At 72.8% G+C, this 56949-nt stretch carries 50 protein-coding genes (2 of these 50 running past the window's edge); 28 read left to right on the top strand and 22 right to left on the bottom strand.

All coding sequences use genetic code 11. The features are described from left to right. On the top strand, positions 1–89 hold the end of the coding sequence (locus tag AB0E77_RS20290; protein WP_361572553.1) for a TetR/AcrR family transcriptional regulator. Its footprint begins 514 nt before the window's first position; only the last 89 of its 603 coding nucleotides appear in the window; its start codon lies beyond the left edge, outside the window; the stop codon is at positions 87–89. Positions 90–113: 24 nt separating this feature from the next. Here AB0E77_RS20290 and AB0E77_RS20295 read toward each other — a convergent pair whose 3' ends face one another. Further along, positions 114–617, bottom strand: a complete 504-nt coding sequence (locus tag AB0E77_RS20295; protein ID WP_361572718.1) for an Lrp/AsnC family transcriptional regulator — start codon at positions 615–617, stop codon at positions 114–116. 189 nt (positions 618–806) lie between these two features. Here AB0E77_RS20295 and pdhA (AB0E77_RS20300) point away from each other — a divergent pair, with 189 nt between their 5' ends. The 6 genes from pdhA (AB0E77_RS20300) (at position 807) to AB0E77_RS20325 (ending at position 7898) form a co-directional block, all read left to right on the top strand. After that, on the top strand, positions 807–1952 hold the full coding sequence (gene pdhA, locus AB0E77_RS20300; protein WP_361572555.1) for a pyruvate dehydrogenase (acetyl-transferring) E1 component subunit alpha: 1146 nt from the start codon (positions 807–809) through the stop codon (positions 1950–1952). Continuing rightward, complete coding sequence (locus tag AB0E77_RS20305) at positions 1949–2953, top strand: alpha-ketoacid dehydrogenase subunit beta (RefSeq protein WP_361572557.1); 1005 nt, start codon at positions 1949–1951, stop codon at positions 2951–2953. The genes pdhA (AB0E77_RS20300) and AB0E77_RS20305 overlap by 4 nt, the downstream gene beginning before the upstream one ends. After that, on the top strand, positions 2953–4359 hold the full coding sequence (locus AB0E77_RS20310) for a dihydrolipoamide acetyltransferase family protein (RefSeq protein WP_361572559.1): 1407 nt from the start codon (positions 2953–2955) through the stop codon (positions 4357–4359). Before AB0E77_RS20305 ends, AB0E77_RS20310 begins: the two co-directional genes overlap by 1 nt. 79 nt (positions 4360–4438) lie before the next feature. Then, positions 4439–5404 carry an NTP transferase domain-containing protein gene (locus AB0E77_RS20315; RefSeq protein ID WP_361572561.1) on the top strand — a complete coding sequence of 322 codons (966 nt, stop codon included), beginning with the start codon at positions 4439–4441 and terminating at the stop codon, positions 5402–5404. Next, entirely contained in the window at positions 5401–6804 is a 1404-nt protein-coding gene (locus tag AB0E77_RS20320; RefSeq protein ID WP_361572563.1) for a molybdopterin-binding protein, read from the top strand. Before AB0E77_RS20315 ends, AB0E77_RS20320 begins: the two co-directional genes overlap by 4 nt. Then, positions 6801–7898 carry a potassium channel family protein gene (locus AB0E77_RS20325; protein ID WP_361572565.1) on the top strand — a complete coding sequence of 366 codons (1098 nt, stop codon included), beginning with the start codon at positions 6801–6803 and terminating at the stop codon, positions 7896–7898. Before AB0E77_RS20320 ends, AB0E77_RS20325 begins: the two co-directional genes overlap by 4 nt. Before the next feature lie 7 nt (positions 7899–7905). On the opposite strand, the gene AB0E77_RS20330 is transcribed toward AB0E77_RS20325, so the two are convergent. Both AB0E77_RS20330 and AB0E77_RS20335 read right to left on the bottom strand, forming a co-directional pair. Beyond that, entirely contained in the window at positions 7906–8754 is an 849-nt protein-coding gene (locus AB0E77_RS20330) for an ABC transporter permease (protein WP_361572567.1), read from the bottom strand. Continuing rightward, entirely contained in the window at positions 8751–9755 is a 1005-nt protein-coding gene (locus tag AB0E77_RS20335; protein ID WP_361572569.1) for an ATP-binding cassette domain-containing protein, read from the bottom strand. Before AB0E77_RS20335 ends, AB0E77_RS20330 begins: the two co-directional genes overlap by 4 nt. A 172-nt stretch (positions 9756–9927) precedes the next feature. Between AB0E77_RS20335 and AB0E77_RS20340 the strand changes: the two genes are divergently transcribed. Next, positions 9928–10911, top strand: a complete 984-nt coding sequence (locus tag AB0E77_RS20340) for an NAD(P)H-quinone oxidoreductase (RefSeq protein ID WP_361572571.1) — start codon at positions 9928–9930, stop codon at positions 10909–10911. A gap of 42 nt (positions 10912–10953) precedes the next feature. Here AB0E77_RS20340 and AB0E77_RS20345 read toward each other — a convergent pair whose 3' ends face one another. Further along, entirely contained in the window at positions 10954–11715 is a 762-nt protein-coding gene (locus AB0E77_RS20345; protein WP_361572573.1) for a hypothetical protein, read from the bottom strand. Between the two features lie 176 nt (positions 11716–11891). Between AB0E77_RS20345 and AB0E77_RS20350 the strand changes: the two genes are divergently transcribed. Next, on the top strand, positions 11892–12434 hold the full coding sequence (locus AB0E77_RS20350) for a bacterial proteasome activator family protein (protein ID WP_361572575.1): 543 nt from the start codon (positions 11892–11894) through the stop codon (positions 12432–12434). Between the two features lie 76 nt (positions 12435–12510). Here the strand turns inward: AB0E77_RS20350 and AB0E77_RS20355 are convergent, their stop codons facing one another. After that, complete coding sequence (locus tag AB0E77_RS20355) at positions 12511–14166, bottom strand: protein kinase (RefSeq protein WP_361572577.1); 1656 nt, start codon at positions 14164–14166, stop codon at positions 12511–12513. A gap of 346 nt (positions 14167–14512) precedes the next feature. Between AB0E77_RS20355 and AB0E77_RS20360 the strand changes: the two genes are divergently transcribed. Then, positions 14513–16132, top strand: coding sequence for a protein kinase (locus AB0E77_RS20360; protein WP_361572579.1), 1620 nt, complete (start codon positions 14513–14515; stop codon positions 16130–16132). A gap of 3 nt (positions 16133–16135) precedes the next feature. On the opposite strand, the gene AB0E77_RS20365 is transcribed toward AB0E77_RS20360, so the two are convergent. Further along, on the bottom strand, positions 16136–16804 hold the full coding sequence (locus tag AB0E77_RS20365; RefSeq protein WP_361572581.1) for a response regulator transcription factor: 669 nt from the start codon (positions 16802–16804) through the stop codon (positions 16136–16138). Between the two features lie 322 nt (positions 16805–17126). Here AB0E77_RS20365 and pdhA (AB0E77_RS20370) point away from each other — a divergent pair, with 322 nt between their 5' ends. Genes pdhA (AB0E77_RS20370) through AB0E77_RS20380 form a run of 3 tightly spaced genes read left to right on the top strand, consistent with a single transcriptional unit; the run spans position 17127 to position 20761 of the window. Continuing rightward, complete coding sequence (gene pdhA, locus AB0E77_RS20370) at positions 17127–18356, top strand: pyruvate dehydrogenase (acetyl-transferring) E1 component subunit alpha (RefSeq protein WP_361572583.1); 1230 nt, start codon at positions 17127–17129, stop codon at positions 18354–18356. Between the two features lies 1 nt (position 18357). After that, complete coding sequence (locus AB0E77_RS20375) at positions 18358–19338, top strand: alpha-ketoacid dehydrogenase subunit beta (RefSeq protein WP_361572585.1); 981 nt, start codon at positions 18358–18360, stop codon at positions 19336–19338. 10 nt (positions 19339–19348) lie between these two features. Beyond that, positions 19349–20761, top strand: a complete 1413-nt coding sequence (locus tag AB0E77_RS20380; protein WP_361572587.1) for a dihydrolipoamide acetyltransferase family protein — start codon at positions 19349–19351, stop codon at positions 20759–20761. Between the two features lie 69 nt (positions 20762–20830). Here AB0E77_RS20380 and AB0E77_RS20385 read toward each other — a convergent pair whose 3' ends face one another. Then, complete coding sequence (locus AB0E77_RS20385; protein ID WP_361572589.1) at positions 20831–21772, bottom strand: D-alanyl-D-alanine carboxypeptidase; 942 nt, start codon at positions 21770–21772, stop codon at positions 20831–20833. A gap of 223 nt (positions 21773–21995) precedes the next feature. Here AB0E77_RS20385 and AB0E77_RS20390 point away from each other — a divergent pair, with 223 nt between their 5' ends. Then, positions 21996–22646, top strand: a complete 651-nt coding sequence (locus AB0E77_RS20390; protein ID WP_361572591.1) for a GntR family transcriptional regulator — start codon at positions 21996–21998, stop codon at positions 22644–22646. Next, positions 22643–23953, top strand: a complete 1311-nt coding sequence (locus tag AB0E77_RS20395; RefSeq protein WP_361572593.1) for an MFS transporter — start codon at positions 22643–22645, stop codon at positions 23951–23953. The genes AB0E77_RS20390 and AB0E77_RS20395 overlap by 4 nt, the downstream gene beginning before the upstream one ends. A 78-nt stretch (positions 23954–24031) precedes the next feature. Here AB0E77_RS20395 and AB0E77_RS20400 read toward each other — a convergent pair whose 3' ends face one another. After that, a complete protein-coding gene (locus tag AB0E77_RS20400; RefSeq protein WP_361572595.1) occupies positions 24032–24856 on the bottom strand; it encodes a maleylpyruvate isomerase family mycothiol-dependent enzyme in 825 nt (274 codons plus the stop codon). A 188-nt stretch (positions 24857–25044) separates the two neighbouring features. Between AB0E77_RS20400 and AB0E77_RS20405 the strand changes: the two genes are divergently transcribed. Then, on the top strand, positions 25045–25839 hold the full coding sequence (locus tag AB0E77_RS20405) for a carbon-nitrogen family hydrolase (protein ID WP_361572597.1): 795 nt from the start codon (positions 25045–25047) through the stop codon (positions 25837–25839). Between the two features lie 22 nt (positions 25840–25861). On the opposite strand, the gene AB0E77_RS20410 is transcribed toward AB0E77_RS20405, so the two are convergent. Then, positions 25862–26356: an LURP-one-related/scramblase family protein gene (locus AB0E77_RS20410; RefSeq protein ID WP_361572598.1), complete on the bottom strand. Its 495-nt coding sequence runs from the start codon at positions 26354–26356 to the stop codon at positions 25862–25864. Continuing rightward, positions 26353–27357, bottom strand: a complete 1005-nt coding sequence (locus AB0E77_RS20415; protein ID WP_361572600.1) for a helix-turn-helix domain-containing protein — start codon at positions 27355–27357, stop codon at positions 26353–26355. Before AB0E77_RS20415 ends, AB0E77_RS20410 begins: the two co-directional genes overlap by 4 nt. A gap of 52 nt (positions 27358–27409) precedes the next feature. Here AB0E77_RS20415 and AB0E77_RS20420 point away from each other — a divergent pair, with 52 nt between their 5' ends. Continuing rightward, positions 27410–27814 (top strand): cupin domain-containing protein, encoded by a 405-nt coding sequence (locus AB0E77_RS20420; protein ID WP_361572602.1) that lies wholly within the window; start codon positions 27410–27412, stop codon positions 27812–27814. 63 nt (positions 27815–27877) lie between these two features. On the opposite strand, the gene AB0E77_RS20425 is transcribed toward AB0E77_RS20420, so the two are convergent. From AB0E77_RS20425 to AB0E77_RS20435, 3 genes are all read right to left on the bottom strand, one after another. Then, complete coding sequence (locus AB0E77_RS20425; protein ID WP_073726244.1) at positions 27878–28129, bottom strand: DUF6458 family protein; 252 nt, start codon at positions 28127–28129, stop codon at positions 27878–27880. Between the two features lie 124 nt (positions 28130–28253). After that, on the bottom strand, positions 28254–29603 hold the full coding sequence (locus AB0E77_RS20430; RefSeq protein ID WP_361572604.1) for a M18 family aminopeptidase: 1350 nt from the start codon (positions 29601–29603) through the stop codon (positions 28254–28256). A gap of 99 nt (positions 29604–29702) precedes the next feature. Further along, on the bottom strand, positions 29703–31529 hold the full coding sequence (locus tag AB0E77_RS20435) for an acyl-CoA dehydrogenase (RefSeq protein WP_361572606.1): 1827 nt from the start codon (positions 31527–31529) through the stop codon (positions 29703–29705). A gap of 152 nt (positions 31530–31681) precedes the next feature. Between AB0E77_RS20435 and AB0E77_RS20440 the strand changes: the two genes are divergently transcribed. The 3 genes from AB0E77_RS20440 (at position 31682) to AB0E77_RS20450 (ending at position 34445) form a co-directional block, all read left to right on the top strand. Further along, a complete protein-coding gene (locus AB0E77_RS20440) occupies positions 31682–32149 on the top strand; it encodes an SseB family protein (protein WP_189230111.1) in 468 nt (155 codons plus the stop codon). Between the two features lie 116 nt (positions 32150–32265). Next, a complete protein-coding gene (locus tag AB0E77_RS20445; RefSeq protein ID WP_361572608.1) occupies positions 32266–33243 on the top strand; it encodes a pirin family protein in 978 nt (325 codons plus the stop codon). An 80-nt stretch (positions 33244–33323) separates the two neighbouring features. After that, on the top strand, positions 33324–34445 hold the full coding sequence (locus AB0E77_RS20450) for an AI-2E family transporter (protein WP_361572610.1): 1122 nt from the start codon (positions 33324–33326) through the stop codon (positions 34443–34445). On the opposite strand, the gene AB0E77_RS20455 is transcribed toward AB0E77_RS20450, so the two are convergent. Continuing rightward, positions 34340–36541, bottom strand: coding sequence for a SpoIIE family protein phosphatase (locus tag AB0E77_RS20455; RefSeq protein ID WP_361572612.1), 2202 nt, complete (start codon positions 36539–36541; stop codon positions 34340–34342). The two genes, AB0E77_RS20450 and AB0E77_RS20455, sit on opposite strands and share 106 nt — an antisense overlap. A gap of 192 nt (positions 36542–36733) precedes the next feature. Here AB0E77_RS20455 and aspS point away from each other — a divergent pair, with 192 nt between their 5' ends. Next, positions 36734–38497, top strand: a complete 1764-nt coding sequence (aspS, locus tag AB0E77_RS20460; RefSeq protein WP_361572614.1) for an aspartate--tRNA ligase — start codon at positions 36734–36736, stop codon at positions 38495–38497. A gap of 408 nt (positions 38498–38905) precedes the next feature. On the opposite strand, the gene AB0E77_RS20465 is transcribed toward aspS, so the two are convergent. The 3 genes from AB0E77_RS20465 to AB0E77_RS20475 all read right to left on the bottom strand — a co-directional run bounded on the left by AB0E77_RS20465 (position 38906) and on the right by AB0E77_RS20475 (position 42675). Beyond that, entirely contained in the window at positions 38906–39271 is a 366-nt protein-coding gene (locus tag AB0E77_RS20465) for a PH domain-containing protein (protein ID WP_361572616.1), read from the bottom strand. 119 nt (positions 39272–39390) lie between these two features. Continuing rightward, entirely contained in the window at positions 39391–41034 is a 1644-nt protein-coding gene (gene metG / locus AB0E77_RS20470) for a methionine--tRNA ligase (RefSeq protein WP_361572618.1), read from the bottom strand. A 96-nt stretch (positions 41035–41130) separates the two neighbouring features. Next, on the bottom strand, positions 41131–42675 hold the full coding sequence (locus AB0E77_RS20475) for a VWA domain-containing protein (RefSeq protein ID WP_361572620.1): 1545 nt from the start codon (positions 42673–42675) through the stop codon (positions 41131–41133). A gap of 263 nt (positions 42676–42938) precedes the next feature. On the opposite strand from AB0E77_RS20475, the gene AB0E77_RS20480 reads away from it, so the two are divergent. Further along, on the top strand, positions 42939–45017 hold the full coding sequence (locus tag AB0E77_RS20480; RefSeq protein ID WP_361572622.1) for a PhoX family protein: 2079 nt from the start codon (positions 42939–42941) through the stop codon (positions 45015–45017). Between the two features lie 75 nt (positions 45018–45092). Here the strand turns inward: AB0E77_RS20480 and AB0E77_RS20485 are convergent, their stop codons facing one another. The 4 genes from AB0E77_RS20485 to AB0E77_RS20500 form a co-directional block, all read right to left on the bottom strand. Beyond that, positions 45093–46079, bottom strand: a complete 987-nt coding sequence (locus tag AB0E77_RS20485; RefSeq protein ID WP_361572624.1) for an endonuclease/exonuclease/phosphatase family protein — start codon at positions 46077–46079, stop codon at positions 45093–45095. A gap of 16 nt (positions 46080–46095) precedes the next feature. Beyond that, a complete protein-coding gene (locus AB0E77_RS20490) occupies positions 46096–46473 on the bottom strand; it encodes an ADP-ribosylation/crystallin J1 (RefSeq protein WP_361572626.1) in 378 nt (125 codons plus the stop codon). A 45-nt stretch (positions 46474–46518) separates the two neighbouring features. Then, the gene (locus tag AB0E77_RS20495) at positions 46519–47430 is read right to left on the bottom strand and encodes a hypothetical protein (protein WP_361572628.1); all 912 of its coding nucleotides are present in this window, start codon (positions 47428–47430) and stop codon (positions 46519–46521) included. Between the two features lie 187 nt (positions 47431–47617). Next, on the bottom strand, positions 47618–48058 hold the full coding sequence (locus AB0E77_RS20500) for a hypothetical protein (protein WP_361572630.1): 441 nt from the start codon (positions 48056–48058) through the stop codon (positions 47618–47620). A 102-nt stretch (positions 48059–48160) separates the two neighbouring features. Here AB0E77_RS20500 and AB0E77_RS20505 point away from each other — a divergent pair, with 102 nt between their 5' ends. The 5 genes from AB0E77_RS20505 (at position 48161) to AB0E77_RS20525 (ending at position 55707) form a co-directional block, all read left to right on the top strand. Beyond that, positions 48161–49390, top strand: a complete 1230-nt coding sequence (locus tag AB0E77_RS20505; RefSeq protein WP_361572632.1) for a PP2C family protein-serine/threonine phosphatase — start codon at positions 48161–48163, stop codon at positions 49388–49390. 63 nt (positions 49391–49453) lie between these two features. Continuing rightward, positions 49454–50518: a hypothetical protein gene (locus AB0E77_RS20510; protein ID WP_361572634.1), complete on the top strand. Its 1065-nt coding sequence runs from the start codon at positions 49454–49456 to the stop codon at positions 50516–50518. A 71-nt stretch (positions 50519–50589) separates the two neighbouring features. Next, positions 50590–50952 carry a hypothetical protein gene (locus AB0E77_RS20515; RefSeq protein ID WP_361572636.1) on the top strand — a complete coding sequence of 121 codons (363 nt, stop codon included), beginning with the start codon at positions 50590–50592 and terminating at the stop codon, positions 50950–50952. A 7-nt stretch (positions 50953–50959) separates the two neighbouring features. Continuing rightward, the gene (locus tag AB0E77_RS20520; protein WP_361572638.1) at positions 50960–54292 is read left to right on the top strand and encodes a substrate-binding domain-containing protein; all 3333 of its coding nucleotides are present in this window, start codon (positions 50960–50962) and stop codon (positions 54290–54292) included. Then, the gene (locus tag AB0E77_RS20525) at positions 54292–55707 is read left to right on the top strand and encodes an extracellular solute-binding protein (protein ID WP_361572640.1); all 1416 of its coding nucleotides are present in this window, start codon (positions 54292–54294) and stop codon (positions 55705–55707) included. The genes AB0E77_RS20520 and AB0E77_RS20525 overlap by 1 nt, the downstream gene beginning before the upstream one ends. Positions 55708–55763: 56 nt before the next feature. On the opposite strand, the gene AB0E77_RS20530 is transcribed toward AB0E77_RS20525, so the two are convergent. After that, on the bottom strand, positions 55764–56006 hold the full coding sequence (locus tag AB0E77_RS20530; RefSeq protein ID WP_361572722.1) for a hypothetical protein: 243 nt from the start codon (positions 56004–56006) through the stop codon (positions 55764–55766). 115 nt (positions 56007–56121) lie between these two features. On the opposite strand from AB0E77_RS20530, the gene AB0E77_RS20535 reads away from it, so the two are divergent. After that, on the top strand, positions 56122–56949 hold the 5' portion of the coding sequence (locus AB0E77_RS20535; RefSeq protein WP_361572642.1) for a helix-turn-helix transcriptional regulator. It continues 522 nt past the right edge of the window; only the first 828 of its 1350 coding nucleotides appear in the window; its start codon is at positions 56122–56124; its stop codon lies off the right edge, out of view.

The following is a 56949-nucleotide window of genomic DNA, read 5'->3' on the forward strand; positions in this document are numbered from 1 at the left end:
GTCCCGACGGCCGGGGCGGCGCGGGCGAGCGCGAGGTGGTGGACGCGGTGGCGCGGCTGGTGTTCGGGGGGCTGCGCAAGGCCTCCTGAGCCTGCCGGGCACAGGCCCCGCGCTCAGCCCTGCGGCTCCAGGTCCTCCGTCTCGAACACCAGCAGCGTGCGCGTGCTGAGCACCTCCGGGATGGCCTGGAGGCGGGTGAGGACCAGCTCACGCAGGGCCCGGTTGTCGGGCGTGTGCACGAGCAGCAGGACGTCGAAGTCGCCGCCCAGAAGGGCGATGTGGGAGGCGCCGGGGAGCTGCCTGAGCTGGGTGCGGACCGTGCGCCAGGAGTTCTGCACGATCTTCAGCGTGATGTACGCCGAGGTGCCGTGTCCCGCGCGTTCGTGGTCGACGCGGGCGCCGAAGCCGCGTATGACGCCGTCCTCGACGAGCCGGTTGATGCGCGCGTAGGCGTTCGCCCGCGAGACGTGCACCCGCTCGGCGACCGACCGTATCGAGGCGCGGCCGTCCGCCTGGAGCATCCGCAGGATGTCCTGATCGATCGCGTCCAGCGGGCGCGGGGGCGGCGGGGTGGCGGCGTCGTCCGGGCCGGCGGCCTCTCCCTGGCGTTCGGCCATTTGTTCAGATGCCATGTGCCCCCGCCTTCCTACCATGGACGTACTGCGTCCATCTCAGGCTGTGGAGAACCGTTTGTCCACAGCCTGGGGGCGCCTGTAGCCAAAATGTGCCGGCGACCGAACAATCGGTAGGTGAGGCCCGTCACACCCGTGCCGGGCCCGAAGCCGCTCCCACGAGGAGGTGCCGTCATGACGGTCATGGAGCAGCGGGGCGCGTACCGGCCCACACCGCCGCCCGCCTGGCAGCCCCGTACCGACCCCGCGCCGCTGCTGCCCGACGCGGAGCCGTACCGCGTCCTCGGCACGAAGGCCGCCGAGCAGCTGGACCCCGAGCTGCTGCGCACGCTGTACGCCCGGCTGGTGAGCGGCCGGCGGTACAACACGCAGGCCACCGCCCTGACCAAGCAGGGCAGGCTCGCGGTCTACCCGTCCAGCACCGGCCAGGAGGCCTGCGAGGTCGCCGCCGCGCTGGCGCTCGAGGAGCGCGACTGGCTCTTCCCCAGCTACCGCGACACGCTCGCCGTCGTCGCCCGCGGAGTCGACCCCGTCGAGGCCCTCACCCTGCTGCGCGGTGACTGGCACACCGGCTACGACCCCTACGAGCACCGGGTCGCCCCCCTGTCCACGCCGCTCGCCACCCAGCTGCCGCACGCCGTGGGCCTCGCGCACGCCGCCCGGCTCAAGGGGGACGACGTGGTCGCCCTCGCCATGGTCGGCGACGGCGGCACCAGCGAGGGCGACTTCCACGAGGCGCTGAACTTCGCGGCCGTCTGGCAGGCCCCGGTCGTCTTCCTCGTGCAGAACAACGGCTTCGCGATCTCCGTGCCGCTCGCCAAGCAGACCGCCGCCCCGTCACTGGCCCACAAGGCCGTCGGCTACGGGATGCCCGGCCGCCTGGTCGACGGCAACGACGCGGCGGCCGTCCACGAGGTCCTCTCCGACGCCGTGCGCCGCGCCCGCGCGGGTGGCGGGCCCACGCTGGTGGAGGCGGTGACGTACCGCATCGACGCGCACACCAACGCCGACGACGCCACGCGCTACCGCGGCGACGCCGAGGTCGAGACCTGGCGCCGGCACGACCCCCTCGAGCTGCTGGAGCGGGAGCTGACCGAGCGCGGCCTGCTCGACGAGCAGGGCGTGTCGGCCGCCCGCGAGGCCGCCGAGGAGATGGCAGCCGACCTGCGCGCCCGCATGAACCAGGACGCGGAGCTCGACCCGATGGATCTCTTCGCGCACGTCTACGCCGAGCCCACCCCGCAGCTGTGCGAGCAGCGTGACCTGCTGCGCGCGGAGCTGGCGGCCGAGGCCGAGGCGCCCGAGGGGGGACACCGATGACCACCGTCGCCGTCAAGCCGGCCACCATGGCGCAGGCCCTCACGCGGGCGCTGCGCGACGCGATGGCCGCCGACCCGGCCGTGCACGTCATGGGCGAGGACGTGGGCGCCCTCGGCGGTGTCTTCCGGGTCACCGACGGGCTCGCCGCCGAGTTCGGCGAGGACCGCTGCACGGACACCCCACTCGCCGAGGCCGGCATCCTCGGCACCGCGGTCGGCATGGCGATGTACGGGCTGCGCCCGGTCGTGGAGATGCAGTTCGACGCCTTCGCCTACCCGGCGTTCGAGCAGGTCGTCAGCCATGTCGCCAAGATGCGCAACCGCACCCGCGGCAAGATGCCCCTCCCCCTGACCATCCGCGTGCCCTACGGCGGCGGCATCGGCGGCGTCGAGCACCACAGCGACTCGTCCGAGGCGTACTACATGGCGACTCCGGGGCTCCATGTCGTCACGCCCGCGACCGTCGCCGACGCCTACGGGCTGCTGCGCGCGTCCATCGCCTCCGACGACCCGGTGGTCTTCCTGGAGCCCAAGCGGCTCTACTGGTCGAAGGACACCTGGAACCCCGAGGAGCCGGCACCCGTTGAGCCCATAGGCCGCGCGGTGGTGCGGCGCTCGGGCCGGAGCGCCACGCTCATCACGTACGGGCCGTCGCTGGCCGTCTGCATGGAGGCGGCCGAGGCGGCCCGGGCCGAGGGCTGGGACCTCGAGGTCGTCGATCTGCGCTCCCTGGTGCCGTTCGACGACGAGACGGTGTGCGCCTCGGTGCGGCGGACGGGACGCGCGGTCGTCGTCCACGAGTCGGGCTCCTTCGGGGGCCCGGGCGGGGAGATCGCGGCCCGGGTCACGGAGCGCTGCTTCCACCATCTGGAGGCGCCGGTGCTGCGTGTGGCCGGGTTCGACGTCCCGTATCCGCCGCCGATGCTGGAGCGCCACCACCTGCCCGGTGTGGACCGGATCCTGGACGCCGTGGGGCGCCTGCAGTGGGAGGCCGAAAGCTGATGGCACAGGTGCTGGAGTTCAAGCTCCCCGACCTCGGTGAAGGGCTCACCGAGGCGGAGATCGTGCGCTGGCTGGTCGAGGTCGGTGACGTGGTCGCCGTCGACCAGCCGGTCGTCGAGGTCGAGACGGCCAAGGCGATGGTCGAGGTGCCCTGCCCGTACGGCGGTGTGGTCACCGCCCGTTTCGGCGAGGAGGGCACGGAGCTGCCCGTCGGTGCGCCGCTGCTGACGGTGGCGGTCGGTGAGGAGGCCTCCGGCGGGAGCGGCCGGCCTGCGGGCACCGGCGGTGAGAGCGCCGGGGAGCCGCCGGCCCGGCCCCGGGGCGAGCGCGCCGAGGGCTCGGGGAACGTCCTGGTCGGGTACGGCACCTCCGAGGCGCCCGCGCGGCGCCGCCGGGTACGCGCGGACGGACGGACGGTCACGGCGTCCCCCGCACCCTCCGCGTCCTCCGCGCCCGCGGTGGCGAACGGCCGGGTCCGTGCCGCCGAGCCGGTGGACGGGCCGGTCCCCGTGATCTCCCCGCTCGTGCGCAGGCTCGCCCGGCAGCACGACCTGGACCTGCGCGAGCTGACCGGCTCCGGCCCCGACGGGCTGATCCTGCGCGCGGACGTGGAGTACGCGCTGCGGGCCGCCGAGGCACAGGGCGGCCGGCCGGCGGCCCCGGAGACCGGCACGGCCCCGCACCCGGCGTCCGCACCGGTGGCAGGGGCGTCGCCGGCCGAGGTCCGCACCCCCCTCAAGGGCGTCCGGGGCGCCGTCGCCGACAAGCTCTCCCGCAGCCGGCGCGAGATACCGGACGCCACCTGCTGGGTGGACGCGGACGCGACGGAGCTGCTGCGGACCCGCGCGGCGATGAACGCGGCGGGCGGCCCGAAGATCTCCCTCGTCGCCCTGCTGGCCCGGATCTGCACGGCCGCGCTCGCCCGCTTCCCCGAGCTGAACTCCACCGTCGACACGGAGGCCCGGGAGATCGTCCGGTTCGGCCATGTCCACCTCGGCTTCGCCGCCCAGACGGACCGGGGCCTGGTCGTGCCCGTCGTCCGGGACGCGCACGCGCGCACCGCCGAGGACCTCACCGCCGAGTTCGCCCGGCTGACCGAGGCGGGCCGGGCCGGCCGGCTGACCCCCGGCGAGCTGACCGGCGGCACCTTCACGCTGAACAACTACGGCGTGTTCGGCGTCGACGGCTCCACGCCGATCATCAACCACCCCGAGGCCGCCATGCTCGGCGTCGGCCGCATCGTCCCCAAGCCGTGGGTGCACGAGGGTGAGCTGGCGGTGCGTCAGGTCGTCCAGCTGTCGCTCACCTTCGACCACCGGGTGTGCGACGGCGGCACGGCGGGCGGTTTCCTGCGGTACGTGGCGGACTGTGTGGAACAGCCGGCGGTGCTCCTGCGCACACTGTGACGGCGGTGCCCGCGCGCGGACTCCATTGCGCGGGCTCCCCCGCGTTCCCTGTGATCGCCCGGGCACGCATACTCGGGGGGTGACCGCGTACGAACCCCCGGGTGAGCCCGGCGCAGCCACCGGCCCCGCGCCGGGGACGGCCCCTGCCGTGTACGACGCCGTCGTGCTCGCCGGCGGGGCCGCCCGCAGGCTCGGCGGCGCGGACAAGCCCGGTCTGCGCGTGGGCGGACGGGCCCTGCTCGACCGGGTGCTCGCTGCCTGCGCCGGGGCCCGCACCACCGTCGTCGTCGCCGAACCCCGGCCCACCGCACGGCCGGTGACCTGGGCCCGCGAGGAGCCGCCCGGCGGCGGGCCCCTCGCCGCGCTCGCCGCCGGGCTGCGCCGCACCACGGCCGAGCACGTCGTGGTGGTCTCGGCCGACCTGCCGTTCCTCGCGGGGCCGGCCGTGGAAAGACTGACGGCGGCCCTCGCCGCGAGCGACGCCGACGGCGTGCTGCTCACGGACGCCGACGGCCGCGACCAGCCCCTCGTCGCCGCGTACCGCGCGTCGGCGCTGCGCCGCGGCCTGACCGCGGTCGCCGGCGACCGCGGGGAACTCACCGGGCTGCCGCTGCGCCGGCTGACCGCCGGTCTGCGTCTCACCCGCGTCCCCGACGCCGTCGCCTCCTTCGACTGCGACACCTGGGACGACATCGCCACCGCCAGGGCACGGATCAGGGAGCATGGGCACGTGTTGGATGAATGGATCTCCGCAGTCAAGGACGAGCTGGGCATCGACCTGGACGTCGACACCCGCGCCCTGCTCGACCTCGCCCGGGACGCCGCCCACGGGGTGGCCCGGCCCGCGGCTCCCCTGACCACCTTCCTCGTCGGCTACGCCGCCGCGCGGGCCGGGGGAGGTCCCGAGGCCGTCGCCGAGGCCGCCCGCAAGGCCGCCGCCCTCGCCCAGCGCTGGGCCGAGGAGGCCGCGGGCGCCGACTCCGCGAAGGGCAAGCCGGACGCGGCCCCCGACGCCACCCCCGACACCCGCCCGGGCGCCCGATGAACTCCCCCGGCACCCGGGCCGGCGAGGAGGCCGAAGACCTGGACGTCGAGGAGGCGCTCGCCCTCGTACGGGAGAGCCCGGGCCCGGCGTCCGCCCCGCACCACGGACCCGAGGCGCACGCCGGCGGTGACCGCGGTGACGCGCACCCCGGTCACCGCGCCGCCCCGCACCGGCCGGCGGAGCCCCGGCACCGTGCGACCCCGTGGCCCGAGGCCCGGTCGGCCGCCGAGCGCGCCGGACGGTCCGGCGCCCGCGCGAGCCGCCGCGCCCCGGTCTCCGTGCCGCTCGACGCCGCACTCGGGCTCACCCTGGCCGCCCCCCTCGCCGCCCTCACCGACCTGCCCTCCTTCGACACCTCCGCGATGGACGGCTGGGCGGTCGCCGGCCCGGGCCCCTGGACCGTGCGGGAGGAGGGCGTCCTGGCCGGGCACGCCGAGCCCGCGCCGCTCACCGACGGCGAGGCCGTCCGCATCGCCACCGGCGCCCGTGTCCCCCTGGACACCACCGCGGTCCTGCGCAGCGAGCACGGCCGCACCGACGAACGGGACCGTCTGCACCCCACCCGCGAGATCGTCCACGGCCAGGACATCCGCCCGCGCGGTCAGGAGTGCCGCAGCGGCGACCAGCTGCTGGCCGTCGGCACCCTCGTGACCCCGGCCGTCCTGGGCCTCGCGGCGGCCGCCGGATACGACACGCTGACCGTCGTTCCCCGCCCCCGTGTCGACGTCCTGGTGCTCGGCGACGAACTGCTCACCGAGGGCCTGCCGCACGACGGCCTCATCCGGGACGCGCTCGGCCCCATGCTGCCGCCCTGGTTGCGGGCCCTGGGCGCCGAGGTCGGCACGGTACGGCGGATCGGCGACGACGCCGACGCCCTGCACCGGGCCGTCACGACGTCCGAGGCCGACCTGATCGTGACGACCGGCGGCACCGCCGCGGGCCCCGTCGACCACGTCCACCCGACCCTGCGGCGTATCGGCGCCGAGCTGCTCGTGGACGGGGTGAAGGTGCGCCCCGGGCACCCCATGCTGCTGGCCCGCATCGCGGAGGGCCGTCACCTCGTCGGCCTGCCCGGCAACCCCCTCGCCGCCGTCTCCGGACTGCTCACGCTCGCCGAGCCGCTGCTGCGCACCCGCGCGGCCCGCCCGGCGCCGGAGCCGTACACGCTGCCGCTGCGGGACGGGGTGCACGGACACCCGTACGACACCCGGCTGGTCCCCGTCGTCCTGCGCGGTGAGGGTGCCGTGCCGCTGCACTACAACGGTCCGGCCATGCTGCGCGGCATCGCCGCGGCCGACGCCCTGGCCGTCGTGCCGCCGGGCGGGGTGCGGCCGGGAGAGGAGACCGAGTTGCTCGACCTGCCGTGGACCACCGGCGGAATCGGAGTGTGTTTCACGTGAAACTTCCGGGCCAGGACGCGATCGCCCGCCAGGCGGACGAGCACCTCGTGACCCATCGGGTGAAACTCCCGAGGAAGCTGGTCGAGCACCCGATCAGACAGGTCGGCAAGCGGCTGTCCCTGGCCCTGGTGGTCCTGCTGGCGACCGCGGTGATCGTCTATGCCGATCACGACGGGTACACCGACAACTCGGACGGCACCGTCGACCTCCTCGACGCCTTCTACTACGCCACCGTCACCCTCTCCACCACCGGGTACGGAGACATCACCCCGGTCAGCGATGCCGCCCGGCTGACCAACATCTTCGTCATCACGCCCCTGCGCGTGCTGTTCCTGATCATCCTGGTCGGCACCACGCTGGAAGCCCTCACCGAGCGCACTCGGGAGGAGTGGCGCCTGAACCGCTGGAGGTCCACCTTGCGCGATCACACCGTCGTCGTCGGCTTCGGGACGAAGGGGCGGTCGGCGATCGCGACCGTGTGCGCGACGGGCCTGCGCAAGGAGCAGGTCGTCGTGGTCGATCCCAGCGGCAAGGCGATCGACGCCGCGACGGCCCACGGATTCGCGGGCGTGGTCGGCGACGCGACGCGCAGCGATGTGCTGAACCGTGCCGAGGTGTTCCGGGCGAAGCAGATCATCATCGCCACCCAGCGCGACGACACCGCGGTCCTGGTGACGCTGACGGCCCGCCAGCTCAACCGCGCCGCGAAGATCGTGGTCGCGGTGCGGGAGGAGGAGAACGCCCCGCTGCTCAAGCAGTCCGGTGCGGACGCGGTGATCACCAGCGCGAGCGCCGCGGGCCGCCTGCTCGGACTCTCCGTGCTCAGCCCCGCCGCCGGCATGGTGATGGAGGACCTGATCAGCCAGGGCAGCGGGCTGGACCTCGTCGAACGGCCCGTCATAAAGGCGGAGGTGGGCAAGAGCCCGCGCGAGACGGAGGACCTGGTGGTGAGCGTCCTGCGCGGCCACCGGGTGCTCGGCTACGACGACCCGGCCGTCGGCACTCTGGAATTGACGGACCGTCTGATCACCATCGTCCGGGCGTCGCCGGCCACCCAGGTGGCCCCCGACGCCCGTCCGCTGCCCCGCGACTGACGACGGCCTACTTGCGGTTGTAGAGCCGCATGGTCACCGGCCCGAAGACCAGCAGGAACAGCGCCGCCCAGCCGAGCGTCCAGGCGATCTCGCCGCCCGGCCACTCACCCGCCATCAGCTCCCGAACCGCGGAGGCGAGGTGCGTGATCGGGCTGTTGTTGACGAACGCCTGGAGCCAGCCCGGCATGGTCCTCGGGTCGACGAAGACGTTGGACAGGAAGGTGAGCGGGAAGATCACCATCATGCTGACGCTCATCACGGACTTCTCGGTGCGCAGCATCAGCCCGAACATCGTCCAGATCCACGAGAAGGCGAACGAGAACACGAGCAGCAGCGCCACCCCGGCGACCACGCCGACGAAGCCGCCGTCCGGCCGGTAGCCGAGGAGCAGGCCCACGGCGAGCATGACGACCGACGCGATGGTGTAGCGCAGCGCGTCGCCGAGCAGATAGCCGACCATCGCCGACGGCCGCCAGATCGGCAGCGAGCGGAAGCGGTCGAAGACGCCCTTCTCGATGTCGATGTTCACCGAGACCCCGGTGTACATCGTGATCATCACGACCGACATCACCAGGATGCCCGGCAGCACGAACTGGATGTAGTCGCTCGGCGAACCCGCGAGCGCACCGCCGAAGAGGTACGTGAACATCAGCAGGTTCATGATCGGGAAGGCGGTGACGTCGAAGAGCTGCTCCGGCACGTGCTTGATCTTGAGGATCGCGCGCCAGCCGAAGGTCAGGGACGTCGACAGGGAGCTGGGCCGCGGTGGGCGTTCCTTGCCGACCAGCAGGGTCGCCAGCGACTCGGTGCTGACCGGGGCGAGTTCCTTGCTCTCGGTGCTCGTGACCGTGCTCACGCCGCCACCTCGTCCTTCGTGTCGCCACCGTGTCCGGTGTCATGGCCGGTCAGCGCCAGGAAGACCTCGTCGAGGCTGGGCTGCCCGAGGGAGAAGTTGTCCACCGTGATGCCGCTGCGGGCCAGCTCGCCCAGCGCCTTCGCGGCCTGGTCGGCCGCCGTGTCGCCGGTCGCCGCGCCGAGGCGGGCGGTGAGGGCCACCGGATCGGTTTCCAGCTGCACCTCGGCGCGGAGCAGGTCCCGCAGCACCCGTTCCGCCTCGGGCCGCCGGGCGGCGTCCCGCAGCCGCACATGGACGGACCCGGCGCCGACGGACGCCTTCAGCTCGCCCTTGGTCCCCTCGGCGATCACCCGGCCCTTGTCGATGACGGCGATCCGCGCCGCCAGCTGGTCGGCCTCGTCCAGGTACTGCGTGGTCAGCAGCACGGTGGTGCCCTGGGCGACGACCGCGCGGACGATGTCCCACACCTGGTTGCGGCTGCGCGGGTCGAGCCCGGTCGTCGGCTCGTCGAGGAAGAGCAGGTCGGGGGTGTTGAGGATGGACGCGGCGATGTCGATCCGGCGCCGCATGCCGCCCGAGTAGTGCTTGACCTGCCTCCCGGCGGCGTCCGTCAGCCCGAAGGCCTCCAGCAGCCGCTCACCCCGCTCCCGCGCGGCCTTCTTGCCGTGTCCGAGGAGCCGGCCCAGCAGGATCAGGTTCTCCGTGCCGGTGAGGTCCTCGTCCACGGACGCGTACTGGCCGGTGAGGCTGACCCGGCCGCGCACCTCGTCGGCCTCGCGCACCACGTCGTGGCCGAAGACGTGGGCCCGGCCGCCGTCTGGCCGCAGCAGGGTGGCGAGCATCTTCACCGTGGTGGTCTTGCCGGCGCCGTTGGGCCCGAGGACGCCGTACACCGTGCCGGCGGGCACCGCGAGGTCCACCCCGTCCACGGCCCGGGTCTCGCCGAACGTCTTCACGAGGCCCGCGGTCTCGATCGCCAGGCCCGACGTGTGTGTGCTCATACGTGGTGGTCCTTCCGCGCTCTTGGGCTACGCATGGGAAGACCTTTACCGTCGCGCAAACTCATCGGTCCCGCACGGGCTTTTCCGTCGGTCGGGACCAAAGGCGGACGCGGGTGCGACCACCGACGTGGTCCGCAGGCCGGTCCGGGGGCCGGGGAGTAGCGTCGGCCCCATGCGTGCGATCACTATTTCCGAACCCGGAGGCCCCGAGGCGCTGGTCTGGACCGAGGTCCCCGACCCGGTGCCCGGCGAGGGCGAGGTCCTGGTCGAGGTGACGGCCGGCGCCGTCAACCGGGCCGACATCATGCAGCGCCAGGGCTTCTACGACCCGCCGCCCGGCGCCTCCCCCTACCCCGGCCTGGAGTGCTCCGGGCGCATCGCCGCGCTCGGCCCCGGGGTGTCGGGCTGGTCCGTCGGCGACGAGGTGTGCGCCCTGCTCTCCGGCGGCGGCTACGCCGAGAAGGTCGCCGTCCCGGCCGGTCAGCTGCTGCCCGTCCCCGAGGGCGTCGGCCTCAAGGAGGCGGCGGCCCTGCCCGAGGTGGTCTGCACGGTCTGGTCGAACGTCTTCATGGTGTCCCACCTGCGCCCCGGCGAGACGCTGCTCGTGCACGGCGGCTCCAGCGGCATCGGCACCATGGCGATCCAGCTCGGCAAGGCCGTCGGTGCGAAGGTCGCCGTGACCGCGGGCACCGAGGAGAAGCTGGAGCGCTGCGCCGAGCTGGGCGCCGACATCCTGGTCAATTACCGCCAGCAGGACTTCGTCGCCGAGGTGAAGGAGGCCACCGGCGGGGCCGGTGCCGACGTCATCCTGGACAACATGGGCGCCAAGTACCTGGACCGCAACGTGCAGGCCCTCGCCGTCAACGGGCGGCTGTCGATCATCGGCATGCAGGGCGGCCGGAAGGGCGAGCTGAACATCGGCGCGCTCCTCGCCAAGCGCGGCGCCGTCAGCGCGACCTCGCTGCGGGCCCGGCCGCCGGCGGAGAAGGCGGCCATCGTGGCGGCCGTGCGCGAACACGTCTGGCCGCTGATCGCCGGCGGCCATGTCCGCCCGGTCGTCGACCGTGAGCTCCCGATGAGCGACGCGGCCACGGCGCACCGGGTCGTGGAGGAGAGCGGCCACATCGGCAAGGTGCTGCTGGTCGCGGCGCCTTAGCCGGACCAGCCGAACCGGCCGTGGGGCCGTACGCCGGCCGTCCTACACACCGCCGCGGCGCAGCCGGAGGCCGACGAAGGCCAGGGCCAGCCCGAGGCCGACGAGGACCAGCCCGCTGCCCAGGGGCAGGACCTTCAGGACGGGCCCGGCGGCCCCCTCGGTCCGCGCGGCGGACGTCGGTTCGGACCGTGGCGGGGCCGTCGCGGGCGGCAGGGTGGTCTCCCCGGGCGGGACGGCGGCGGCCGGACTGCCGGCGCGGTCGGGGAGGCCCCTGCCGCCGACGTCCTGCTGGTCGGTGCGGCCCTTCACGCCGTTGTCCGGTGTCTTCTGCGTCTCCGGCCGCCCCGGCCGCTGCCGGCCCTCGCCCGCCCTGCTGCCCGCCCGGGAGGGTTCGGTGCCCGGCGAGGAGGCGGACGGGGCCGGTTTCGAGCGGACGGGGGAGGGCGAGGCCGACCGGTGGCCGGCGTCGGACGCGGGACCGGACGGCGAGCGGCCCTTCTCGCCGCGGGGGGCGTGGACGGTCGCGGAGGCGGCGGACGAGGGACGTGTGCCGTGGCCGTCCGGACGACGCGGGCCGTCGGGTCGGCCGGACCCCGCCGGACGCTCCAGGTGCTCCGCGAGGCCGGGACGGTCGGGATCGCCGGGCGCGTCCGGCCCGGACCCCGCCGCCCGGCCCGCGGCGGACGCCGGCACCGGGGCGGAGGGGGACGCCACGGCCCCCGCCGCTCCGGGGGACATCAGCACGGCCGCCCCCAGAACCCCCGCCAGTCCCGTCGCGCGCAGGGTGCGCAGCCATGGAGTCACGTGGGTGACCCCCTCCCGGTGAGCAGTCGCCAAAACCAACGGTCGTCGAAAAATCGACGCATCAAGATTCACACCTACCCGCCTTCCGGGCATTCCGGACTCCGCCGTTCGCGGTGGATCACGCTTCTCCGGGGGCACCACACGGATGCGGCACAGGGGTGCGAGAGAATGGCGGTATGGAGATGCCGAGGAACGACAGGTCGCCGGAGAATCCCCAGATCCTGGTCGTCGGCCAGGACGGAATGGCGCTTGGCGGGGGCGGTGACGGGGACGGGGAGTCCCGCGAGATCCCGGTGACGGAGCAGGTGGAGCAGCCTGCGAAGGTCATGAGGATCGGCAGCATGATCAAGCAGCTGCTGGAGGAGGTGCGTGTCGCCCCCCTGGACGAGGCCAGCCGCGTCCGGCTCAAGGAGATCCACGCCAGCTCCGTGAAGGAGCTCGAGGACGGCCTCGCCCCCGAGCTGGTCGAGGAGCTGGAGCGCCTCTCCCTCCCCTTCACGGACGACGGGACGCCCACCGACGCGGAACTGCGGATCGCGCAGGCCCAGCTGGTCGGCTGGCTGGAGGGCCTGTTCCACGGGATCCAGACCACCCTGTTCGCGCAGCAGATGGCCGCGCGGGCGCAGCTGGAGCAGATGCGCCGCGCCCTCCCGCCGGGCGCGGGCCACGACGGCGAGGAGCCCCACCCGGGCGCCCGCTCGGGCGGCCCCTACCTGTAGGCCGGCCGTCAGGACGTACGAACGGCCGAAGGGCCCGGCAGCACCTGCTGCCGGGCCCTTCGCCGTGCGTGCGGGGTCAGGACGACGGGGGGTTGCCCGTCGACACCTTGAGCTGGATCTCCGGCACCTTGTCCTGGTCGACGTCCGTACCGGCCTCGGGGAACTGGTCCCTGACCGAGCCCTCGCCGTAGGTGTTCTCGTCGACCTCCACGATCTTCATCGTCCAGCCGGCGGCCTGGAAGCACTCCTTGACCGAGCCGATGTACTTGAAGGTGAAGTCGGGCACCCGGATCTTGTCGGGGTCGTTGTACGACTCCTCGGGCTCCGTGCACTCGTCCTTCTCGATCTTCTTCGTCGTGTCCGGACCGCGGTAGCCCTCCGCCTTGGTCGCCGACGCGGAGGCGCTGGCGCTGCCGCCGCCCTTGGCCTCCGGATCGTCGTCGCCACCGCCGTTCATCAGCAGCGCCGCGATCAGACCGCCCACCGCCAGCACGGCGACGATCGCCGAGCCCAGGATCACCGTCCTGTTGCTCTTGCCGCCGCCCGAGGAGCCGGAACTCTGGGGCTGGGGCGAGATGGTGTACGGCGGCGGCGTCTGCGCGCCCTGCTGCGGCGTGTACGCCGACGCGGCCGGCGTCGGGTAGCCGCCCTGCTGCGGATAGCCGTACGCCGGGGAGGGCGCCGCCGGCGCCGGGGTGCCGTACGGGTGCGGCGCGGGCGTCGGCTGGTACGGGGTCTGGACGTGGCCCGCGGGCGCCTGGCCGGTCTGGTCGACCGGCGGGAACACCGCGGAGCCCACCCCCGAGCCGCTCGGCGTGTGCGCGCCCGGGACGATGCTCGGCGGGGCGGCCTGGAAGGAGGCCGCCACCCGCAGACACTCGTCGCGCATGGCCTCGGCGCTCGGGAAGCGCTCGTTGGGGTTCTTCTTCAGCGCGCGGGCCACCAGCGCGTCCACGGCCGGCGGCAGGGCGCGGTTGACCGTCGAAGGAGCCACCGGCTCCTCCTGCACATGCGCGTAGGCGATGGCCAGCGGCGAGTCCGCGTCGAACGGCAGCCGTCCGGTGACCAGTTGGAACAGCATGATGCCGACCGAGTACAGGTCGGAGCGGGCGTCCACACCGCGGCCGAGGGCCTGTTCCGGCGAGAGGTACTGCGGGGTGCCGACGACCATGCCGGTCTGCGTCATCGAGGTGACGCCGGACTGCATGGCGCGGGCGATGCCGAAGTCCATCACCTTGACCACGCCGCGCTTGGTCATCATCACGTTGCCCGGCTTGATGTCCCGGTGGACCAGGCCCATCTCGTGGCTGATCTCCAGGGCCGCCAGCACGTCCGCGGTGATCTTCAGCGCCTTGTCGGCGGGCATCGCGCCGAACTGGCGGACGTCCTCGTCGAGCACCGAGCCGAGCGGCCGGCCCTCGACGTACTCCATGACGATGTACGGCATCGTCGCGCCGTCCAGATCGTCCTCGCCGGTGTCGAAGACCGACACGATGTTGGTGTGCGTGAGCTTGGCCACGGCCTGGGCCTCGCGGCGGAAACGCTCACGGAAGGCCTGTTCCCGGCCCAGCTCGGTGTGCAGCGTCTTGATCGCGACCTGGCGGTCCAGCACCGAGTCGTACGCCAGGTGTACCGAGGCCATGCCGCCCTCGCCGAGCAAGTCGCGCAGCTGGTAGCGGCCACCGGCGAGTGCCCGCCCCGCGTACCGGCCCTGTCCGGCGTCCTGGCTCATGTCTCTGCTTCCCCCGTAGGCGCCGGCGGCAGCGGCAGCGGCGCGAGCGCGTGGTGATCGAAAGTGCTATTCCCGGCCAAGTCTGCCCCAGGGCACCGACACGTCAAGCGCGGTGCCCGTTCCGTGACCGTACGCGAAAGAAGCGTCGCGCAAGCGTTACAGCGGGAGTACGGCCGGTACACAGAATTTGCACGACAGTACGGAACCAGGGTTTCATGGCCGGTCCGTCTCGATGCCGGTCCCGGCGCCCATCTCGGACCGGAGGCCCCTGCGAAGGCTGTAGCGTGGCCGACGGAGACCGTAACAACACCGCGCGCACCGCGGGCAGAAACGACGGCGAGGACTGATGGCACAGCAGCAGCGCGCCCAGGGCCCGTCCGAACCCGAGGCTACTGGCGGCGGTATGGCTGACGCACCGGAGACCTGGGGCAACGGCGGGCTGGTCGGCGACGGCCGGTACCGGCTGACCCGCAGGCTCGGGCGGGGCGGCATGGCCGAGGTGTTCGCCGCCGAGGACGTCCGCCTCGGCCGCACCGTGGCGGTCAAGCTGCTGCGCCCCGACCTCGCCGAGGACCCGGTCTCCAAGGCGCGCTTCACGCGCGAGGCGCAGTCGGTGGCCGGGCTCAACCACCATGCCATCGTCGCCGTGTACGACTCCGGCGAGGACTTCGTCGGCGGCCAGTCCGTGCCGTACATCGTGATGGAGATCGTCGAGGGGCGCACCATCCGCGACCTCCTCCTCAACGCGGAGGCGCCCGGCCCCGAGCAGGCGCTGATCATCGTCTCGGGCGTCCTGGAGGCACTCGCCTACTCGCACCAGCACGGCATCGTGCACCGCGACATCAAGCCGGCCAACGTCATCATCACGCACAACGGCGCGGTGAAGGTGATGGACTTCGGCATCGCCCGCGCCCTGCACGGCGCGTCCACGACGATGACGCAGACCGGCATGGTCATGGGCACCCCGCAGTACCTCTCCCCGGAGCAGGCCCTCGGCAAGGCTGTCGACCACCGCTCCGACCTGTACGCGACGGGCTGCCTGCTGTACGAACTCCTCGCGCTGCGTCCTCCGTTCACCGGCGAGACCCCGCTGTCGGTGGTCTACCAGCACGTCCAGGACATCCCGACGCCCCCGTCCGAGGTCTCCGACGCGGTCCCGCCGGAGCTGGACGGCCTCGTCATGCGCTCGCTGGCCAAGGAGCCCGACGACCGCTTCCAGACCGCCGAGGAGATGCGCGGCCTGGTCCAGTACGGGCTCCAGATGCTGTACGAGCAGGGCGGCCACACCGGCACCTGGAACACCGGCCCGGTCGGCATGCACGACGGCCGGCACACCCCGGCGGCCGGGTTGGCGGGCACGACGGTGCTGCCGCACCCCGACCACGGCTCCGGCACCACGCAGATCCCCCAGCAGATCCTGCCGGGCGGCTACGGCGGTGGCGACGACGGCGGCTTCGAGGGCCACGGCAACCGGGGCAGCGGCCGGGGCAAGATGTGGGTCCTGGCCGTCCTCGCGGTGATCGCGGTCGTCGCGGGCGTCGCGCTGGCCCTCAACAACGGTGGTGGCGGCGGGGGCGGTGGCTCGAAGACCACCCCGACACCCACCACCTCGCAGAGCACCGAGGACGATCAGACCAGTTCGTCGCCGAGCGACGAGGCGACCGAGGAGAGCTCCGACCCGGACGGGGACGAGAACCAGGACGGCGGTGGCGGCACCGGCGGCGACTGGGAGCAGTCCTACACTCCGTCCTACACGCCGTCACAGACCGCGTCGGAGGAGCCGACGGGCGACCCGACCGACGGGCAGACGGAGCCGTCCACGCCGACGGACGGTGGCGAGCCCTCGGACGGTGGCGAACCGACGGACGGCGGTGAGCCGACCGGTGGCGGTGAGCCGACCGGCGGTGCCGGTGAGCCGACCGGCGGCTCGACCGGCGGCGTTTTGGACCCCGTGGGCGGCAACTGACCGTCACAGACGGTCGGCGGAGCCCTCCGCCTGCAGGCGGGCCACGTAGGCGGCCGCCTGGGAGCGCCGCTGCATGCCGAGTTTGGACAGCAGGCTCGAGACGTAGTTCTTGATCGTCTTCTCGGCAAGGTGCAGCCGTTCGCCGATCGCCCGGTTGGTGAGCCCCTCGCCGATCAGCTCCAGGATGCGGCGCTCCTGCTCGGTGAGGCGGGCCAGCCGGTCGTCGCCCCGGGCGCCTCCGTCGCGCAGCCGCTCCAGCACGCGCGCGGTGGCCGCCGGGTCGAGCAGCGACCTCCCGGCGGCGACGTCCCGCACGGCGGACAGCAGCTCGGCGCCCCGGATGTCCTTGAGGACGTAACCGGAGGCGCCCGCCATGATCGCGTCGAAGAGGGCCTCGTCGTCGGCGAACGACGTGAGCATCAGGCACCGGACCGAGTCGTCGTGCGAGCGGATCTCCCGGCAGACCTCCACACCGCTGCCGTCCGGGAGCCGGACGTCGAGCACCGCCACGTCCGGACGGGTGGCGACGACCCGGGCGAGCGCGTCGGCCGCCGTGCCGGCCTCGCCGACGACCTCGATGTCGGCCTCGCCCGCCAGCAGCTCGTGCACACCCCGACGGACGACCTCATGGTCGTCGAGGAGAAATACCCGTATTTTTCCGTCTTCGTGCACGCGCTCAGTGTCACACACCAGCTCTTCCCGTGCCCGGGGTGGCCGGGATAACGTGCCGTTGTTCCGGCCCCCTGCAAGGCTGTGACCAGGAAAACTTCCCCGCTTTGCCGATTTACTTGGAAATCCGAGTAAAAACGCAGGTCAGGAGGGGTTTCACAGAAATGTGGAGCACTGGGTAACGTGCCTTTTGCAGGGACGCTCGCCGGGGCACCTGTCACGCCTGTCCCGACCGGGCCGCACCCACCCTGTGCGACCGACGGGCCACAGGTGAGCCGCACTGGCGCCCGGCGAACCCGGGGGCCGGACCGACGGAGGAGCACACGTGACCGTGGAGAGCACTGCCGCGCGCAAGCCGCGACGCAGCGCCGGAAGCAAGGCAGCCGGTACCGCCGGCTCCGAGGCCGGCACCACCGGCGCCAAGCGCACCACCCGTACCACCCGCACGGCTGCCGGGAAGGGCTCCGCGACGGAGCTCGTGCAGCTGCTGACGCCCGAGGGCAAGCGCGTCAGGAAGCCGGCCTACGCGGAGTACGCCGAGTACGTCGCCGGCATCACCCCCGAAGAGCTGCGCGGCCTGTACCGCGACATGGTGCTCACCCGGCGCTTCGACGCCGAGGCCACCGCGCTGCAGCGCCAGGGCGAGCTGGGCCTGTGGGCCTCGCTGCTGGGCCAGGAGGCCGCCCAGATCGGCTCCGGCCGCGCCACCCGCGAGGACGACTACGTCTTCCCCACCTACCGCGAGCACGGCGTCGCCTGGTGCCGCGGGGTGGATCCGACCAACCTGCTCGGCATGTTCCGCGGCGTGAACAACGGCGGCTGGGACCCCAACAGCAACAACTTCCACCTCTACACCATCGTCATCGGCTCCCAGGCGCTGCACGCCACGGGCTACGCGATGGGGGTCGCCAAGGACGGCGCGGACTCGGGCGTCATCGCCTACTTCGGCGACGGCGCCTCCAGCCAGGGCGACGTCAGCGAGGCGTTCAACTTCGCCGCGGTCTACAACGCCCCGGTGATCTTCTTCTGCCAGAACAACCAGTGGGCTATCTCGGAGTCCAACGAGAAGCAGACCCGCGTGCCGCTGTACCAGCGCGCCCAGGGCTTCGGCTTCCCCGGCGTCCGGGTCGACGGCAACGACGTGCTGGCCTGTCTGGCGGTCACCCGGTGGGCCCTGGAGCGCGCCCGGCACGGCGAGGGCCCGGCGCTGATCGAGGCGTACACGTACCGCATGGGCGCCCACACCACCTCGGACGACCCGTCCCGCTACCGGCACGACGACGAGCGCGCCGCCTGGGAGGCGAAGGACCCGATCCTGCGCCTGCGCCGCTATCTGGAGTCCGCAAACCACGCGGACGAGGGATTCTTCGCGGAACTGGAGGCGGAGAGCGAGGCGTTGGGCAAACGAGTGCGCGAAGTGGTCCGTGCCATGCCCGACCCGGACCGGTTCGCCATCTTCGAGAACGTGTACGCGGACGGGCACGCGCTCGTCGACGAGGAGCGCGCCCAGTTCGCCGCCTACCAGGCGTCGTTCGCAGAGGCCGAGGGGGTCTGACATGGCAGCGGAAAAGATGGCGCTGGCCAAGGCGATCAACGAGTCGCTGCGCCGTGCGCTGGAGTCGGACCCCAAGGTCCTGATCATGGGTGAGGACGTCGGCAAGCTCGGCGGCGTCTTCCGCGTCACCGACGGGCTGCAGAAGGACTTCGGCGAGGACCGGGTCATCGACACCCCGCTGGCCGAGTCCGGCATCGTCGGCACCGCCATCGGCCTGGCCCTGCGCGGCTACCGCCCGGTGGTGGAGATCCAGTTCGACGGCTTCGTCTTCCCGGCCTACGACCAGATCGTCACGCAGCTGGCGAAGATGCACGCCCGCTCGCTCGGCAAGGTCAAGATGCCGGTCGTCATCCGCATCCCCTACGGCGGCGGCATCGGGGCGGTCGAGCACCACTCCGAGTCCCCCGAGGCGCTGTTCGCGCACGTGGCGGGCCTGAAGGTGGTCTCCCCGTCGAACGCCGAGGACGCCTACTGGATGATGCAGCAGGCCATCCAGAGCGACGACCCGGTGATCTACTTCGAGCCCAAGCGGCGCTACTGGGACAAGGCCGCGGTCGACACCGAGGCGATCCCGGGCCCGCTGCACAAGGCGCGCGTCGTCCGTGAGGGCGCCGACCTCACCCTGGCCGCCTACGGCCCGATGGTGAAGCTCTGCCAGGAGGTCGCCGACGCGGCGGCCGAGGAGGGCCGGTCCCTGGAGGTCGTGGACCTGCGTTCCATCTCCCCGGTGGACTTCGACACCGTCCAGGCGTCGGTGGAGAAGACCCGCCGCCTGATCGTGGTCCACGAGGCGCCGGTCTTCCTGGGCTCGGGCGCGGAGATCGCGGCGCGGATCACCGAGCGCTGCTTCTACCACCTGGAGGCCCCGGTGCTCCGGGTCGGCGGCTACCACGCGCCGTACCCGCCGGCCCGCCTGGAGGAGGAGTACCTGCCCGACCTGGACCGGGTGCTGGACGCCGTCGACCGCTCGCTGGCGTACTGAGGAGAGGGCGTTGACGACGATGACTGAAGGCTCCGTCCGCGAGTTCAAGATGCCCGACGTGGGCGAGGGACTCACCGAGGCCGAGATCCTCAAGTGGTACGTCCAGCCCGGTGACACGGTCACCGACGGACAGATCGTGTGCGAGGTCGAGACGGCCAAGGCAGCGGTCGAACTGCCCATTCCGTACGACGGTGTGGTCCGCGAGCTGCACTTCCCCGAGGGCACCACGGTCGACGTGGGCACCTCGATCATCGCGGTCGCCGTCGGCGACGGAGCGGCCGCAGCCGCCCCGGCGCAGGAGGCCGCGCCGGCAGCGGCCGAGGTACCGGCAGCGGACGAGGCGGAGGAGAAGAAGCCGGAGGGCCGCCAGCCGGTCCTCGTCGGGTACGGAGTGGCCACCTCCTCGACCCGCCGCCGGCCGCGCAAGAGCCCGGATGCCCCGGCCCAGGAGGCGTCGGCCGCGATCCAGGCCGAGATGAACGGCCACGGGCCGGTCACCCGCGAGCGCCCGCTGGCCAAGCCGCCGGTGCGCAAGCTGGCCAAGGACCTCGGCGTCGACCTGGCGACGGTGGTCCCCTCCGGCCCCGACGGCGTCATCACGCGCGAGGACGTGCACGCGGCGGTGACGGCCGCCACCGCGCCGGCCGAGACGCCCGAGGAGGCCCCCGTCGCCGCCACGCCGGCGCCCGCGGCCCCGGCGCCCGCGGTGTCGTACGACACGGCCCGCGAGACCCGTACTCCCGTCAAGGGCGTGCGGAAGGCGACGGCGGCGGCGATGGTCGGCTCGGCGTTCACCGCGCCGCACGTCACCGAGTTCGTGACGGTCGACGTGACGCGGACGATGAAGCTGGTCGAGGAGCTGAAGCAGGACAAGGAGTTCACGGGCCTGCGGGTGAACCCGCTCCTGCTGATCGCCAAGGCCCTGCTGGTCGCGATCAGGCGCAATCCGGACATCAACGCGTCCTGGGACGAGGCGGCGCAGGAGATCGTGGTCAAGCACTACGTGAACCTGGGCATCGCCGCCGCGACCCCGCGCGGCCTGATCGTGCCGAACATCAAGGACGCCCACGCCAAGACACTGCCGCAGCTCGCCGAGTCGCTGGGCGAGCTGGTGTCGACGGCCCGGGAGGGCAGGACGTCCCCGGCCGCCATGCAGGGCGGCACGGTGACCATCACCAACGTCGGCGTCTTCGGCGTCGACACCGGCACGCCGATCCTCAACCCCGGCGAGTCCGCGATCCTCGCGGTCGGCGCGATCAAGCTCCAGCCGTGGGTGCACAAGGGCAAGGTGAAGCCACGTCAGGTCACGACCCTGGCGCTGAGCTTCGACCACCGCCTGGTCGACGGCGAGCTGGGCTCCAAGGTCCTCGCCGACGTGGCGGCGGTCCTGGAACAGCCGAAGCGTCTGCTCACCTGGGCGTGACGCCCCGCTGACGGAGGAGAGGGAACCGCGCGTCCCGCCACGGGGCGCGCGGTTCCGTCGTCCCGGGTGTCAGCCCGCCTTGGCGAAGCCGTAGTTCAGCAGCTGTGTCGCGTCCTTGGCGCGCTGGGTCGAGGACGTGGAGGCCAGCACGGTGCCGATCACCGTCTTTCCCTTGCGGGTCGCGGCGAAGACCAGGCAGTACTTGGCCTCCGGGCCCGAGCCGGTCTTGACGCCGGTCGTGCCGCTGTAACTGCCGAGCAGCGTGTTGGTGTTGGTCCACGCCGCCATCGTGCGGGTGCCGCCGCTCTTCGTCGTCGTCCTCGCCGTGTACTTCTTGGTCTTGACGATCGTGCGGAAGACCGAGTTCTTCATCGCGCTGCTCGCGAGCTTCGTCAGGTCGCGCGGCGTCGAGTAGTTGGTGCCGTTGCCGATGCCGTCGAACGAGTCGAAGTGCGTGTTCTTCAGGCCGAGGCTCTTGGCCTGCGCGTTCATCTTGCCGATGAACGACTTCACCCGCTCCGCCCGTGTCCTGCCCGTGCCGAACGTGTCGGCCAGCGCGTAGGCCGCGTCACAGCCGGACGGCAGCATCAGCCCGTACAGCAGCTGCCGGACCGTCACCTTGTCGCCGACGATCAGGCGGGCGGAGGAGGCGTTCTTCGAGACGATGTAGTCGCTGTAGGCCATCTGGATCGTGACCTTGGCGTCCAGGTTCAGCCTGGGCTGGGAGAGCACGACCTTGGCGGTCATGATCTTGGTCGTGGACCCGGTGGAGCGCCTGGTGTCCGCGGCCTTGGTGTAGAGGGCCGCGCCCGTCGCGTCGTTCATCACGAAGCCGCCCTTGGCCGCGATCGAGGGCACGGCGGCGGCCCGCGCGGGGGCGGACGCGGCCTGTGCGGGGGCGGCGGCCTGTGCGGGCGCGGTGGTGAGGGCTCCGGACGCGAGCACGGCGCCGGTGGTCACGGCCACGGCGACGGCCCGGCGGAGACGGATGCCCTGAATGCCGTTTCTCAAGAGGGATACCCCGATTGTTGTGAAATGCCCGATGGTGCGGCCCTGTTGTGGTCGGTCCCGTCGTGGTCCCGTCGTGGTCGAACCAGCATGGGCCGCGCCTGTGGGACACGTGAAGGGGGCGGACGGTTGCGCTGCCCGCGGACCCTTCCCTCGGACGGGTGACCGGGCGTCCGGATGGTGGACGTAGTCCCTCTTGCGTCCCTGTTGTATCTATCCTGTGGCCATGACCATGGCCGTGAAGCAACCACCCGCCGCCGACCGCGTGTACGCCCACGTCAAGCAGGCCGTCCTCGAGCGCCGTTACGAGGGTGGGACGCTGCTCACCGAGGGCGAGCTCGCCGAGGCCGTGGGCGTCTCGCGCACCCCGGTGCGGGAGGCCCTGCTCCGGCTCGAGGTCGAGGGGCTGATCCGGCTCTATCCGAAGAAGGGCGCGCTGGTCCTGCCCGTCTCCGCCCAGGAGATCGCGGACGTCGTGGAGACCCGGCTGCTGGTCGAGGAGCACGCGGCGCGCAAGGCCGTACCCGCCCCGCCCGGGCTCGTCGAACGGCTGGCGGAACTGCTCGCCCGTCAGCGTGAGCAGGCGGCCGCCGGTGATTACGCCGGAGCCTCAGTCACCGACCGCTGCTTCCACGCCGAGATCGTCCGCAGCGGCGGCAACGAGATCCTCTCCCGGCTCTACGACCAGCTCCGCGACCGCCAGTTGCGCATGGGCGTCGCCGTCATGCACTCCCACCCGGACCGGATCGCCAAGACGCTCGCCGAGCACGAGGAGATCCTCGACGCGCTGCGTTCCGGGGACGCGGAGGCGGCCGTCGGCGTGGTCCACCGGCACGTGGGCTGGTTCTCGCACCTGGCGCGGGGTGAGGTCCGATGAGTTCCGCCGCACCGGGCAGGCACACCCTGCCGGGCGACCCGCCCGGCGGGCGGCGCGCGATGGCCGTCTGGGGCATCGGCGTCGCCGTCTACTTCGTCGCCGTCATCTTCCGTACGTCCCTGGGCGTGGCCGGCCTCGACGCGGCCGACCGCTTCCACGTCAACGCCTCCGCCCTGTCCACGTTCTCCATCCTCCAGCTGCTGGTCTACGCCGGCATGCAGATACCCGTCGGCCTGCTGGTCGACCGGCTCGGCACGAAGAAGGTGCTGGGGATCGGCGCCGTCCTGTTCACGGCGGGGCAGCTGGGCTTCGCCTTCTCGCCGACGTACGGCACCGCGCTCGCCTCACGGGCGCTGCTGGGCTGCGGCGACGCGATGACGTTCATCAGTGTGCTGCGGCTCGGCACCCGCTGGTTCCCGGCCCGGCGCGGGCCGATGGTCGCCCAGCTCGCCGGGCTGGTCGGCATGGCGGGCAACCTGGTCTCCACGCTGGTCCTGGCCCGGCTGCTCCACGGCATCGGCTGGACGGCGGCCTTCGCGGGCAGCGCGCTCGCCGGTGCGGTCGTCCTGGTCCTGCTGGTGCTCTTCCTCAAGGACCACCCCGACGGGTACGAGCCCGAGCCGGTGTCGCACCAGGGGGCCGCGTACGTACGGCGGCAGATCGCCGCGTCCTGGCGGGAGCCCGGCACCCGGCTGGGGCTGTGGGTGCACTTCACCACCCAGTTCCCGGCGATGGTCTTCCTGCTGCTGTGGGGCCTGCCGTTCCTCGTGGAGGCCCAGGGGCTGTCCCGGGGGACGGCGGGCGGGCTGCTCACCCTCGTGGTGCTGTCCAACATGACGGTCGGTCTGGTCTACGGCCAGATCATCGCCCGGCACCACGGGGCGCGGCTGCCGCTGGCGCTCGGCACGGTGGGCGCGACGGCGGTCCTGTGGGCGGCGACGCTGGCCTATCCGGCGGAGCACGCGCCGATGTGGCTGCTGGTCGTGCTGTGCACGGTGCTCGGCGCGTGCGGGCCGGCGTCGATGATCGGCTTCGACTTCGCGCGGCCGGCCAATCCGCCGGAGCGGCAGGGGACGGCGTCCGGGATCACGAACATGGGGGGCTTCGTGGCGTCGATGACCACGTTGTTCGCGATCGGGGTGCTGCTGGACGCGACGGGGGACGACTACGGAGTGGCGTTCTCGTCGGTGTTCGTGTTGCAGGCGGTGGGGGTGACGCAGATCCTGCGGTTGCGGAAGCGGGCGGCGCTGCGGGAGCGGGAGCGGTCGGTGGCCAGCCGGGTGGAGACGGTGCACGTGCCGGTGTAGGCACCGGGTGCCGGGGCGGGGGTGGGTCGCGTGGCCCGGCGCCGCCGGGGTGCCCCTGCGCCCACCCGTGCCCCGCAGCTACGGGGTGACGACGAAGTTGCGCAGGATCGCCGCCGTCAGGTCCGGGTCGCCCTCCGTCTTGATGCGGTCCGTGACCGCCTCCGGGGTCACGCGGCCGCAGGCCAGGCGGACGTAGGTCTCCCAGTCGAGGGCGAGGGTGGCGGCCGGGCCGAGGGCGGGGGCCGTCTCGAGGGTGCCGCGGCCCTGGATGTCGACGCGGATCGTGCGCAGGAACTCGACGGGGCCGTGGACGTCGAAGACGACCGCCGAGCTGCGCGGCGCGTCCGCGCGCTCGGCGACGACGCCCGGCAGCTCGGCGAGCAGCACGTCACGGGCGACGAGCGCGCCGGGGGAGTCGAGGTTTCCGGGGCGGCCGAGTGCGGTGCGCAGGTCCTGCTCGTGCGCCCACACGGCGAACGCGTGCCGGCGCATGGACTCCTCCAGCGTCAGCTCGGTGCCCATCGGGCCGCGCACCTTGGTGCCAGGATCCCGCGACTCGTTCCGCAGCTGCCGGTTGCGCCGGATGATCATGTACTCGAGCTCGGAGGTGATCTCGGGCGCCGTGTGGTGACGGCGGACGTCGACCTGCATCTCCATGTACCGCTGGTGCTCGTTGGTGACGTGGAACAGGTCCCGCGGGAGCGTGTGGATCGGGCGCGGGTCGCCGAGCATCTCGGAGTCCAGGCCCATGACGTGCGAGACGACGTCCCGCACCGACCAGCCCGGGCAGGGGGTGCGGCGGTTCCACTCTGCATCCACAAGCGGCTGGACCAGCTCGGATATCGCCTCGATGGAGTGAGTCCAGGCGTCGGCGTAGGGCTGGAGGGTGGGATGCAGACTCACGGAACGGGACCCCTCGGCGGTCGGTACACGGGCAGGTTCTGGCGGCGGTGCCAGTGGGAGGTGGCTGCGGCTGCGGTCGGCGGGCGTCTTGGGACGCTAAGTTACGCTGCTGTGCGGCACCCCGGCAGTGCTTTCGTGTGACGATCGTAGGCCCGAGTGGACGGCTCGAATGCCAGGACGGTGGTAGTGTGCGCGCCTCTTTGATGCAAATCTCCGTGAACGAGGACGAAACGGTCGAAGCGCGTCGTGCGCGCGTGGCCGGCCTCGTACGGGAACAGGCGGGCGCCGACCTCGTCGTGCTGCCGGAACTGTGGACCACGGGCGCGTTCGCCTTCGAGGAGTTCGACGCGCAGGCCGAGCCGCTCCAGGGCCCGACGTACGAGGCGATGGCCAAGGCGGCGAGCGACGCGGGGGTGTGGCTGCACGCGGGGTCCGTCCCCGAGCGCGCCCCCGACGGACGGCTCTACAACACCTCCCTCGTCTTCTCCCCCGCCGGCGACCTGGCCGCCTCCTACCGCAAGATCCACCGCTTCGGCTTCGACAAGGGCGAGGCCGTGCTGATGGGGGCGGGCGACGAGCTGGTGACGGTCCGTCTGCCGGAGACGACCCTGGGCGTGGCGACCTGCTACGACCTGCGCTTCCCCGAGCTCTTCCGCGGCCTCGTCGACGCCGGTGCCGAGACCCTCGTGGTCCCGGCGGGCTGGCCGGAGCGCCGCCGGTCCCACTGGACGCTGCTGGCCCGGGCGCGCGCGGTGGAGAACCAGGCGTTCGTCCTCGCCTGCGGAACGGCCGGGACGCACGCCGGGGTCCCGCAGGCCGGTCACTCGATCGTGGTCGACCCGTGGGGCGAGGTGCTGGCGGAGGCGGGCGCCGGCGAGGAGGTTCTCGTCGTGGAGTTCGACCCGGCGAAGGTGGCGCGGACCCGGGAGCAGTTCCCGGCCCTGAAGGACCGCGTCCTCGGCCTGGACACGCCGCGGCGCTAGGCCTGGCGGCGGGGCGGGCGGCTCAGTCGTCCTCCCGTTCCTTCTCCGCCAGGTGGATCACGCACACGGTCAGCGCGATCAGCAGCGCCGGGTCCGCGTCGTCGCGGACGACGTCGACGCCGTAGGTGTCCCGCACCGTCAGCCACCGCCGGGAGACGACGGCCAGCAGTTCACCGTCGTACTCGATGGCGAACTCCCGGTCGAGGATCTTGCCGCTGACGTCGAGTTCGGTGCCGTCGGCCAGGGTGACCCGGTAGTGGTTGCGCAGCAGGGACAGACGTTTCCGCTTGATGCGCGCCAGCGGTTCGCCGCCCCGCTCGATCACCATCGTGTCGCGCAGGGCGAACATCTTCTGGTGGATGTCGATGAGGACCCGGCCCTGGGCGTCCTTCAGCTCCCAGGTGTCCCGCACCCGCATCGCCTTGCCGTCGACGAGGAACACCTTGTTGCCGTTGTCGTCCTCGATCCAGTAGTCGTCACCGAAGCCGAGGAGCCGGTCGTACACGAGGAATCTCATGCTCTGACCGCTTCCCGCGAACGCGTTCCGAAACGCCGCCGGTAGGCCGACGGGCTGAGCCCCGTCTCGCGTCGGAGCCGCGCTCTGAGGTTGGCGGCGGTCCCCAGCCCGCTGCGGGCCGCCACCACGTCCAGCCGCTCCTCCCCGCGCTCGATCAGACGCCGCGCGAGGGTCACGCGCTCGGCGGTCAGCCAGGCGAGGGGCGTCGTCCCGAGCTGCGCCCGGAACCGCCGGTGCAGCGTGGCCGGGGACACCGTCGCGTGCGCCGCCAGATCCGCCACCGTCAGCGGCTCGCCCAGCCGCTCCTGCGCCCAGGCCAGCAGGGGCGCGAGCGACTCGTCCGGCACGTCCGGCACCGGCCGCTCCACGAACTGCCGCTGGCCGCCGTCCCGGTGTGCGGCGAACACCAGCCGCCGGGAGACGGCGTTCGCGATCTCGGCGCCGTGGTCCCGGCGCCACACGTGCAGCCCGAGGTCCAGTGCGGCCGCGCTGCCGGCGGCGGTGAGGATGTCGCCGTCGTCCACGAACAGCACGTCCGGTTCGAGCAGCACGCGCGGGTGCAGCCGGCGGAAGGACTCGGCCCACAGCCAGTGGGTCGCGGCCCGCCGCCCGTCGAGGAGCCCGGCCTCGGCGAGCGCGAAGCTGCCCGTGCACAGGCTGAGCACGCGGGCGCCGCGCGCGTGGGCGCGCCGGATCGCGTCCAGCACGGCGGGGACGCGCGGCACCACGTTGTCGGGGCGGCCGGGCACGACGAGCGTGTCCGCGTCGTCCACGGCGTCCAGGCCGGGCACGTCGGCGAGGGTGAAGAACCCGTGGTTCATGCGGATCCCGGGCTTCGGGCCGCACAGCGTCGTCTCGTACAGGGGTCCCGGCAGCCCCAGTTCGGGCCGCGGCAGCCCGAACAGCTCGGTGACGCAGCCGACCTCGAACGGATTGGTGCCCTCGTCGACGAGCACCGCGACACGGTGCGGGCGCGGGCGGTGAGAGGATTCTTGCGGCATTTGCGGTTCCTATCACTCGACCGGCGTCCCGGTCACCCCGGACGATGGCGCCATGACTCAGGAACCGACCTCGCTGCCCTCCGCCCTCGCCTCCTTCACCGAGCAGTGGAGCCCTCGTATCGTCACGACGGTCAACGACTACGACGTCCGCGTCGCCAAGGTCGAGGGCGAACACGTCTGGCACGTGCACGACCACACCGACGAGTTCTTCCTCGTCCTCGACGGCGAACTGCACATCGCCCTGCGCGAGGCGGCCGGCGAGCGCACGGTCGTCCTGCCGAAGGGCTCGGTCTTCACCGTCCCGCGCGGCACCGAGCACAGGCCGTCCGCGCCCGTGCCCACGTCCCTCATGCTGTTCGAACCGACCGGCACCCTCACCGTCGGCGACCGGCACGACGAGGTGCCGGACCATGTGGACGCGACCACCGGACACGCGCTGGCCCCGGAAGCCTCCTGAGGGCGGAACCGGCGCGCCGGCCGGTCCTGGCCGTACGGCCGCCACCGGAGGGGCCCGGGGCGGTCAGGCGCCGTAGCCGTCGCTGTAGCCGTCGCGCGTGTGGTGGTGGGGCCGGTCCTCGACGACGGGGGTCGTCGGCGGCATCACGACGCGGCGGCGCCGGGCGATGCTGCTGAAGGTCGCGACACCGATCAGGCCGACGACCATGAAGATGACGCCGACCAGGTCGAGGTTGACCCCCTGCATGTCCCAGTCGGTCGCGAACGTGAGGATGGCTCCCACGGCGATGAGGATGATGCACCCGCCGAGGCCCATGAGTGTCGCCTCCCTGTAGATCCGGTCGGTCCGGCTTTCCGGCCGACCCGGTTCCGAGCGGGTACCCGCGACCGGAACACCCATGCGGTGCAGGGGTGTTCCGGCCGGGAGGCGCAGGACGGGCTCAGCCCTCCAGGAACGCCACCAGCGCGTTCGCCAGCAGGTACGGGTCGTCTGCGCCGCACAACTCCCGGGCGCTGTGCATCGACAGGATGGCCACGCCGATGTCGACCGTGCGGATGCCGTGCCGGGCCGCGGTGATCGGACCGATGGTCGTGCCGCAGGGCATGGAGTTGTTGGAGACGAAGGTCTGGAAGGCGACGTCCGCCTTCTCGCAGGCGGCGGCGAACACGGCGCGGCCCGAACCGTCCGTCGCGTAGCGGTTGTTGACGTTGACCTTGAGGATGGGGCCGCCGTTGACGCGCGGGTGGTGCGTCGGGTCGTGCCGCTCCGCGTAGTTGGGGTGGACGGCGTGGCCGGTGTCGGAGGACAGACAGACGGTGCCCGCGAAGGCCCGCGCCCGGTCCTCGTACGAGCCGCCGCGTGCGAACACCGAGCGCTCCAGCACACCGCCGAGCAGCGGGCCGTCGGCGCCGGTGTCCGACTGGGAGCCGTTCTCCTCGTGGTCGAAGGCGGCGAGCACGGGGATGTACGGGAGGGCGGCGCCCGAGCCGGCGACGGCGGCCAGGGCGGCGGTCCCGGCGTGCACCGACAGCAGGTTGTCCATGCGGGGGCCGGCCACCAGCTCCCGGTCGCGGCCCAGGTAGGCCGGGGGCTCCACGGAGTGGGTCATCAGGTCCCAGCCGGTGACCGAGCCGTGCTCCAGACCGGCCTCCTCCTCCAGGAAGGAGATGAGGTCGCCGTCGCGCACGGTGTCCCCGAGGCCCCACACGGGCTGGAGGTGGCGCTGCTTGTCGAGCTTGAGGCCGTCCGTGGACACGTTGCGGTCCATGTGGATGGCGAGCTGCGGGACGCGCAGCAGCGGGCGGTCCACGTCGACGAGGCGGGTCGAGCCGTCGCGCAGGGAGAGGCGGCCGGCCAGGCCCAGGTCGCGGTCGAGCCACGAGTTCATCAGGGGCCCGCCGTAGATCTCCACGGCGATCTGGCGCCAGCCGTGCGCGCCGCTGTCGGGCCGCGGCTTGACGCGCAGGTTGGGGGAGTCGGTGTGCGCGCCGACGATGCGGAAGGGGGTGTGCGGCGCGGCCCCCTCGGGGACGTACCAGGCCACGATCGCGCCGCCGCGCAGCACGTACTTGCCGCCCGTCGTCCCCTCCCAGGCGTCCGTCTCCGCGACCTGCCGGAAACCGGCCTTCTCCAGCCGCGCGGCGGCGTTCGCCACCGCGTGGTACGGCGTCGGGCTGGCCGCCAGGAAGGACATCAGGTCGTCGGTGTGACCGCGGTCGAAGGTGAGAGGCGCGCGCGCGGCGCTCCGTGCAGGGGCGGCGGCGGGTGACGGGCGGGAGGGTGCGCTCATGGGTTCACCTTAACGACGTACGAGGGCCCGCTTCCCGTCGAGCGGGAGCGGGCCCTCGTCAGGGGTGTGTGGAATTGGTGGAGGGGGGCCGGGCCGGTCCTAGAAGGCGGCCTCGTCCAGCTCCATCAGGTCCAGCTCGACACCCTGGGCGACCTTGCGGGCCAGCGTGACGCCGGGCAGGACGTTGGCGGCGAAGAACTTCGCCGCGGCGATCTTGCCGGTGTAGAACGCCTTGTCCTTGGCGGACGCGGTCGGCAGCTTCTCGGCGGCGATCGCGGCGCCCTTGAGGAGCAGGTAGCCGACGATCACGTCACCGGAGGCGAGCAGCAGGCGGGTGGTGTTGAGGCCCACCTTGTAGATGTTCTTGACGTCCTGCTCGGTGGCGGCGAGGTCGGTGAGCATGAGGCCGACGATGGCCTCCAGCTCGACGGCGGCCTTGGCCAGGTGCTCGCGGGCGCCGGACAGCTCCTCGCCGCCGGTGGCGAGCGCCAGGAACTTCTTGATGTCCTCGGCGAGCGAGTTCAGCGCGGCGCCCTGGTTGCGGACGATCTTCCGGAAGAAGTAGTCCTGGCCCTGGATCGCCGTGGTGCCCTCGTACAGGGTGTCGATCTTGGCGTCGCGGATGTACTGCTCGATCGGGTACTCCTGCAGGAAGCCGGAGCCGCCGAAGGTCTGCAGGGACTGGGCGAGCTGCTCGTAGGCCTTCTCCGAGCCGTAGCCCTTGACGATCGGCAGGAGCAGGTCGTTGAGGGCGTGGGCGGTCGAGGCGTCCTCGCCGTTCGCCTCCTTGACCTGGATCTCGTCCTGGATCGACGCGGTGTACATCACCAGCGCGCGCATGCCCTCGGCGTACGCCTTCTGCGTCATCAGCGAGCGGCGGACGTCCGGGTGGTGCGTGATGGTGACCTTGGGGGCCGTCTTGTCCATGAAGTTGGCCAGGTCGGGACCCTGGACGCGCTCCTTGGCGTACTCCAGCGCGTTGAGGTAGCCGGTCGACAGGGTCGAGATGGCCTTCGTGCCGACCATCATCCGGGCGAACTCGATGATGCGGAACATCTGGCGGATGCCGTCGTGCTTGTCGCCGATCAGCCAGCCCTTGGCGGGGTGGCGGTCGCCGAAGGTCATCTCGCAGGTGTTGGAGGCCTTCAGGCCCATCTTGTGCTCGACGTTGGTGGCGTAGACGCCGTTGCGCTCGCCCAGCTCGCCGGTCTCGAAGTCGAACTCGTACTTCGGGACGAGGAAGAGGGACAGGCCCTTGGTGCCGGGACCGGCGCCCTCGGGGCGGGCGAGGACGTAGTGGAGGATGTTCTCCGACATGTCGTGCTCGCCGGACGTGATGAAGCGCTTCACGCCCTCGATGTGCCAGGAGCCGTCCTCCTGCTGCACGGCCTTGGTGCGGCCGGCGCCCACGTCCGAGCCGGCGTCCGGCTCGGTGAGGACCATGGTGGAGCCCCACTGCTTCTCGACGGCGATCTTCGCGATGTGCTTCTGGACCTCGTTGCCCTCCTCGAAGAGGATGCCCGCGAAGGCCGGGCCGGAGGAGTACATCCACACGGCCGGGTTGGCGCCGAGGATCAGCTCCGCGTAGGCCCAGATGAGCGAGCGCGGCGAGGTGGTGCCGCCGATCTCCTCGGGCAGGCCCAGGCGCCAGTACTCGGAGTCCATGAAGGCCTGGTAGCTCTTCTTGAAGGACGCCGGGACCGGCGCGGTGTTGGTCTCGGGGTCGAAGACCGGCGGGTTGCGGTCGGCGTCGGCGAAGGACTCGGCCAGCTCGTTCTCCGAGAGGCGGCAGAGCTCCTCGAGGACGCTCTTGGCGGTGTCGGTGTCCATCTCCGCGAACGGGCCCGTGCCGTAAACCTTGTCACGGCCGAGCACCTCGAAGAGGTTGAACTCGATGTCCCGGAGATTCGGCTTGTAGTGCCCCATGGCGACGGCTCCGTTGAGAGAGAACGGCGAGGCACTGACTCCTCGCACCTGATACACGTACCAACTAGTAGCTCCGATGATGCTACCCGTCGGTAATAAGAAGCAACCCCGCCCCGCCCATCTGTGACTCGTTACTCGTTACGCTGTGCGCCATGTACGGCTACGACCAGACCGCGGGTCCTCAGCAGCAGCAGTACGCGCCGCCGCAGCAGCCGATGTCCGGCGGGTACGGGCAGCAGCCGCCGCTGTACCCCGAGCCGTCGCCTCCCTCGCTCGCGGACGCGGTGCGCGCCTTCACCACGGGGCAGATGGCAGCCGAGGACTTCCAGCAGATCTTCGCCACCTCGAAGGTCTACTGCCCGCGCGGCGACAACCCGGGTTTCCTGGCGCTGCACAACACCCAGCAGCCGGTGATCCCGATGTTCACCTCGCTCAAGGAGCTGCGCCGGTACGCGGGCAAGGAGTCCAAGTACTTCGTGATCACCGGCGCGGAGGTGATCGACCTGCTCCCCACCGGCTACGGCTTCGTGCTGGACATGGAGGGTGAGCACCGGATGGTCTTCGACGCGAAGGCCGTCGAACAGATGGTCGATTTCGCCATGCGCCGGATGTACGGCTGACCGTCATCGCCGCCGCTATCGCGAGCCCGGAGGGAATGCCCTCCGGGCTTTCTCGGTTCTGGGTGGCAAGAAGTTCAACGCTCAACTAAAGTGGGCGTACCCGAGGAGGTACCGACATGCCTGCAGTGACCGTCGAGAACCCGTTGACGCTGCCCCGTGTATCCGCGTCCGCCGAGGCCGTGGCCCGTCCCGTGCTCACCGTCACGACCGCGCCCGGCGGTTTCGAGGGCGAGGGCTTCCCGGTGCGCCGCGCGTTCGCCGGGATCAACTACCGCCATCTCGACCCGTTCATCATGATGGACCAGATGGGTGAGGTGGAGTACGCACCCGGAGAGCCCAAGGGCACGCCCTGGCACCCGCACCGAGGCTTCGAGACCGTCACCTACATCATCGACGGGATCTTCGACCACCAGGACTCCAACGGCGGTGGCGGCACCATCACCAACGGCGACACCCAGTGGATGACGGCCGGCTCAGGCCTGCTGCACATCGAGGCGCCGCCGGAGCAGCTGGTCATGTCCGGCGGTCTCTTCCACGGGCTCCAGCTGTGGGTGAACCTCCCGGCCAAGGACAAGATGATGGCCCCCCGCTACCAGGACATCCGCAGCGGCAGCGTGCAGCTGCTCACCTCCCCCGACGGCGGCGCGCTGCTCCGGGTCATCGCCGGCGAGCTCGACGGGCACGTGGGCCCCGGCATCACGCACACGCCGATCACCATGGTCCACGCGACGCTCGCGCCGGGCGCCGAGGTGACGCTGCCCTGGCGGGAGGACTTCAACGGCCTCGCGTACGTGCTCGCCGGGCGCGGGTCGGTGGGTGCCGAGCGGCGCCCGGTCCACCTGGGGCAGACGGCCGTGTTCGGGGCCGGAGGCTCGCTGACCGTCCGCGCGGACGAGAAGCAGGACTCGCACACGCCGGACCTGGAGGTCGTGCTCCTCGGCGGGCGGCCGATCCGGGAGCCCATGGCCCACTACGGCCCGTTCGTCATGAACACCAAGGACGAGCTGATGCAGGCCTTCGAGGACTTCCAGAAGGGCCGCCTCGGGACCGTCCCCGCGGTGCACGGCATGTCCGCCGAGGGCCCCGGCGCCTGACCGGCCCCGAGGCCGCACGGCCTCACCCGGGCGGGCCGTCCGCGCAGGACAGCCCGCCCGGTGCGTGATCGGCTGGAGCGGTGCACCTGCTTCCCGGTCCGGTCCGCCGTTTCGCCGCCTGGTGCGCCGTCGTCCTGCTCGCCAGCGGCGTCGGCTACGTCGCGATCCGGCTGTGCGTCGAGCTGCGCACCGCGGTGACGCCGGCGCTGCTCGCGCTGCTCGGCACCGCCCTGCTCAGGCCGCTGCACCGGCGGCTGGTCAAGGCCCACGTGCAGCGGTCGCTGGCCGCGGGACTGACCTGCGTCGCCGTCGTGGCCGTGGTCGGCGGGGCCGTGTACATCGTGGTCGCCGCGCTCATCGACACCGGCGACCAGATCATCGCCTCGCTCAAGGACGCGGCGCGGGGCGTCGCCGAACACTTCGGGACGGCCGGGACCTCGCTGGACGACCTCGCCTCCAACTCGCGCGAGCTGCTCGGCAAGTTCGGCGGCACGGCCGCCTCCGGGGTGATCACCGGCGTGAGCGTGGCCGGCGAGATGCTGGCCATGGCGGTGCTCGCGTTGCTGCTGGTCTTCTTCTTCCTGCGCGACTCCGACCGCGCCGTCGGCACGGTGCGCTCCGTCGCCCCCCGGCGCAGCGCCGACATGGTCGAGGCGATGGCCCGGCGGGCCTTCGGGGCCGTCGAGGGTTTCATGCGGGGCACCACCCTCATCGCCCTCATCGACGCCGTCTGCATCACCGTGGGGCTGCTGGTGCTCCGCGTGCCCGGCGCGGTCGGGCTCGGCGCGCTCGTCTTCGTCGGCGCCTACATCCCCTATCTCGGCGCCTTCATCTCCGGGACCGTCGCGGTGCTGGTCGCGCTCGCGGACCGCGGGTTCGTCATCGCGCTGTGGGCCCTCGGGGTGGTGCTGGCGGTGCAGGTGCTGGAGGGCCACGTGCTCCAGCCGATGATCCAGAGCCGGACCGTGCAGATGCACCCGGCGGTGGTGCTGCTGGCGCTCACCGCGGGGGCGGCGGTGGCGGGCATCCTCGGCATGCTCCTCGCCGTTCCGCTCACCGCGGCCGCCTTCGGGGTCGTGCACGAGCTCCAGGCCCGCTACTCGCCCTCCGGGGAGGCGTCCACGAGTCCCGGGACGGCGTCCGGCACGCCCGTGGACCCGTCGTCCGGACCGTCCTCGGAGCCGTCCTCCGGTGATTCGTAGAACTCGAACCAGATGCTCTTGCCCTCGCCGCGCGGGGCGACGCCCCAGGCGTCCGAGAGCAGCTCGATCAGCATCAGGCCGCGGCCGGACGACGCCATCTCCCCGGGCCGCCGCTTGTGCGGCAGGTCGTCGCCACTGTCGGTGACCTCGACCCGGATCTTGCGCTCGCCCGGATTCCCGCTGACCTCGGCGACCAGCAGCGCGTTGGCGTCGGTGTGGACGAGGACGTTCGTCAACACCTCGGACAGCAGCAGGACCGCCGCGTCCCGCTGCTCCTCGTCGGGCCAGTCGTGCAGCAGGTCGCGCAGATGCCGGCGGGCGACGCCGATCCGCTCGGGCTCGGCCTGCGCGACCGTCAGCATGGTGCGCCGTACGGGGGGCCGGGCGACCGTGCTGGTGCCGGGGCCGCAGCCGTCGTTCTGCCAGCACAGCAGCACCAGGGCGATGTCGTCCTCCCGCCGGTCGGCCAGGGGACCGGTGGTGTGGTGCGAGGAGGGTCCGTGCACCGCCTGGACGAGTGCGTCGGCCAGCTCCTCCAGGTCGCCCTCGTGCTCCTCCAGGACGACCCGGAGACGGTGCCAGCCGGTCTGCAGGTCGTGGCCGCCCGTCTCGACCAGTCCGTCCGTGCACAGCATCAGGGTGTCGCCGGGCTCCAGGGCGATCCGGGAGGTCGGGTAGTCGGAGTCCGGGTCGACGCCGAGCGGCAGCCCGCCCTCGGTGGCCAGGATCAGCGCGGTGCCGTCGGCCATCCGCACCACGGGGTCCAGGTGTCCGGCCCGGGCGCTCTCCACGACGCCGGTCGCCGGGTCCACCTCGGCGTAGTAGCAGGTCGCGAAGCGCAGGTCGGCGGGGTCCTCGGCGGAGTCGGCCAGGCTGTGGAAGAAGTGGGAGGCCCGGGAGAGCACCGCGTCGGGGCGGTGGCCCTCCGACGCGTAGGCGCGCAGGGCGATGCGCAGCTGGCCCATCAGCCCGGCGGCGCGCACGTCATGGCCCTGGACGTCCCCGATGACCAGGGCGAAGCGGCCGCGGGGCAGCGGGATCATGTCGTACCAGTCGCCGCCGACCTGGAGCCCGCCGCCGGTGGGGACGTAGCGGGCGGCGATGCTCATGCCGGGGATCTGCGGTCCCAGCGCGGGGAGCATGGTGCGCTGCAGCCCTTCGGTCAGTTCGCGCTGGGTCTCGGCGGCGCCCGCCTGGGACAGCGCCTGCGCCAGCATCCGGGCCACGGTGGTCAGCACCGACCGTTCGTCGGGCGTGAAGGCGACGGGGTAGGCGAAGGCGGCCATCCAGGCGCCCATGGTGCGGCCGCCCGCGACCAGCGGAAGGAAGGCCCAGGACTGGCGGCCGAAGCGCTCGGCGAGCGGCCAGGTGATCGGGTAGCGGGCGCGGTACTGCCCGGGGGAGGAGAGGTAGACGGCACGGCCGGTGCGGACCACCTCGGCGGCCGGGTAGTCGGTGTCCAGGGGCATGTCCACGAACGGGTTCATGTCGTTCTGCGGCTGGCCGTGGTGGCCGATGACCGTCAGATGGTCGCCGGAGACGCCGAACACCGCGAGGCCGTCCGGCGAGAACCCGGGCATCGCCAGGGCCGCGGCCACCCGCAGCACCTCCGCGGTGGAGCGCGCCTCGGCCAGCGCCCGGCCCGCGTCCAGCAGGAAGGCCTCCCGGGAACGACGCCACTCGCCGGTCACCGCGCTGCGTCCGGCGGGTGTGCCGGGCGTCGGCTCGGCGACCTCCTGGAGTGTGCCGATCAGCTCGTACGCCTTGCGCGTGCGGTCGTAGGAGGGCTTGGAGCGGCTGCGGACCACCCGGACGTTGTGGCCCTGCTCGTCCATGATGCGGATGCGGATCTCGGCGAGCGTGCTCTCGGCGACGGCCCGGGGGATCACGCCGGTGATCTCGTTCCAGTCCACGGGGTGCAGCCGGGCCCGCACCTGGGCCTCGGTGAGCCGGGCCGCCCGGGCGGGCAGTCCGAGCAGCCGGGCGGCCTCCGCGTCGACCGTGACCTCTCCGGCGGCGGTGTCCCAGTGCCAGAGGCCGGTCGCGAGGGCGGTGAGGACCTCCCCCACCTCGGGCAGGGGCTCGCCAGTGCGCATTGCCCCACTGTAAGAAGAGGTGATCGGAGGCTGCCACCGCTCGCTCCGGCGGTATTGGTGAGGAACCGAGTCGTGGGTCCCCGGTACGCTGGGGTTGTTTCACGTGAAACACGGACCGCGAGACCACGCCAGGTGAGCCCCGTGAGGTCCGTGGGACACAGCCCCCGATCCGCGAAGACTGGATGAACGACGATGCATCGGTACAGGTCCCACACCTGCGGCGAGCTCCGCTCCTCTGACGTCGGCACCGACGTCCGACTGAGTGGCTGGCTGCACAATCGGCGCGACCTGGGCGGCATCCTCTTCATCGATCTGCGCGATCACTACGGCATCACCCAGCTCGTCGCCCGTCCGGGTACCGAGGCGTACGAGGCGCTGGACAAGCTGACCAAGGAATCGACCGTCCGGGTCGACGGCAAGGTCGTCTCGCGAGGCGCCGAGAACATCAACCCCGAGCTGCCCACCGGTGAGGTCGAGGTGGAGGTGGGCGAGGTCGAGCTGCTCGGCGCGGCCCAGCCGCTGCCCTTCACGATCAACACCGAGGACGGGGTCAACGAGGAGCGGCGGCTTGAGTACCGCTTCCTGGACCTGCGGCGCGAGCGCATGCACCGCAACATCATGCTGCGCACGGCGGTCATCTCCTCGATCCGCCAGAAGATGACGGCGCTGGGCTTCAACGAGATGGCGACGCCGATCCTGAGCGCCACCTCCCCGGAGGGCGCCCGTGACTTCGTCGTCCCGTCGCGTCTGAACCCCGGCAAGTTCTACGCCCTGCCGCAGGCGCCGCAGCAGTTCAAGCAGCTGCTGATGATCTCCGGCTTCGACCGGTACTTCCAGATCGCGCCCTGCTTCCGCGACGAGGACGCCCGTGCCGACCGCTCGCCGGGTGAGTTCTACCAGCTCGACGTGGAGATGAGCTTCGTCGAGCAGGAGGACGTCTTCCAGCCCATCGAGAAGCTGATGACCGAGCTGTTCGAGGAGTTCGGCAACGGCCGTCATGTGACGTCGCCGTTCCCGCGCATCCCGTTCCGCGAGGCGATGCTGAAGTACGGCTCCGACAAGCCGGACCTGCGCGCCAAGCTGGAGCTCGTCGACATCACCGACGTCTTCGAGGGCTCGGAGTTCAAGGCCTTCGCCGGCAAGCACGTGCGTGCGCTGCCGGTGCCGGACGTCTCCGGCCAGCCGCGCAAGTTCTTCGACCAGCTGGGCGACTACGCCGTCTCGCAGGGCGCCAAGGGCCTGGCCTGGGTCCGCGTGGGCGAGGACGGCACGTTGTCCGGCCCGATCGCGAAGTTCCTCACCGAGGAGAACGTCGCGGAGCTGACCAAGCGGCTCTCGCTGGCCCCCGGCCACGCGGTGTTCTTCGGCGCCGGCGAGTTCGACGAGGTCTCGAAGATCATGGGCGCGGTGCGGGTCGAGGCCGCCAAGCGCGCCGGTCAGTTCGAGGAGGACGTCTTCCGCTTCTGCTGGATCGTCGACTTCCCGATGTACGAGAAGGACGAGGAGACCGGCGCGATCGACTTCTCCCACAACCCCTTCTCGATGCCGCAGGGCGGTCTGGAGGCCCTGGAGACCCAGGACCCGCTGGACATTCTGGGCTGGCAGTACGACATCGTCTGCAACGGCGTCGAGCTGTCCTCCGGCGCGATCCGGAACCACGAGCCGGAGATCATGCTCAAGGCGTTCGAGATCGCGGGTTACGACCGGGAGACGGTCGAGGAGAAGTTCGCCGGCATGCTGCGCGCGTTCCGCTTCGGCGCCCCGCCGCACGGCGGCATCGCCCCGGGCGTCGACCGCATCGTGATGCTGCTGGCCGACGAGCCCAACATCCGCGAGACGATCGCCTTCCCGCTCAACGGCAACGCCCAGGACCTGATGATGGGCGCCCCGACGGAGCTGGACGAGACCCGCCTGCGCGAACTGCACCTTTCGGTGCGCAAGCCGCAGCCGAAGTAGTCCGCCGACGGCACACACAGGGGCCCGGCACCGGATCGCTCTCCGGTACCGGGCCCCTCTGCCGTGCTCGACGGCTTCGCCGTGCGACTCGATGGCGAGCAGGAAGTTCTCCCCCATGTCGGGTGCGAACCTGAGCACCGTGTCCACGCGGCGTTCCATGGGCCGGATCCCGGTGGCGTCGGGGGAGAGCTCGTCGAAGTCCTGTTTCGAGGGTGGCGGAAGCCCCAGTGCTTCGAAGACGGGCGCGAGAGCCTCCGGATGCTCCCGGAAGAGACGGTGGGAGGCCTCGTGTGTCGATGTGACCATGAGCGCCAATGAAGGGCCCTCACGGCGCGACCACCCGGCATATGCCGGAGCTTCACCCGTTCGGGAAGGGAAGGAACGTTCGCTCCGGCCTGGGAGTTCGCGTCAGCGGGCCACGAACTGGGTCAGGATCGCCTGGACCTCGTAGATGTCGACGCCCTTGGTGAAGGTCTTCTGGATCGGGGCCGCGCTGCCGGAGAGCCAGATCTTCAGTTCGGCGTCGAGGTCGAAGTGACCGGCCGTCTCCACCGCGAAGTGGGTGATGCTGCGGTACGGGATCGAGTGGTACTCGGTCTTCTTGCCGGTGATGCCCTGCTTGTCGACCAGGAGCAGCCGGCGGTCGGTGAACAGGATGGTGTCGCGGATCAGCAGGTAGGCCGCGTAGACCTGCTCCCCCTGGCCGAGCAGACGCGCGTACTCCTGCTGCGCCTGGGCCGGGTCGATGCTGTGCGCGTTGCCGAACAGTGCCATGGATGGATCCCCCCACGTGAATGGCGACGGCCGTCCGGCCGTCTTCACAGAATCCTCGCAGAGCGCGGGGCCGGGGAGAAGATCTTGCCCTCCCCGGCCCCGCGCTTGTGGCAGAGGCGTTACGCGGCCGGCTTCTCCTCGAGGCGGGGGAAGAGGACCGCGCCCTTGGTGACCGTGGCACCGGCCGGCAGGCGGCCCCAGTCCGCCGCGTCCTGGACCCGCTGGTCCGCGAGGGAGCCGAGGGACTCCTCCGCGCCGAGGGAGTCCCACAGCTTCTGGGACGTCTCCGGCATGACCGGGTTGAGCAGGACCGCCACCGCGCGCAGGGACTCCGCGGCCGTGTAGAGGATCGTCGCCAGGCGGGCCCTGCCCTCCGGAGAGCCCGCTGCGTCAGCAGCATGATCGAATGCGGTCTTGGCGACCTTCCAGGGCTCCTGCTCGGTGATGTAGCCGTTGACCTGCTTGACGAAGTCGAAGACCGCCAGGATGCCGCCCTGGAAGTCCAGCTCCTCGCCGATCTTCCGGTCGGCCTCGGTGACGGCCCTGGTCAGACCGTCGTGGACGGCCTTCTCCGCGTCCCCGTCGGCCGTCGCCTCCGGCAGCGTGCCGCCGAAGTACTTGCCGACCATGGCCGCGACGCGGGACGCGAGGTTGCCGTAGTCGTTGGCCAGCTCGCTGGTGTAGCGGGCCGAGAAGTCCTCCCAGGAGAACGAGCCGTCCTGGCCGAACGCGATCGCGCGCAGGAAGTACCAGCGGTACGCGTCCACGCCGAAGTGCGAGGTCAGGTCCTGCGGCTTGATGCCGGTCAGGTTGGACTTCGACATCTTCTCGCCGCCGACCATCAGCCAGCCGTTCGCGGCGACCTTCCCCGGCAGGGGGAGGCCCTGCGCCATCAGCATCGCCGGCCAGATGATCGCGTGGAAGCGGAGGATGTCCTTGCCGACCAGGTGCACGTCGGCCGGGAACGTCGACTCGAACTTCTCCGGGTTCTCGTTGTAGCCGACCGCCGTGGCGTAGTTCAGCAGGGCGTCGACCCACACGTAGATGACGTGCTTGTCGTCCCAGGGGACCGGCACGCCCCAGTCGAAGGTCGAGCGGGAGATCGAGAGGTCCTGGAGGCCCTGGCGGACGAAGTTCACGACCTCGTTGCGCGCGGACTCGGGCTGGATGAAGCCCGGGTTGGCCTCGTAGTGCGCGAGCAGCTTCTCGCTGTACTCGCTGAGCTTGAAGAAGTAGTTCTCCTCGCTGAGGATCTCCACCGGCTTCTTGTGGATCGGGCACAGCTTCTGGCCCGCGTACTCGCCCTCGCCGTCGAGCAGCTCGCCGGGGAGCTTGTACTCCTCGCAGCCCACGCAGTACGGGCCCTCGTAGCCGCCCTTGTAGATCTCGCCCTTGTCGTACAGGTCCTGCACGAACTCCTGGACGCGGTCGGTGTGCCGCTTCTGCGTGGTGCGGATGAAGTCGTCGTTCGCGATCTCCAGGTGCTCCCACAGGGGCTTCCAGGCCTCCGTGACGAGCTTGTCGGCCCAGGCCTGCGGGGTGACCCCGTTCGCCTCGGCCGTGCGCATGATCTTCTGACCGTGCTCGTCCGTGCCGGTGAGGTACCACACCTTCTCACCGCGCTGGCGGTGCCAGCGGGTGAGCACGTCGCCTGCGACGGTCGTATAGGCGTGGCCCAGGTGAGGAGCGTCGTTGACGTAGTAGATGGGGGTCGAGACGTAGTACGCCTTCGTCCCCTGCTTCTCGTTTCCAGTGGCCGCCATGGGCGAAATCCTACTGGTCCGGGGGAGGCGGGCTCACACGCGTTTCGGGGGGTGGACGGGGGCTTCCTCCCCGTCCACCCCCCGTCGCGGTGCCGGTTACGGGCGCCAGCCGGCCAGTACGCCCTCGTACAGCTCCTTGTCGGTGAGCTCCTTCGGGGTCTCGCCGGCGAGGAAGTGGGAGGCGTTGGGCGTCTTGAGCTTGCGGAGGTAGTCGAACGCCTTGTTCTCCGGGTCACCGAAGGCGACGAAGGAGAAGTGGACGTGCGGGTGGCTCGCGGCCGCGTCCGTGAGGGCCTTGGTGGCCGGGGTCTTCGCGTCCGGGGCGCCGTCGGTCTGGAAGACCACCAGGGCGGGGGTGCGGGTGCCGGAGGTCTCCTCCTTGTCGTGCCGGGCGAGGACCGCCTCGACGGCGGCGTGGTAGCTGGTGCGGCCCATGCGGCCCAGCGCTGCGTGCAGCTCGTCGATCTTGTTCTCGTGGTCGCGGAGGGTGAGGGCGCCGGTGCCGTCCACGTCCGTGGAGAAGAACGTGACGTGGAGGGTGGGGTCGGCGTCCAGGTGGGCGGCGAGGGCGAGGGTCTGCTCGGCGAGGGCCTGGGCGGAGCCGTCCTTGTAGTACGGCCGCATGGAGGCGGAGCGGTCGAGGACGAGGTAGACCTTGGCGCGGGTGCCGGTGAGGGTGTGCTTCTTGAGGGCGGTGCCGGCGGCCTTGTAGGCGGTGGTGAGGGTGGTGCCGCGGAGGCGGGCCGCGGGCGTGGCGGGGGTGGCGGGCTCGGCCTCCGGCTCGGGTTCCGGCTCGGCCTCCGGCTCGGGTTCCGGTTCCGGGTGCGGGGTCGCCTCCGGCTGGGGGTGCGACGCCTCGGCTTCGCCTTCGGCGTTCTTGTTCCCACCCGCACCACCCGTGCCGGTTTCGCTGTCGGGTGCGGGTGGCCCCTGTGGGGCGTCCTCGCCGTCGGCGGCTGCCGGCTCGGGGGTGGCGGCCTGCGGCTCCGGTTCGGGGGTGGCGGCCTGCGGCTCCGGTTCGGCCTTGGGCTCGGCCTTCGGCTCGGTCGTGGCCTGGGACTCGAGTTCGGGCTCGGGCTCGGGCTTGGTTTCCGGCTCGGCCTCAGACTCGGGCTCGGCCTTGGTTACCGGCTTCGCCTCCACCTCGGCCTTCGGCTCCGGCTTGGTGTCGGGCTTGGTTTCCGGCTCGCCCTCGGCCTCGGCCTTCGATTCAGCCTCCGGCTCCGGCTCGGCCTCGGCTTGCGGCTCCGGCTTCGGCTCGGCCTTCGGTTCGGCCTCCGGCTTCGGCTCGGCCTCGGCTTGCGGCTCCGGCTTCGGCTCGGCCTTCGGTTCGGCCTCCGGCTTCGGCTCAGCCCCGGCCTGCGGCTCGGCCTTCGGCTTTGCCTCTGTCTCCGGGCTGTCGGTCTGGGCGGGGATGGTGACGTTGGTGAAGGCCGCTTTGACGAGCTCGTGTTCGTCGATGCGGGGCTCCGGGACCTGGGTGGTCTCCGCGGGCTCTTCGGGTGCGGTGGGCTGGGACGGGAGCTTCGGCTCCGGCGCGGTGACCGGCGGGGCCGTCTCCTGCGTCGCACCCTCCGCCTGGGCGGTCCGTTCTTTGCGTGACCGGCCGAACGCGTTCCGCAGGAGAGTGAGAATGCCCATGTGCGCAACCCTTCGGGTGAGTTGGTGCCGTCAATCCCTGGCCAGGACGGACACGTAAGGTTAGCGGTCCCGGCTTGTGATCTTGTGCAGGGTCTGCCATGCGGGCGGCGGCGCGTCAAGGGCGGTTCGAGACGTCGCCGCAATTCCCCCTCGGATGCCCCGGGTTCACCCACCGTTCACCGCTACGCCCGGCTCTCGCACGTATGTGCCCCTACGGTCGCGCTGACACCAGGGCATACAGGGATTCTCAAGGGGAGAACACAGTGCGCAAGCTGCTGCCGTTGATCGGAACGCCGTCCGGATCGCACCCGGGTGGCCGGTCCGCGATGACCTGCCGTTTCCGGTGTGGTGACGCCTGCTTCCACGAGGTGCCCAACACCAGCTCCAACGAGTACGTCGGTGACGTCATCGCCGGCGCGCTCAGCCGCCGGTCCATGATGCGGGCCGCCGCCGTCGTGACCGTCGCCGCGGCGGGCGCCGGGGCCGTGGGCGTGGCGGGGGCGCCGTCGGCGCAGGCCGCGCCCGCCGCCGGGAAGGGGCACGGGCAGTCCGCGAAGACGTCCGGCGCGCGCGGGCTGCGGTTCGCGCCCGTCGCGCCCAACACCCGCGACGCCGTGACCGTCCCGGAGGGGTACCGGCAGGACGTCGTCATCCGTTGGGGTGAACCCATTCTGCGCGGGGCGCCCGCCTTCGACCCGGAGAGGCAGAGCGCGAAGGCGCAGGCCGGGCAGTTCGGGTACAACAACGACTTCCTCGCGCTGCTGCCGCTGCACGGCGAGCACGGCCGTCAGCTTCTGGTCGCCAACCACGAGTACACCGACGAGGTGCTCATGTTCCGCGGCTACGACCCCGAGAACCCCACCCGAGAGCAGGTCGAGATCGCCTGGGCCGCGCACGGGCTGTCCGTCGTCGCCGTCGAGGAGGAGCGGCGGAGCGGGCGGCTGACGCCGGTGGCGCGGCATCGGCTCAACCGGAGGGTCACCGCCACCACCGAGTTCCGGCTGACCGGGCCCGCCGCCGGGTCCGACCTGGTGAAGACCTCCGCCGACCGCACCGGCCGCAAGGTCCTCGGCACCCTCAACAACTGCTCCGGCGGCACCACCCCGTGGGGGACGACGCTGCACGGCGAGGAGAACTTCAACCAGTACTTCGCCAACGCCTCCAGCGACACCGACAAGCGGTACGGGATCGGGACCGGCGCCACCGAGCGCAAGTGGGAGCGGTTCGACAAGCGGTTCGACGTCGCCCGGGAGCCGAACGAGGTGCACCGGTTCGGGTACGTCGTCGAGCTGGATCCGTACGACCCGGACTCGACGCCGCGCAAGCATACGCTGCTCGGCCGGTTCAAGCACGAGGCCGCGACCGTGCGGCTGACCGACGACGGGCGGCCGGTCGTCTACACCGGCGACGACGAGCGGTTCGACTACTTCTACAAGTTCGTCGGCAGCAAGCGGATGCGGCACGGGAACTCCCGCTGGGCGCGCGAGCACAACCTCTCGCTGCTCGACGAGGGCACCCTGTACGTCGCCAAGCTCTCCGGCGACTCCCCGTCGATCGAGATCGACGGGACGGGCACGCTGCCGCGCGACGGCGAGTTCGACGGCAGCGGCGAGTGGATTCCGCTGGTCACCGCCACGGAGCGCGGCGCCGTCTCACACGTCGAGGGGATGAGTGCCGAGGAGGTGTGCGTCTTCACGCGGCTCGCCGGTGACAAGGTCGGCGCGACCAAGATGGACCGGCCCGAGGACATCGAGCCGTCGCCGGTGACCGGCAAGGTGTACGTCGCCCTCACCAACAACTCCAACCGCGGAAAGGCCGGTTACGCGGGCCCCGACGAGGCCAACCCGCGCAACTCCAACAAGCACGGCCACGTCCTGGAGCTGACCGAGCGCCGGAACCGGGCCGACGCCACCGCCTTCGGATGGTCGCTGTTCCTCGTCGCCGGTGACCCGGAGGACCCGGCGACGTACTTCGCGGGCTTCCCCAAGGACCGGGTCAGCCCGATCTCCTGCCCGGACAACGTCGCCTTCGACAGCCACGGCAACCTGTGGATCTCCACCGACGGCAACGCGCTCGGCAGTCACGACGGCCTCTTCGGCGTGGCGACCAAGGGCGACCGGCGCGGTGAGCTGAAGCAGTTCCTGACCGTGCCGACCGGCGCGGAGACCTGCGGCCCGCTCGTCCAGGACCGGCGTGTGCTGGTCGCCGTGCAGCACCCGGGCGAGGTCGACGGCGCCTCCGTGGAGAAGCCGGCCAGCACCTGGCCCGACGGACCCGGGAAGATCGTGCGCCCGGCGGTCGTCGCGGTGTGGCGCGCGGACGGCCGGGACATCGGCGTCTGAGCCCACCGTCGCCGGGCTCCCGCCGCCCGTCACCCGCCGCCCGTCACCCGGCGCCCGCGGTCCGGCGCCCGCAGCTCAGCGCCCCGCGTGCAGCGTCAGGTCGACGACCAGTGCGCGGTGGTCGGTGCCGGCCAGGGACAGGAAGCGGGCGCCGCGCGCGGCGAAGTCCCGTGAGACCAGGACGTGGTCGATCTGCGCGCCGAACGCCGGGGCGGTCCGGGCCGGCCAGCTGACCGTCCGGTCGGCCCCGGACAGCCGGGCCGCGTCGTGCAGCCCCGTGTCGAGGATGCGCCGGAAGGCGGCGTGGTCCTGGGAGGCGTTGAAGTCGCCGGCCAGGACGGTGGGGGACCCGCCGTCCTCGGCGGCGGCGTCGCGCAGCCGGCCCAGTTCCTCGCGCCACAGGCCCACCTGGTCCGGCAGCGGCGGCATGGGGTGGGCGAGCTGCAGCCGTACGGCGTGGCCGCGCACGTCGGCGACGGCGCCGGGCATGCCCATGGTGCCGGGGACGCCGGGGGCGGGTGCGAGCGGGAAGCGGCTCAGGATCACCGACCCCTCGGAGCCGTCGCCCTCGACGGCCCGGCGGTGCGGGTAGCCGGCACCGAGCGCGTGCCGCAGCGCGGCGTCGCACGTGCGTTCGCACTCCTGGACGAACAGCAGGTCGGGTCTCTCGCGGCGCACGGCGTCGATCAGCGCGTCGGTGCCCTGCCCGAACTCGACGTTGGACGTCAGCACCCGCAGTTCGGCGACGGGCGGCCCGGACGGTTCGACGGTCTTGCCGTACGGCTCGATGAACCAGGCCAGCAGTCCGAGCAGCGCCACGCCCCACACCGCGCCCGGCCACCAGCGGGCGAGCAGCGTCAGCAGCAGCCCGGCCCCGGTCGGCACCAGCAGCCAGGGCAGGAAGGCGAGGAGCTGCGGCACCGGCGTGATGCCGTCGGTGTCGGCCACCCGGCAGCCGACGACCACGCTCACGCCGGCGAAGAGCAGCCCGGCGCACCACGCCCCGAAGCGACGCCCGCCGCCGCGGGTCCCGGCGGTCGCCGTGCCGTTCTCGGTGCCCACATCCTGGCCCTTCGCTCTACGCCGGTGCGTGGAACTCCCGTACTACCTCGATGCGGCCCACGATGTGCCGGTTGAACTCCGCCAGCTCCTCCGCGGGGACCCACAGCTCCAGGATGGTCTCGCCGCCGGCCTGACGCACCGGGTAGCGCTCCAGGAACTCCGCGTCGACCTCGAAGCGGGTGACGTAGCCCGAGCCGGACGCGGGGACGTTCCAGTCGCGTGCGATGCGGACCGCGTAGTCCTCGTTGAGCACCGGGTAGAAGATCGGCTGCTCGGGCAGGCGCGGGGGCCAGGCCGTCCAGCCGGAGGCCTCGACCAGGGCCAGCTCCTCGGGGCCGGTGGGGCGCCACAGGGTCGTCGTCCGGCTCGTCGTCTCGGTCTCGGTCGTGGTCATGGTCGGCGACGTTAGCCGTGGGGCGCGGGGGTCGCCAGGCGGTTTTCAGAGCCGGGTGCGGGTCGGCCGCGGGGCCGGCTCGGCGGCGGGTCCCGTCGGGGGCCTGCGGCGGCGCAGCAGATGTCCGTACCGGCCGGTGAGCCAGGAGGCCGCGGCGACGGTCAGGCCGAGGGCGACCAGCAGCCAGGACGCGGTGCGCAGGGTCGCGGTGAGGGCGTCGTAGACCGCGCCGGCGGCAGGGGCGTCCACCGCGCCGGGCAGCTCGGCCAGGGTGAGCCGGCGGCCGAGGAGGACGGCGAGGGCGAGCAGCACCCCGCCGACGGCCGTGCCGAGGCCGGTGGCGGTGAGCGCGCGGCGGCGGCAGGCGGCCAGGGCGATGCCGGCGACGGCGAAGACGACGGCCGCGAGCGGCAGCCAGAAGGCGGCGACGTCGAGCACGTGGTAGCCCTTCCTGAGCCGGTCCACCTCGTGGGCCGGGAGCACGGTGACCTCGGTGTGCAGGACGGGGATCCGCCGGGCCATCGGGACGTCGTCCCGGACGAGCGTGCTGCGGACCCGCGCGGTGACCGGGGCCAGGTCGACGGTGACGGGGCGCCCGGCGGTCCGCTCGTCGCGCAGGGCGTGCAGGACGGCGGTGTGGACCGCCCGGTTGGCGGCGTCCCAGCCCGCACGGTAGGCCTCGGTACGGGTGAAGGAGCGGGTGGCGTCCTCGACGTAGAGGCGTACGGGCGTGTGCAGGGAACCGGCGCCCACCTCGTTCACGACGCCGTCGCCCACCGTGTCCGCGACCGCGTCCCGCACGTCCGGGTCGGTGGCGAGCGGCGCCATGGCGGCGACGTACCGTCCGGTGTCGCCCAGCCCGTACGCCGCCCAGGCCGCCAGCGTGCCGCACGGTGCGAGCAGGCAGGCGAGGGCGATCAGGACGGCCGACAGGGCGCTCCGGAGACGTGAGGGCACCCTTCCAGGCAAGGCCTGCGGGGCGGTCCGGGCGACCGGGGTGACTGCATATGGCGTCGCCGGACGCTCCGAACGGCCGAACACGGCCCGGCCCGCAGGGCGTACGGCCGGGCGCACGGGCGGGCCCCGGCCGGGTGGCCGGGGCCCGGGAGCCGCAGCGCGTGGGAACCGCCGCCGGGTGCGGGATTCAGGTGACGCGGTGGCCCGTCGCGTCCTCGCGCGAGTAGAAGACGTAGAACAACGCGGCCGCCACCGCGCCCGCCAGCAGCAGCGACGCGAGGATGCAGGTGAACATGGCCACGCCGCTCTGGGCGTAGAGGAAGCCCAGCGCGCTGCCGGCGAAGGCGCCCCACAGCACCGCGTGGCCCTCACGCGGCAGTCGCTCGGCCACCGACCGGACGACGGCGTACAGGATGACGAACGCGAGCGCGGTCATGAAGCCGAACAGCAGGTTCCAGCCGGTGACCGGACCGCCGTAGCGCCGGTTGGCCGCCGCCCAGTAGCCGTAGACCAGCCCGGCCACGACGGGCACCGCCCACTTCATCACCAGGTGGGTCCGCGGGCCGAAGACGTCGGTGCTGCGGTGGGTGCCGGCGGACGTTCTGCGCGTGGGTACCGCGTGAGCCATGAGAGCACTCCTCTCCTCGCCCCCGTCTACCAGAGCACACCCGGCGGCGTCGGGTGGCAAGTCAGGATGCGGGCCCAGGGAGCACGTGTTTCGCTGAGGTCCGTGAGGGGTCGCGCGAGAGGTCGCCCCGAGGGGCCGGTGCGCGGCCGGTGGCGGCTGATCGAGGAGCTCGTGCGGGCCGCCGGCCGGGGGGACGCCACGTCCCGGCACCGGCTGCTGAGCGTGCGGGGCAGGAACGTCGCCTGGCTCTTCCCGCTCGTCCTGCTCGGCGGCATCGCCGCGACCGACGTCAGCACCAGCACGTTCGAGATCATCTCCTGGACCGTTCTGGTGCCCGGCGTCGCCGCCGCGGTCTGCGGAGTGCTGGGCACGGCGGCCCTCGCGGTGCTATCGGTCGTCGTCTACGTCCTCGCCGACAACGTCTGGCAGCACCAGGCGCGGACCACCGTGTCCGGCCTGGTCCTCGTCGTCCTCGGCGGCCTCATCGCCGTGGCCGCCGCCGGGGTCCGGGTCGGCGGCGAGCGGCGCATGCTGCACATGCGGGACATCGCCGACACCACCCGCCGCACCGTGCTGCGCCCGCTCCCGGAGGAGTTCGGGGGCCTGGAGCTCGCGGCCGTCTATCTCTCCGCGGACACCGAGGCCCGCGTCGGCGGCGACTTCTACGACGTCCAGCCCAGCCCGTACGGCACCCGGGTCCTCGTCGGCGACGTGCAGGGCAAGGGGCTGGGCGCGGTGGAGACGGCGGCCGCGCTGCTCAGCACGTTCCGCGAGGCCGGCTATCACGAGAAGGACCTCGCGACGGTCGCCGAACGCCTGGAGGTCCGCATCCTGCGCCACCGCAGGCACTCGGCGGCCGTCGGCGAGACCGGCGGGGACCGCTTCGCCACCGCCGTGCTGGTCGAGTTCTCCCCCGAGCGGCCCGACACCGTGGACGCCGTCGTCTTCGGCCACGAACCCCCGCTGGCGGTCGGCCCGCGGGGGGTGCGGCGTCTGCCGGCCGTCGGCGGACTGCCGCTGGGCATGGGCGACCTCGTCCCCGGCCCGTCGGTGGTGGTGCACCGGCTGGCCCTCGCCCCGGACGAGACGCTGCTGGTGGTCACCGACGGCGTGACCGAGTCCCGCGACCACGAGGGACGCTTCTACCCGCTCGCCGACGACGTGGCCCGCGCCGTCGCCGCCGACCGCCGCAGCGCGGCCCCGAGGCGGCTGGTGGCCCTCGTCCGGGACGGCACGCTGCGGCACAGCCGGTCACGGCTGGTCGACGACACCACGGTGTTCGCGGTGCGGCGGCTGAAAGACCTCGCCGGCCCGGACGGCCCGGCCGGCTGAGTGCCCGCTTTGCAGCCGCAGCGGTTACCGTGCTGCCGTACGTGATCGACAGGGGGAGGGGACATGCCCGGAACCGTGCTGCTGCTCGCGGCGTCGCCCGTGGGCCGGGGGTGCCTGGTGGACGCGGCCTCCGTGCTCCCCGTGCTCGCCGCCGTGCCGCCCGCCGTGCTGGCCGGGACGGACACGGCCAACGTCGTCGAACTCGCCGACCCGCTGGAGCCGCAGGCCGTCCTCACCCGGCTCCGCGCCGCGGCGGCGGCCCCCGGCCCGCTCACCGTGTACATCACCGGGCAGCTCCAGCTGGACCGGCGCGAGCGCCTGCCCCATCTGGCGCTGGCCCGCACGACGCCCGCCACGGTCCGCTACACCGCCCTGCCCTGGCACTGGATCCGCGAGGAACTGCGGCTGCGTCCGACCGGTGCGACGACGCTGCTGCTCGATCTGCACGCCGACCAGGAGACCTGGGAGTGGCTGCGGACCCACCCGCTGGACTCGGGGCGCGACAACGCCGTTTACGGTCGCATCGCGCCGCCGCCCGGGCGGCGGACCGTGGCCGCCCCCGCGTACATGCGCGGCATCGCGACGATCCTGCGCAGCGGGCACCGGCCGCCGCCGGACCAGCTGCACCAGCAGGCGCTGGCCCGCTGTGCGGACGAGGCCGGTGGCAGCGGTGCGGATCTGGTGCTGACGCCGGCGCCGCCGGCGGGCGACCCGCACGCCGTCATCGCCGACGCCGTACGGGCCGGGCGGCACGGGGACGCCGACGCGCTCGCCGCCCGCCACGAGCGGGCCGCCGCCCTGGCGCTCGGGCCCGCATCCGAGGACGCGTTGCACTGGGCGGAGGTCCGGGCCGACCTGGCGATGTTCGCCGGCGACGCGGTGCGCAGCTGCCGGGCCTGGCTGACGGTGGCCGAGGCCCGGCTGCGGGCCGGGCAGGCCCCGGGGACGCCCGCCGTGGAGGCGGCCGTGGACCGGGCCCACCACCAGTGGGGCCGGATCCGCGATGCCGCGGCGGCCCGCGAACTGGGCGCCGCGCTGGCCGCGTTGCGGGGCAGGGTCCCCGGGCGGCGCGAGGGCGCGCTGGACCATGTGCAGCGGGGGCTCAGCCGGTTGCAGACCCAGGGCTGACGCCCACTCCCTCGCGGCATCGGCGTCCGAGACCTCCCCTGTGTGCAACACCGGTGCCATGATGGTGAGTTATGGCTGAGGGGGACGGAGTGGTGACGTGCGGTGTCCGGGTCCGGCTGGACGGCACCGCGAGCGAGAGTGACATCGGGGCCCTGCACAAGTGGCTGGCGCGGGAGAAACCGCTCGACGAGCTGGTCCGCGCCGGCCGGCTGCGCATCGACGAACGGCGCCGGGCCGACGAGGCCGGCGCGCCCATGGGCATCGGCATGGAGATCGTCGTGGCGTTCGTCGGGGGCGGCGCCGCCGTGGTGGTCCAGGAGGTGCTGGACCAGGTCAAGAGGGCCGTGGAGGCATGGCGGGCCAACCGCAGCGAGGTGGAGGACGGCGAGCCGCCCGAGGCGCGCGTCGAGCCGGTGAACCTCGACGACAGGTAGGCGACCGGTGACCGGTCACGACCCGCGGGGGCAGCAGAACCGGGCGCTGCTGGTCGGGGTCTCCACGTACGACCTGACCGAGCCGCCGTACGGGGTGCCCGGCGATCTTCCCGCGGTCCGGCACAACCTGGACCGGCTGCGGGACGCGCTGCGGCGCGGCCGGGTCTTCCGCGACCGGGAGATCACGGTGTGCCGTTCGCCGGACCAGGTCCACTTCGGCCGGGCGCTGCGGACCGCCGCCGACGAGGCCGAGGGCGTCCTGCTGCTGTACTTCGCCGGGCACGGGGCGATACCGAGCGCGGGCGACGAGCTGTTCCTGCAGATGCGCAACGCGAGCGTGGTGGCGGGCGGGCACGCGGTCTTCCCGGGTGCGGAGATGTTCAGCACCGTGCTGACGGTGCTCGCGGCGAGTGCGGCGCGGCGGATCGTCGTCGTCCTGGACTGCTGCTTCGCGGGCAACGCGGCCTGGATCTGGGAGACGTTCCGGGACAAGCGGCGCGTGCTGCTGCTGATGAGCGTGCAGGCCAACCACCGGATCGACGCGGGCGATCCGGGCACCCCGACGCCCTTCACCGAGGAGCTCGTCGCGCTGCTGGACAACGGCGACGAGGAGGTGTGGTTCCGCGGCCTCGCGGACGCGGTGCGCGCGCGGATGACGGGCGACGGCCACCGGACCGTGCGCGGCGACCCGTGGGAACCGCAGAGCCGCACCGAGCCGGAGGAGGACGTCCTGCTCGCGGCGGGTGCGTCCGGCGGTGGCGCGGCCACCCGGTTCCCGTGGCGCCGGGTGGCCGCGCCCGGCCGTGCGCCGGAGGCGGGGGACGCGGGAGGGCAGGATGACCCGGCGGGCGGGGAGGCGGCGCCGTCGTCCGGGCGGGGGAAGGTGCCCGGCGGGGGCGCCGGTCCGGGGGAGGACGGTGATGCGGGGGCCGGGCACGGGCACCCGTCCGGACCCGGTACGGAGCCGGGGAGGGGCCCGGAGCCCGGGCGCGGGGCGGGTGCGGTGCCCGTCGGCGGGGCGGGTGCGGACCTCGTCGGCGGCGCGGAGGCGGGCCGGGGCGAGGAGGCCGGGGGCGGCGCGGAGGCGGGCCGGGAGGACGGGTACCGCCCGGGGCGTGGGGACGGTCCGGGGAGGCAGGGCGACTCGTCGGGGCCCGGGAACGGCCCGGGGCAGGAAGGCAGCTCGAGCGCGGGGCGGCAGGGCGGCTCTTCGGGGCGCGGGGGCGGCCCGGGGCGGGGCGACGGCCCGTCCGGGCGTCCCGAGGGCCCGGGCCACGGGGACGGACGGAAGCCGGACGCGAGCGTTCCGGCCCACGGCTCCGGCGAGGCCGGCACCGGCGGGCGGGGCGGCTCGGACGGGGAGCCGGGCCCGGGCCGGCGGGGCGCCGGCGACCGGGCGGGTGACCCGGAGCGGCGGCGTGGTCCGGGCCGGCTTCGGCGGTGGCTGGGGCCGGCGGGTCCGGAGCGTCGGCCTGGCGAGGGGCCGCGGGGCGCCGGCGGTCCGGCGGGTGCCGCGGAACGGCGGGACGGGGCGGGACGCTTCCGCCGGTGGCCGATGCCGTCGGGTCCGGGGCGCCGGGGCGGCGCGGGACCGGGTGACCCGCAGCGGCGGGGCGGGTCGGGGCGGCGCCGGCCGTGGCCGGGGCTGCTGGGGACCGGAGGGCTTCTGCTGGCCTTCCTGGCCGTCGTCGGCGTCGGCCTGTACCGGATCGTCGCGCCGGGCGGCGACCCGTCGGCCTCCTGCGCACCGCCCCTGGAGCTGCGCGTCCTGACCGACCCCGACCTGGAGGCCACCGTCCGCGAAGCCTCCGACGCGTACCTGACGTCGGAGGAGAACACCACCGGCGACGGCTGCCGCCGCAGCGGCATCACCGTGTACAGCGCGGGCGCCGCCGACACGGTCACCGCCCTGCGCAAGCGGACCGGCGCCTGGCAGGAGCCCCGCGACGACGACACCAACCCGCAGCGCGACGTCGGCCCGCAGCCGGACGTCTGGATACCCGGCTCGCGCGCCGACGTCGCCCGCGTGGCCGAGGGCCAGGACACCGACGCCGTGGCCGTGCTGGAACCGGACGACGAGGCGTTCGCGTACTCCCCGATCGTGCTCGCCGTCCCGCAGGCCGTCGCCGCCGAGTCGCTGGACGAACGCTCGGGCCCCCCGCTCAACCGCATGATCGACGCCCTGCTCGCCCGGCGCGCCGACGCCGAAGTGCGCCGGCCGGACCCCGAGTTCACCGACACCGGCCTGCTCGCCACCGTCGGCCTGTACGCCGGCACCGCCCCCGGCGACCCCCGTGCCGAGGACCGCGTCGCCCAGCCGGGACCGCCCTCCCCGACCGCCGCCGACCTGCTGTGCACGCTGCCCGACGACGACGCCGTGGACGACCGCACCGCCGCCCTCGTCCCCGAGTTCCTGATGCGCAGCGGCGTCGGCTGCGACAGCGCCCGCCGCACCCCGCGCATGGCCCAGTACCCCGGCGACGTGCCCGGTCTGGAGCCCGTCTTCGTCCGCGTCCGCTGGCAGGGCGCCGACCGCGACGAGGCGGACCGGGACGACGCGGCCGGCCGGTTCCGGACCTGGCTCACCGGTGAGCGCGGGCGCGAGGCGTTCGCCCGGGCCGGGTTCCGGGCGGCCACCGGCAGCCGCGCCCTGCTGGACACCCCCGAGGACCCCGGCTCGGTGCTGCGGGCGCCGGCGCCGCTGACCGAGTCGGCCGGGCGGGACGCGATGGAGGCGTCCCTGGAGAGCTACCGGGCCGCGGGCGGCCCCGGCCGGGTGTTGTTCCTGCTCGACAGCTCCGGCTCGATGGCCGGCCGCTGGGAGGGGCCCAGCGGCGGCCCCGGACTGCTGAAACAGTCGCTCGGCGGGCTCGGCGCCCGGGACGAGTACGGCGTGTGGGCGGTGTACGGCGAGGACGGAGACCCGTACGACACCCTGCTGCCCTTCGGCCGCCACGCCCGCAAGGACGCCGAGCGCACCGTCGACCGGACGGCGGAGGTGCGGGACGCCCAGGCCGACCCGTACCGGGCGCTGCGCGCCGCCCTCGACGACATGGAGCGGCGGGGCGTCGACGACGAGCGCCCCGGCCTGATCGTCTTCGTCACCGACGACGAGGACGTGTCCCGGCTCACCGGCGACCGCCTCGAGGACGTCCTCACCCTGGCGCGTGCGGTGAAGGTGCCGGTCGCGATGGTCTCGCTCGCCGGGGGCGGCTGCGACCCGGGGAAGCCGGACGCCCGGATCTCCCAGGCGAGCGGCGGCCGCTGCCTGGACGCCGACGACGACCTCGGTGCCGCCCTGCACGACGAGGTCGCGCGCACCGGAACGGGGGAGGACTGATGCGCCCACGGCTCTCACACGGGCGACGGCTCGCCGCGCGCTGGGCCCTGCCGGTCGTGCTGGCCCTGCTCCTGCCCGTCACCGCCTGCACCGGCGCCGGGGACGGGGACGCCGGCGGCGGTTTTGCGGCGTCCCCGTCGGCGGACGTGCCCGGCGACATCGTGGTCGCCAGCGGCCGGGACGTCACCGGCAAGAACGGCGTCCGCCAGCGGCTCATCGACGCCTGGAACGACCGGCAGGAGAAGGCCGGTTCCGGCTACCGGGCCCGGCTGGTCGAGCTCCCCGGCAACGCCGACGAGCAGCGCAGCCAGCTCCTCGGCGCCCTCCAGTCCGGCAGCGCCGCCTACGACGTGGTCAACCTGGACGTCACCTGGGTCCCGGAGTTCGCCGCCGCCGGGCTGATCGGACCGCTGCCCGAGTCGCTGCTCGACCAAGACGTCATCGCCCCCGTGGCGAGCACGGCCCGCTGGGACGGAGAGGTGTACGCCGTTCCCTTCAACAGCGACGTCGGCCTGCTCTACTACCGGCGCGACCATCTGCGGCAGGCCGGCGTCCAGCACACCGACCTGGGCGCCGGCGTGGACTGGACGCGGCTGCGGAAGCTGATCGAGACCCTCAACGACCACAAGCCCACCGGCTACGAGAAGGGCTGGACGACCCAGCTGGCCGCGTACGAGGGACGCACGGTCAACGCCGTCGAGGCGTTCGCGTCGGCGGTGCCCGGCGCCACGCTCACCGACGAGGACGGCCATTACGACGCCACCGTCGAGGAGCTGACACGGGGCATCGCCGAGCTGCGCGGCCGCACCGAGGCGCCGTACATCCTCCCGGACGCCGCCCACTCCGACGAGGCGGCCTCGCTCGGCGACTTCGCCGCCGGCCGCACCACGTTCCTGCGGCAGTGGCCGTACGCCTACCCGGCCCTCTCGCAGGCCTTCCCCGGTGACCGGCTCGGCGTCACCGCGCTGCCGGGCCGGGCCGTGCTCGGCGGCCAGAACCTCGCCGTGACCTCGGCGTCCCAGCGGTCCGGGAAGGCGGCCGACCTGATCAGGTTCCTCACCGGCGAGGAGAGCGAACGCTGCCTGCTGGACGCCGGGTTCGCGGCCACCCGCACCTCGGCCTACGTGGACGACGCCGTGACCTGCGCGGTGCCCGTCGCGATGCCCTCGGCGGCCCCCACGGGCGAAGGCGCCGACACCATGCCCCGCGACGCCGCGGGCCGCCCGGCCTACGCCCGCCACACCCTGCTCCCGGCCCTGCAACGGGCGGTCCACCGCCCCCGCACCCCGCTGTACGGCGCCTTCACGCAGACCTTCACCACCCAGCTCGGCGCACTGTTCACCGAGTACCCGCCGGGCGACGCGGAACTGGCGGCCCGCCTCGACGAGGCGCTGCGCGAGGCACTGCCGGACTGACGAGGTCCCCGGGACCCTCCTGGACTCTCCGGGACCTTCCGGGGATCGTGGTGTGCTCAGCGCGATCCGGGCTGTGCTGCCGGCGTGCTCTCCTCGGGCCGGACGGCCGACGCCAGCGATCCGCCGGCGTCCTCGGCCCGGCCGCCGCCGTCCTCCACCAGGCCGATCCCGCTCTCCGACGGGCGCTCCTCCGACTGCGTCGGGCCCGCGTTGGCGGCCAGGACCAGGGCGGCCACGGCCGCGACGGCGGCGACGGCGCCCCTGGCGTACCGTTCGACGGTGCGTGTGCGGTCGGGCACGGCGTCCTCTGGGGGAAGGTGTGGGAGGCTGTCGGGCACGGTTAAGCATGCTTAATTCGCGATTTAACCTAGGGCCGCCGGGCCGGAACGGCAAGAGGCACAGGGGGAGTTGGCAGTGGGGGACCGTGAAGACCGCGTGGCGATCGGACGCCGGGTGCAGCGGCTGCGGGCCGAACGCGGCATGACGCAGCGCCAGCTCGCCGAACCGGCGTACACGCCCGCCTACATCTCCACCCTCGAGGCGGGCCGCGTACGACCCTCCGACGAGGCGCTGCGGCACCTCGCCGAGCGGCTCGGCGTCGGCTACGAGGAGCTGGCCACCGGCCGTCCGGCACGGCTCGCCACCGACCTGCGGCTCCGGCTCACCGAGGCGCAGCGCACGCTGGCCACCGGCGGCGCCGAGCAGGCGGCCGGGCAGTACGGCGAACTGCTCGCGGAGGCCGAGGAGTACGAGCTGCCCGAGGTGCGGGCCGCGGCACTGCTCGGGCTCGGCGAGTGCGCGGTGGAGACCGGCGAACTGGTGACCGGACGGGGCTGCTTCGAGCGGGCCGAGGAGTGCCTGACCGACGCCGGCGCGCCGCTTCCGGCCCGCGTCCCGGCCCTGCGCGGACGGGCCCTCACCCACTACCTCGCCGGGGAACTCCGGTACGCGGTCTACCTCCTGGAGACCACCCTCGACGAGCTGAACCGCGGCGGTCTGCACGACCCCGACGCGCTGCTGCTGCTCTACGCGAGCGTCATCGGCCCGTACATGGACATGGGCGCGCACGCGCGGGCCGCCCAGGCCGCCGAGCTGGCCCTCGCGCTCGCGCCCCGGGCCGGCGATCCGGCACTGGTGGCCCGCATGCACCGCTCGGTCGCCCGCACACTCCTCGCGGAGGGCCGGCTCGCCGAGGCGGATGCCTCCCTGGCCAAGGCGGCCGAGCTGTACCGCACGCTGCAG

Source organism: Streptomyces sp. NPDC032940 (assembly GCF_040636935.1).
In the GTDB taxonomy this organism is placed as follows: domain Bacteria; phylum Actinomycetota; class Actinomycetes; order Streptomycetales; family Streptomycetaceae; genus Streptomyces.

Bases quoted from the DNA above. Each gene is read 5' to 3' on its own strand.
- AB0E77_RS20525 (WP_361572640.1), top strand. From the start codon at position 54,292: ATGCGCCCACGGCTCTCACACGGGCGACGGCTCGCCGCGCGCTGGGCC.
- AB0E77_RS20320 (WP_361572563.1), top strand. From the start codon at position 5,401: ATGAACTCCCCCGGCACCCGGGCCGGCGAGGAGGCCGAAGACCTGGAC.
- AB0E77_RS20355 (WP_361572577.1), bottom strand. From the start codon at position 14,166: ATGAGCCAGGACGCCGGACAGGGCCGGTACGCGGGGCGGGCACTCGCC.
- AB0E77_RS20445 (WP_361572608.1), top strand. From the start codon at position 32,266: ATGCCTGCAGTGACCGTCGAGAACCCGTTGACGCTGCCCCGTGTATCC.
- AB0E77_RS20435 (WP_361572606.1), bottom strand. From the start codon at position 31,529: ATGGGGCACTACAAGCCGAATCTCCGGGACATCGAGTTCAACCTCTTC.
- AB0E77_RS20490 (WP_361572626.1), bottom strand. From the start codon at position 46,473: ATGACCACGACCGAGACCGAGACGACGAGCCGGACGACGACCCTGTGG.
- aspS (WP_361572614.1), top strand. From the start codon at position 36,734: ATGCATCGGTACAGGTCCCACACCTGCGGCGAGCTCCGCTCCTCTGAC.
- AB0E77_RS20360 (WP_361572579.1), top strand. From the start codon at position 14,513: ATGGCACAGCAGCAGCGCGCCCAGGGCCCGTCCGAACCCGAGGCTACT.
- AB0E77_RS20425 (WP_073726244.1), bottom strand. From the start codon at position 28,129: ATGGGCCTCGGCGGGTGCATCATCCTCATCGCCGTGGGAGCCATCCTC.
- AB0E77_RS20430 (WP_361572604.1), bottom strand. From the start codon at position 29,603: ATGAGCGCACCCTCCCGCCCGTCACCCGCCGCCGCCCCTGCACGGAGC.
- pdhA (WP_361572555.1), top strand. From the start codon at position 807: ATGACGGTCATGGAGCAGCGGGGCGCGTACCGGCCCACACCGCCGCCC.
- AB0E77_RS20375 (WP_361572585.1), top strand. From the start codon at position 18,358: ATGGCAGCGGAAAAGATGGCGCTGGCCAAGGCGATCAACGAGTCGCTG.
- AB0E77_RS20515 (WP_361572636.1), top strand. From the start codon at position 50,590: ATGGCTGAGGGGGACGGAGTGGTGACGTGCGGTGTCCGGGTCCGGCTG.
- AB0E77_RS20295 (WP_361572718.1), bottom strand. From the start codon at position 617: ATGGCCGAACGCCAGGGAGAGGCCGCCGGCCCGGACGACGCCGCCACC.
- AB0E77_RS20305 (WP_361572557.1), top strand. From the start codon at position 1,949: ATGACCACCGTCGCCGTCAAGCCGGCCACCATGGCGCAGGCCCTCACG.
- AB0E77_RS20395 (WP_361572593.1), top strand. From the start codon at position 22,643: ATGAGTTCCGCCGCACCGGGCAGGCACACCCTGCCGGGCGACCCGCCC.
- AB0E77_RS20475 (WP_361572620.1), bottom strand. From the start codon at position 42,675: ATGGGCATTCTCACTCTCCTGCGGAACGCGTTCGGCCGGTCACGCAAA.
- AB0E77_RS20410 (WP_361572598.1), bottom strand. From the start codon at position 26,356: ATGAGATTCCTCGTGTACGACCGGCTCCTCGGCTTCGGTGACGACTAC.
- AB0E77_RS20420 (WP_361572602.1), top strand. From the start codon at position 27,410: ATGACTCAGGAACCGACCTCGCTGCCCTCCGCCCTCGCCTCCTTCACC.
- AB0E77_RS20500 (WP_361572630.1), bottom strand. From the start codon at position 48,058: ATGGCTCACGCGGTACCCACGCGCAGAACGTCCGCCGGCACCCACCGC.
- metG (WP_361572618.1), bottom strand. From the start codon at position 41,034: ATGGCGGCCACTGGAAACGAGAAGCAGGGGACGAAGGCGTACTACGTC.
- AB0E77_RS20455 (WP_361572612.1), bottom strand. From the start codon at position 36,541: ATGCGCACTGGCGAGCCCCTGCCCGAGGTGGGGGAGGTCCTCACCGCC.
- AB0E77_RS20390 (WP_361572591.1), top strand. From the start codon at position 21,996: ATGACCATGGCCGTGAAGCAACCACCCGCCGCCGACCGCGTGTACGCC.
- AB0E77_RS20350 (WP_361572575.1), top strand. From the start codon at position 11,892: ATGGAGATGCCGAGGAACGACAGGTCGCCGGAGAATCCCCAGATCCTG.
- AB0E77_RS20310 (WP_361572559.1), top strand. From the start codon at position 2,953: ATGGCACAGGTGCTGGAGTTCAAGCTCCCCGACCTCGGTGAAGGGCTC.
- AB0E77_RS20440 (WP_189230111.1), top strand. From the start codon at position 31,682: ATGTACGGCTACGACCAGACCGCGGGTCCTCAGCAGCAGCAGTACGCG.
- AB0E77_RS20415 (WP_361572600.1), bottom strand. From the start codon at position 27,357: ATGCCGCAAGAATCCTCTCACCGCCCGCGCCCGCACCGTGTCGCGGTG.
- AB0E77_RS20335 (WP_361572569.1), bottom strand. From the start codon at position 9,755: ATGAGCACACACACGTCGGGCCTGGCGATCGAGACCGCGGGCCTCGTG.
- AB0E77_RS20510 (WP_361572634.1), top strand. From the start codon at position 49,454: ATGCCCGGAACCGTGCTGCTGCTCGCGGCGTCGCCCGTGGGCCGGGGG.
- AB0E77_RS20340 (WP_361572571.1), top strand. From the start codon at position 9,928: ATGCGTGCGATCACTATTTCCGAACCCGGAGGCCCCGAGGCGCTGGTC.
- AB0E77_RS20465 (WP_361572616.1), bottom strand. From the start codon at position 39,271: ATGGCACTGTTCGGCAACGCGCACAGCATCGACCCGGCCCAGGCGCAG.